Genomic DNA, 55,910 nt, shown 5'->3' on the forward strand with positions numbered 1-55,910 from the left:
TGGGTGATCCGCTGGCTGTTCCGCCACCCCATGCACGTGCAGAAGAGCGCCGAAGGCTACCTGCAGATGCTGCGTGACCAGGGCTTCGAGTTCGCCGCGCGCAACGTGTCCTACCCTTATCTGTGGTGGAGCCGCTCAAAGGACTTCGGCCTGCTCGAACGCCTGGGACTGCGCAAGCCGCCACCGGTTGGCCAGCGCGAGGAAACCCTGGTCAACGTGGTGGCGCGCAAGCCCCTGGAGCAACCATGAAACACCTGCTGGCGCTGTGCCTGTGCCTGTTGCTCGGCGCCTGCGCCGTGCGCCCGCCCCTGCCCGAGGCGCTACCCACGCTGACACTGCCGCGCCAGTTGCACGTGCAACGCGAGCAGGACGGCCAACGCCAGGACTGGCTGCTGGTGATCCAGAACGAAGATCACCGTCTGCGCTGGTCGCTGCTCGACCTGCTGGGCATCCCCCAGGCCCGCCAGTTGCTCGATGGCAGGCAATGGAAGGCCGACGGCCTGCTGCCGCCCAACCCGGCGGCACGCGAACTGTTCGCCGCCGTGCTGTTCGCCCTGACGCCGTCCGAGCAACTGCAGCGTCTTTATCCACAGGCCCGCCAACAGGAACAGCAACGCTGGCTGGGCGACCGCTGGCAGGTCAACTATCGGGCCAGCGAGCATTTCACCTTGAACCTGGGCCAGGGCCTGCGTTATGAAGTCAGCCCATTGCCCAGCGAGAACACTCCATGACCGCCTATCTCAACGCTCTGGGCCTGGTCTGCGCCCTTGGCCGCGGCCAGGCCGAGGTGGCCGCTCGCCTGTTCGCCGGTGACTGCTCCGGCATGCTGCCCCAGGAGGGCTGGGTGCAGGACCGACGTCCTGTGGTGGGCGCGGTCAGTGGCGAACTGCCCGCCGTGCCCCTGCCTGAACAGCACAGCCGCAACAACCAGCTGCTCTACTGCGCGGCCTTGCAGATCGAGCCGGCGATCCGCCAGGCGATTGCCGATTTCGGTCCGCAGCGGGTGGGCGTGGTGCTGGGCACCAGCACCTCGGGGATTGCCGAGGCCAGCGCCGACATTGCCCACTACCTGCACGAAGGCGTGCTGCCAGGCAGCTACCGCTACGACCAGCAGGCACTGAGCGCTCCCGCCGAATTCCTGGCCGACTGGCTGCAATTGAGCGGCCCGGCCTACGTGATCTCCACCGCCTGCACCTCCAGCGGCCGGGCGCTGCTGAGCGCGCGCCGCCTGCTCGACCTGGGCCTGTGCGACGCCGTGCTGTGCGGGGGCGTCGACAGCCTGTGCGGGCTGACCCTCAACGGTTTCAGCGCCCTGGAGGCGGTCAGCGAACAACGCTGCAACCCGTTCTCGGTGAACCGCAACGGCATCAACATCGGCGAAGCCGCCGCGCTGTTCGTCATGAGCCGGACTCGCCCGGCACAGGGGCCTGCCATCGCCCTGCTTGGCGCCGGCGCCAGTTCCGACGCCCATCACATCTCGGCACCCGACCCCACCGGCAACGGCGCCTTGCAAGCCATGGCCAAGGCCCTGGACAATGCCGGCCTGGCTGCGGCGCAGATCGACTACCTGAACCTGCACGGCACCGCCACCCAGCACAACGACGCCATGGAAAGCCTGGCTGTGCATGCCCTGTTTGGCGCCAGTACACCGTGCTCATCCAGCAAGCCGATGACCGGCCACACCCTGGGCGCGGCCGGGGCGCTGGAGGCGGCCTTCTGCTGGCTGGCCCTGAGCGAACACAACCCGCACGGGCGGCTGCCACCCCATGTCTGGGACGGCCAGCGCGACCCGCAACTGGCGGAGCTGGCCCTGGCAGACGCCGGCCAGCAGTTGCCCCAGGGCCGCCCGCGCCGACTGATGAGCAATTCGTTCGCCTTCGGCGGCAACAACGTGAGCCTGATTCTCGGAGACACCCCATGATTGCCTGGCCATTGGCCGAACTGCTGCCGCATGCCGGCGACATGATCCTGATCGATCAGGTCGACAGCTGCGACGAGGAGCAGATCCACACCCGCGTGACCGTCCGCCCCGGCGGGCTGTTCAACCGCGAGGACGGCAGCCTGCCGGCCTGGCTGGGCCTGGAACTGATGGCCCAGAGCGTGGCCGCCTACGCCGGCTGCCGCGCGCGCCGCCTGGGCCAGCCGGTGGAGCTGGGCTTCCTGCTCGGTACCCGCAAGTACGAATGCGATGTCGAACACTTCCCCGCCGGCGCCGAGCTGCGCATCCACGCGCTGCGCTCGCTGGAGGATGACAACGGCATGGGTGTGTTCGAATGTCACCTGCGCGGCCCCGGCATCAACGCCAGTGCCCGCCTGAATGTCTACCGCCCGCCGCAAGTGGCCAGCTACCTGGCCGAGGCGGGCCCTGAGGAGTCACCCCATGACTGACACCATCCTGGTCACCGGCTCCAGCCGGGGCATCGGCCGGGCCATCGCCCTGCGCCTGGCGCGCGCCGGCTTCGACCTGGTCCTGCACTGCCGCAGCGGCCGCACCGAGGCCGACACCGTCGCCGCCGAGGTCCAGGCCCTGGGCCAGCAGGCGCGGGTGCTGCAGTTCGATATCGCCGACCGCGAAGCCTGCAAGACCATCCTGGAAGCCGACGTTGAGGCCCATGGTGCCTACTACGGTGTGGTATGCAACGCCGGCCTGACCCGTGACGGCGCCTTCCCGGCCCTGACCGAGGACGATTGGGACCAGGTCATGCGCACCAACCTGGACGGTTTCTACAATGTCCTGCACCCACTGACGATGCCGATGATCCGCCGCCGCGCACCGGGCCGCATCGTCTGTGTCACCTCGGTGTCCGGCCTGATCGGCAACCGTGGCCAGGTCAACTACAGCGCCTCCAAGGCCGGTCTGATCGGTGCCGCCAAGGCCCTGGCGATCGAGCTGGGCAAGCGCCGGATCACGGTCAACTGCGTGGCCCCCGGGCTGATCGACACCGCCATGCTCGACGAACACGTGCCGGTGGACGAGCTGCTGAAGATGATCCCCGCCGGGCGCATGGGCACGCCGGAGGAAGTGGCCGGCGCGGTGAATTTCCTGATGTCGCCCGAGGCGGCCTACATCACCCGCCAGGTGCTGGCGGTCAACGGAGGGCTGTGCTGATGCGCCGCGTCGTCGTCACCGGCATGGCCGGCATCACCGCCCTGGGCAACGACTGGACCAGCATCGCCGGGCATTTCGCCCAGCAACGCAGCGGCATCCGGCGCATGGGCGAGTGGGACCGCTTTGAAGAGCTCAACACCCGCCTGGCCGGCCCCATCGATGACTTCAAGGTGCCCGGCCACTGGACCCGCAAGCAGTTGCGCAGCATGGGCCGGGTGTCGCGCCTGGCGGTCGCCGCCGCCGAACGCGCCCTGGGCGACGCCGGCCTGCTGGACGATGCGAGCATCCGCGACGGGCGCATGGGCGTGGCCTGCGGCTCGTCCACCGGCAGCACCGACGAGATCAAGGCCTTTGGCAACATGCTGCTCAACTCGGTGGCAGACGGCCTCAATGCCAACTCCTACGTGCGCATGATGCCCCACACCACGGCGGCCAACATCAGCATCTTCTTCGGCCTCACCGGTCGCCTGATTCCCACCTCCAGCGCCTGCACCAGCGGCAGCCAGGGCATCGGCTACGCCTACGAGGCGATCAAGTACGGGCGCCTGCCGATGATGCTCGCCGGCGGCGCCGAAGAACTGTGCCCCACCGAGGCCATGGTGTTCGACGCGCTCTACGCCACCAGCCTGAAGAACGACACCCCGCACCTGAGCCCGCGCCCCTACGACATCGACCGCGATGGCCTGGTGATCGGCGAAGGCGGCGGCATGCTGGTGCTCGAGGAGCTGGAACACGCCCTGGCCCGTGGCGCACGGATCCACGCCGAGATCGTCGGCTTCGGCAGCAACGCCGATGGCCAGCACACCACCCGTCCGGAGCAGGCCACCATGCGCCGGGCCATGGAACTGGCGCTGGAGGACGCGGGCCTTGCTCCCGAGGCGATCGGCTACGTCAACGGCCACGGTACCGCCACCGAGCAGGGCGACATCGCCGAGACCCAGGCCACCAGCAGCCTGTTCGGCCCACGCATGCCGATCAGCTCGCAGAAGAGCTTCCTCGGCCATACCCTGGGCGCCTGCGGCGCGCTGGAGTCGTGGTTCAGCATCGAGATGATGAACAGCGACCGCTACGTGCCCACCCTCAACCTCGACCACGTCGACCCGCGCTGCGGCGAGCTGGACTACCTGCGCGGCGAGTTCCGCGCGATGAACAATGAGCATGTGATGAACAACAACTTCGCCTTCGGCGGGGTCAACACGTCGTTGATCTTCCGTCGCTGGCCCTGACACCCCCACCCTACTGGAGAGAATGGAATGTCCCCATTGATCCGTGCCGCGGCCCTGGGCCTGGCACTGACCGGCCTGGCCGGCTGCACCTCGAAACCCGTGCTCAACCCGGCCGAGCAACTGACCGCCGGGCACAACTACAGCCAGGCACAAGTCCAGCAGGCGATCCTCAAGGCCGTCGCCGAGCGCGGCTGGACCGCGCGCAACGTCGGCGCCAGCGTGATCCAGGCCGATATCACCGTGCGCAACACCTTCTTCGCGGCGGTCGATATCCACTACAGCCCCAGCCAGTTCCGCATCGCTTACCGCGACAGCCGTGAACTGGGCTACAAGGACGGCCAGATCCACCGCAACTACAACCGCTGGGTCTACAACCTCGACCGCAGCATCCTGCGTGAGCTGAACGCCCTGAACACCCAGCGCATCCTGCAGCAGCAAGGCAACGCCAGCGTCTCCAACTGAACCTGCGCCTGGACGCCGGGGCCGCCAACGGCACCGGCGCTCAGGGGCTGGCTTGGCTGCCTGCCTGGCCTGTCAGCAGCGCGGCGAACGCCCTGGCCATTGCCGACCCGCCGCGCTCGCGCTGCACCAGCCACACTGCCGTGACCGCCTCTTCATCCAGCAAGGTACGGTACACCACCCCGTCGATGCGCATGCGCTGGAACGAGGCGGGCAACACCGAAACCCCGAGCCCCGCCGAAACCAGCCCGATGATGGTCATCGCCTCGCCCGCCTCCTGGGCGAAATGCGGGCTGAAACCCGCCTGGCGCGCCAGGCTCAGCAACTGCGCATGCAAGCCGCTGCCATAGCTGCGTGGAAAGAACACGAATGGCTCGTGGGCCAGCGCCTGCATGTAGAGCCCCTGCTCGCTGCCCTTGGCCAGCGGATGGGAGGCGTTGATCACCGCGACCAAGGGCTCGCGCAACAGCTCGGTGGCCACCAGCCCCTCCGGTAAAGGCATCGGCCGCATCAGGCCCACTTCGATGGATTCGTCGAACACCCCTTCGGCCACCTCACGGCTGCTCATTTCCTTGAGGTTCAGGTGTACCGCCGGGAACTGCTGGCGGAACGCGTGCAGGGCCTTGGGAATTTTCGAGGTAAAAGGCGCCGAGGAGGTAAAACCGATCTTCATTTCGCCCAGTTCCCCCAACTGCGCCCGCCGCGCCACGTCGGCGGCTTTCTCCACCTGGGCCAGCACCTGGCGCGCTTCCTCGAGGAACAGGCGCCCGGCCTCGCTCAACTCGACCCGGCGGTTGGTGCGCTCGAACAGACGCGCCCCCAGCTCCTGCTCCAGGGCCTGGATCTGCTGGCTCAGCGGGGGCTGGGAGATACCCAGCTGCTGGGCGGCACGACCAAAATGCAGCTCCTCGGCCACGGCAATGAAATAGCGCAGGTGACGCAGCTCCATGATCGACTCCAAACAGGTCGTAAAACGTCTTAAACAGGTCGAACAATATATTGGATCTAATCATTAGCCAGCTATATGCTTTTTCCATCGCAGCACCGGCCCCAGCGCCCGAGGTACCCTCCGTGAGATCCGCCGCAGTCCCCCTATCTGCCGAGCCCGAGCCTGTCGTCAACGATATCTGGATCGAGAAAGGCTCCCCCGCCTTCATGAAGACCGTGCTGGCCCTGTTCAGCGGTGGCTTCGCCACCTTCGCCCTGCTGTACTGCGTGCAGCCGATGATGCCGCTGCTGTCCCAGGAGTTTTCCATCAACGCCGCGCAGAGCAGCCTGGTGCTGTCGGTGTCCACCGCCATGCTGGCGTTCGGGCTGCTGGTCACCGGGCCGATCTCCGACCGTATCGGGCGCAAGCCGGTGATGGTCTTCGCCCTGCTCTGCGCCGCCCTGTCGACCCTGGCCAGCGCGGTGATGCCGAGCTGGGAACTGGTGCTGGCGACGCGCGCCCTGGTGGGCCTGTCGTTGAGCGGCCTGGCGGCGGTGGCGATGACCTACCTGAGCGAAGAGATCCACCCGCAGCACATCGGCCTGGCCATGGGCCTGTACATTGGCGGCAACGCCATTGGCGGCATGAGCGGGCGCCTGATCACCGGCGTGCTGATCGACTTCGTCAGCTGGCACACGGCGATGCTCGCCATCGGCGGCCTGGCCCTGGCTGCGGCCCTGGTGTTCTGGAAGGTGCTGCCCGAATCGCGCAACTTCCGGTCCCGGACGCTGAATCCACGCAGCCTGCTCGATGGCTTCGCCATGCACTTCAGGGATGCCGGGCTGCCCTGGCTGTTCCTCGAGGCCTTCCTGCTGATGGGCGCCTTCGTCACCCTGTTCAACTACATCGGCTACCGCCTGCTGGCCGGGCCCTATCACATGAACCAGGCGCTGGTCGGATTGCTGTCGGTGGTGTACCTGTCGGGGATCTACAGTTCGGCGCAGGTCGGCGCCCTGGCCGACAAGCTGGGCAGACGCAAGGTGTTCTGGGCCAGCATCCTGGTGATGGCCGGCGGCCTGCTGATGACCCTGGCCAACCCGCTGGCGATGATCATCGTCGGCATGCTGGTGTTCACCTTCGGCTTCTTCGGCGCGCACTCGGTGGCCAGCAGCTGGATCGGCCGCCGGGCGCTGAAGGCCAAGGGGCAGGCTTCGTCGTTGTACCTGTTCTGTTACTACGCGGGGTCGAGCGTGGCGGGGACAGCGGGCGGGGTGTTCTGGCACCAGTGGGGCTGGAACGGCATCGGGCTGTTCATCGGCGGCCTGCTGGCGGTGGCGTTGCTGGTGGCGGTGCACCTGAGCAAGCTGCCACCGAAAACGGCCTGATATCGTGGGAGCGGGCTTGCCCCGCGATGTCGCCCTATCAGGCAACGAGGCTTGCACTGGCTGGCGCTATCGCGGGGCAAGCCCGCTCCCACGCATTGAAGCGTGAAGCTTCGGATCAGTTGATGATCTCGACGATATCCACATCCACCTCACGGCTCATCAGGTGCTTCTCCACCTCGCCGGTCAGCTTGACCTTGGTCTTGTCGTTGAACGGCGTTGGCGGCAGGTCTTCGTCGTCGATCTCGACGGTGATGGTGCCGGTGTTGTCCTTGAACTCGTACTTGTCGTCGTTGTTGATCTTCTTGGTCACGAAGCCCTGCAGTACCACCGGGGTGTCGTCGGCGGCATCGTTGGCGGCGGCGACCGTGGTCACGGCCTGGGCGCCAGGGCCGGTGTAGCCGGCGGCCAGGGCGGCGGTGCTGAACAGCGGGGCGAGGATCAGGGGCAGGTAACGGGCTTTCATGGTGATCGGGTCCTGTTTGCGTTTTGATGGTCCCAGATTACCGACGATCGCTGAATTGAAACTTAATATGAAAAATCGCGGGGCAAGCCCGCTCCCACGCCATATACAAGGGGGCGTGGGAGCGGGCTTGCCCCGCGATCGGTCTGACGCTTACTGGTGATACTGCGCCGACAGCTCATGCACGGCATTGATGAACACGCCGGCGTGCTCCGGGTCGACCTCCGGGGTGATGCCATGGCCCAGGTTGAACACATGGCCGCTGCCCTTGCCATAGCTGGCGAGGATGCGCGCCACTTCCTTGCGGATCGCCTCGGGCTTGGCGTACAGCACGGTCGGGTCCATGTTGCCCTGCAGCGCCACCTTGTCGCCGACGCGGCGGCGGGCGTCGCCGATCTCGCAGGTCCAGTCCAGGCCCAGGGCGTCGGCACCAGCCTCGGCGATGCTTTCCAGCCACAGGCCGCCGTTCTTGGTGAACAGGATCACCGGAATCTTGCGCCCTTCGTGCTCGCGGATCAGGCCGCTGACGATCTTGCGCATGTAGGCCAGGGAGAACTCCTGGTAGGCCGCCGCCGACAGGTTGCCGCCCCAGGTGTCGAAGATCTGCACGGCCTGGGCGCCGGCGAGGATCTGGCCATTGAGGTAGCTGGTGACCGACTGCGCCAGCTTGTCCAGCAGCAGGTGCAGGGCTTCAGGGTTGTCATAGGCCATGGCCTTGGTCTTGCGGAAGTCCTTCGACGAGCCACCCTCGACCATGTAGGTGGCCAAGGTCCACGGGCTGCCGGAGAAACCGATCAGCGGCACGCGGCCGTTGAGCTCGCGGCGGATGGTGCTGACCGCGTCCATGACGTAGCCCAGGTCCTTCTGCGGGTCGGGAATCGGCAGCGCCTCGATGTCCGCCAGGGTGCTGATGACCTTCTTGAAACGCGGGCCTTCGCCGGTCTCGAAGTACAGGCCCTGGCCCATGGCGTCGGGGATGGTGAGGATGTCCGAGAAGAGGATCGCCGCGTCCAGCGGGTAGCGGTCCAGCGGCTGCAGGGTGACCTCGCAGGCGAACTGCGGGTTCATGCACAGGCTCATGAAGTCACCGGCCTTGGCGCGGCTGGCGCGGTACTCCGGCAGGTAGCGGCCGGCCTGGCGCATCATCCATACCGGGGTGACGTCTACGGGTTGCTTGAGCAGTGCACGCAGGAAACGATCGTTCTTCAGGGCAGTCATGTCGGCATCCGGAAAAAAAGTGCGGGCATTTTCTCAGACGCGGACGCAAAAGGCACGGCCATGGCCATGCGTTTTGTCTATCAGGTGCCATGGATCAAGCATTTTTGTATACAAAAAGCATCGCGGGGCAAGCCCGCTCCCACAGGTTGGACACATGACCTGTGGGAGCGGGCTTGCCCCGCGATTAGGCCGGATCAGACTTCGAGGTAATCCAGGATGCCTTCGGCAGCGGTGCGGCCTTCGAAAATGGCCGTCACCACCAAATCCGACCCCCGCACCATGTCGCCACCGGCAAACACTTTCGGGTTGCTGGTCTGGTGCTTGAACTTGCCCTTCTCCGGTGCCACCACGCGGCCCTGGCTGTCCAGCTGGATGCCATGCTGCTCGAACCACGGCGCCGGGCTCGGGCGGAAGCCGAAGGCGATCACCACGGCATCGGCCGGCAGGATCTCCTCGGACCCTGGGATCGGCTCGGGGCTGCGGCGGCCACGGGCATCCGGCTCGCCGAGACGGGTCTCGACCACCTTCACACCCTCGACCTTGTCCTCGCCAACGATGGCGATGGGCTGGCGGTTGTAGAGGAACTTCACGCCCTCTTCCTTGGCGTTCTTCACCTCTTTGCGCGAACCCGGCATGTTGGCTTCGTCACGGCGATAGGCGCAGGTCACGGCCTTGGCGCCCTGACGGATCGAGGTGCGGTTGCAGTCCATCGCGGTGTCGCCACCGCCCAGGACCACGACCTTCTTGCCCTGCATGTCGACGAAGTCTTCCGGCGACTTCTCGAAACCGAGGTTGCGGTTGACGTTGGCGATCAGGAAGTCCAGCGCGTCATGCACGCCCGGCAGGTCCTCGCCCGGGAAGCCGCCCTTCATGTAGGTATAGGTACCCATGCCCATGAACACCGCGTCGTACTCGGCGAGCAGCTGCTCCATGCTGATGTCCTTGCCCACCTCGGTGTTCAGGCGGAACTCGATGCCCATGCCGGTGAAGACTTCGCGGCGATTGCTCAACACGGTCTTTTCCAGCTTGAACTCGGGGATGCCAAAGGTCAGCAGGCCGCCGATCTCGGGGTTCTTGTCGAACACCACCGGGGTCACGCCCGCGCGCACCAGCACGTCGGCGCAGCCCAGGCCAGCAGGGCCGGCACCGATGATGGCAACGCGCTTGCCAGTGGGCTTGACCTTGGACATGTCCGGGCGCCAGCCCATGGCGAAGGCGGTGTCGGTGATGTACTTCTCCACCGAGCCGATGGTCACCGCGCCGAAACCATCGTTCAGGGTGCAGGCCCCTTCGCACAGACGGTCCTGCGGGCACACACGGCCGCACACTTCCGGCAGGGTGTTGGTCTGGTGCGACAGTTCAGCCGCGGCCAGGATGTTGCCTTCGGAGACCAGCTTCAACCAGTTGGGAATGAAGTTGTGCACCGGGCACTTCCATTCGCAATACGGGTTGCCGCAGCCCAGGCAGCGGTGCGCCTGCTCCACGGACTGCTGTGGCTTGAAAGGTTCGTAGATCTCGACGAACTCCTTCTTGCGCTGGCGCAGCAATTTTTTCTTCGGGTCCTTGCGGCCCACTTCGATGAACTGGAAGTCGTTGCTCAGACGTTCAGCCATTTTTCAAAACCTCTTTACCGCAGTTGCCGGCCATAAGCCGCAAGCTGCAAGACAATCACTTGAGCAGGACGGGCCCCGCGCACGGGGCCGTCACTTGCAGCTGTTCTTACTGCGGGTTGGCACGGGTGCTGGACAGCAGTTGCTTGAGGTTGGCCGCCTTCGGCTTGACCAGCCAGAAGCGCCGCACGTAGTCGTCCAGATTCTCGGAGAGCTCACGCCCCCACTCGCTGCCGGTTTCTTCCACGTACTCGCCCAGGACCCGCGCCAGATGGCTGCGGTAAGCCTCCATCGCCTCACCACTGATGCGCTGGATTTCCACCAGCTCGTGGTTGAGCTTGTCGACGAAGCTATTGTCCATGTCGAGCACGTAGGCGAAGCCGCCCGTCATGCCAGAACCGAAGTTGTAACCGGTCTTGCCCAGGACGCAGACAAAGCCGCCGGTCATGTATTCACAGCAGTGATCGCCGGTGCCCTCGACCACAGCGTGGGCGCCGGAGTTACGCACAGCGAAGCGCTCGCCCGCGGTGCCGGCGGCGAACAGCTTGCCGCCGGTGGCACCGTACAGGCAGGTGTTGCCGACAATGGCGCTGTGCTGGGTTTCGAACGGGCTGCCGGCTGGCGGCACGATGGTCAGCTTGCCACCGGTCATGCCCTTGCCGACGTAGTCGTTGGCGTCGCCTTCCAGGTGCAGGTTCAGACCACCGGCGTTCCAAACGCCGAAGCTCTGGCCAGCGGTGCCCTTGAAGCGGAAGGTGATCGGCGCCGCGGCCATGCCCTGGTTGCCGTGCAGCCTGGCGATCTCGCCGGAGATGCGCGCACCGATGGAACGGTCGCAGTTGCAGATGTCGAGGCTGAACTCGCCACCGGCCTGGTCGCGGATCGCCGGCAGGGCCATGGCGACCATCTTCTCGGCCAGCTCGCCCTTGTCGAACGGCGGGTTCCTGTCCACTTCGCAGAACTGCGGCTTGTCGGCCGGGATGTGCGAGCTGCCCAGCAGCGGCGACAGGTCGAGGTGATGCTGGCGCTCGGTGTCGCCCGGAAGCACGTCGAGCAGGTCGGTGCGGCCGATCAGCTCACCCAGGCTGCGCACGCCCAGCTTGGCCAGCCACTCACGGGTTTCTTCAGCGACGAAGGTGAAGAAGTTGATCACCATGTCGACGGTGCCGATGTAGTGGTCCTTGCGCAGCTTGTCGTTCTGGGTGGCCACGCCCGTGGCGCAGTTGTTCAGGTGGCAGATGCGCAGGTACTTGCAGCCCAGGGCGATCATCGGCGCGGTGCCGAAGCCGAAGCTCTCGGCGCCGAGGATGGCGGCCTTGATCACATCAAGGCCGGTTTTCAGGCCGCCGTCGGTCTGCACCCGCACCTTGCCGCGCAGGTCATTGCCGCGCAGGGTCTGGTGGGTTTCGGCCAGGCCCAGCTCCCACGGCGCGCCGGCGTACTTGATCGAGGTCAGCGGCGAAGCACCGGTGCCACCGTCGTAGCCGGAGATGGTAATCAGGTCGGCGTAGGCCTTGGCCACGCCGGCGGCGATGGTGCCGACGCCGGCTTCCGCCACCAGCTTGACCGATACCAGGGCCTGCGGGTTGACCTGCTTGAGGTCGTAGATCAGCTGGGCCAGGTCTTCGATCGAGTAGATGTCATGGTGCGGCGGCGGCGAGATCAGGGTCACGCCCGGCACCGCGTAGCGCAGCCGCGCGATCAGGCCGTTGACCTTGCCGCCCGGCAGCTGGCCGCCCTCGCCGGGCTTGGCGCCCTGGGCCACCTTGATCTGCAGCACCTCGGCATTGACCAGGTACTCAGGGGTCACGCCGAAGCGGCCGGTGGCCACCTGCTTGATCTTCGAGCTCTTGATGGTGCCGTAGCGGGCCGGGTCTTCACCGCCCTCGCCGGAGTTGGAGCGCGCGCCCAGGCGGTTCATGGCCTCGGCCAGGGCCTCGTGGGCCTCCGGCGACAGCGCGCCCAGGGAGATGCCGGCAGAGTCGAAGCGCTTGAGGATGTCCTCCAGCGGCTCGACCTGCTCCAGCGCCAACGGTTGCTCGGCGACCTTGACCTTGAGCAGGTCGCGGATCATCGACACCGGGCGCTGGTCGACCAGCGTGGTGTATTCCTTGAACTTGGCATAGTCGCCCTGCTGCACGGCGGCCTGCAGGGTGTTGACCACGTCCGGGTTGTAGGCGTGGTATTCGCCGCCGTGGACGAACTTGAGCAGACCACCCTGCTGGATCGGCTTGCGCGCGCTCCAGGCCTCGGCGGCCAGCAGCTTCTGGTCGCCTTCGAGGTCGACGAAACGCGCGCCCTTGATGCGGCTCGACACGCCCTTGAAGCTCAGGCCGACCACTTCCTCGGCCAGGCCTACGGCTTCGAACAGCTGGGCGCCACGGTACGAGGCGATGGTGGAGATGCCCATCTTCGACAGGATCTTCAGCAAGCCCTTGGAGATGCCCTTGCGGTAGTACTTGAAGACTTCGTCCAGGTCGCCCAGCACCTCGCCGGTGCGGATCAGGTCGGCCAGCACTTCGTAGGCCAGGTACGGGTAGACGGCCGAGGCACCGAAGCCCAGCAGCACGGCGAAGTGGTGCGGGTCACGGGCGGTGGCGGTCTCGACCAGGATGTTGCTGTCGCAGCGCAGGCCCTGTTCGGTCAGGCGGTGGTGCACCGCGCCAACGGCCAGCGAGGCGTGCACCGGCAGCTTGCCCGGGGCGATGTAGCGGTCGCTCAGCACCAGCTGGGTCTTGCCGCCGCGCACGGCCTCTTCGGCCTGGTCGGCGATGTTGCGGATGGCCGCTTCGAGGCCGACGCTTTCGTCGTAGTTGAGGTCGATCAGCTGACGGTCGAAACCTTCGCGTTCCAGGTTCATCAGCGAACGCCACTTGGCGGGCGAGATGACCGGCGAGCTGAGGATCACCCGCGAGGCGTGCTCGGGGGACTCCTGGAAGATGTTGCGCTCGGCGCCCAGGCAGATTTCCAGGGACATGACGATCGCCTCGCGCAGCGGGTCGATCGGCGGGTTGGTCACCTGGGCGAACTGCTGGCGGAAGAAATCGTACGGCGAGCGCACGCGCTGCGAAAGCACGGCCATCGGTGTGTCATCGCCCATCGAGCCGACCGCTTCCTGGCCTTGTTCGCCGAGCGGGCGCAGCACCTGGTCACGTTCCTCGAAGGTGACCTGGAACATCTTCATGTATTGCTTGAGCTGGTCAGCGTCGTAGCTGGCCACACCCTGGTCGTCGCTCAGGGTCGCCTGGATGCGCGTGGCGTGCTGGCGCAGCCAGCGCTTGTACGGGTGGCGCGACTTCAGGCGGTTGTCGATGGCGTCGGTGTCGAGGATCTGCCCGGTCTCGGTGTCCACGGCGAGGATCTGGCCCGGGCCGACACGGCCCTTGGCCAGGACTTCCTCGGGCTGGTAGCCCCATACGCCGATTTCCGAGGCGATGGTGATGTAGCCGTTGGTGGTGGTCACCCAACGCGCCGGGCGCAGGCCGTTACGGTCGAGCAGGCACACCGCGTGGCGGCCTTCGGTCATGACGATGCCGGCCGGGCCGTCCCACGGCTCCATGTGCATGGAGTTGTATTCGTAGAAGGCGCGCAGGTCGGCGTCCATGGTCTCGACGTTCTGCCAGGCCGGCGGTACCAGCATGCGCACGCCGCGGAACAGGTCGATGCCGCCGGTGACCATCAGCTCGAGCATGTTGTCCATGCTCGAGGAGTCGGAACCGACACGGTTGACCAGCGGGCCGAGCTCTTCGAGGTCGGGGATCAGGTCGTTGGCGAACTTGGTGCGCCGGGCCATGGCCCAGTTGCGGTTGCCGGTGATGGTGTTGATCTCGCCGTTGTGGGCGAGGAAGCGGAAGGGCTGGGCCAGCGGCCACTTCGGCAGGGTGTTGGTGGAGAAGCGCTGGTGGAACACGCAGATCGCGGTCTGCAGGCGCTCGTCGCCCAGGTCCGGATAGAACGCCGCGAGATCGCGCGGCATCATCAGGCCTTTGTAGATGATGGTCTTGTGCGAGAAGCTGCAGATGTAGTGGTCGGTGTCGTGGGCGTTGGCCACGGACGAGCGGCGACGGGCACTGAACAGCTTGATGGCGAATTCCTGGTCGCTCAGGCCTTCGCCGCCGATGAACACCTGCTCGATCTGCGGCAGGCGCTCCAGGGCCAGGCGGCCGAGGACGCTGGTGTCGATCGGCACCTTGCGCCAGCCGACCAGCTTGAGGCCGGCGTTGACGATCTCGCGGTCCATGTTGGCGCGGGCGGCCTGGGCTTTGACCGGGTCCTGGTTGAAGAACACCATGCCGACGGCGTACTGCCTGGGCAGCTCGACGGCGAAGTGCTCCTGGGCCACGGCACGCAGGAATTGATCGGGCTTCTGCATGAGCAGACCGCAACCGTCGCCGGTCTTGCCGTCGGCGTTGATGCCGCCGCGGTGGGTCATGCAGGTCAGCGCCTGCATGGCGGTTTGCAGAAGGTGGTGACTCGGCTGCCCCGTCATATGGGCGATCAGGCCGAAACCACAGTTGTCCTTGAATTCTTCGGGATGGTACAGACCTGTTTTCATAGACACTTTCTCACCAGGTTCACCTCTCAACCGGAGGCAAATCTCTTTTTTAACAACCACTTACCATCCACGCCGATCAAACGCCAGCTTTTTTGCGGTGGTCATGGAAAACCATTGTTGCACAGCGACAGCGACGCCCACAAATTTTCATGTCTCACCATTGAAAATTTATGTCGCAATTTTGAATGTTTTTACGCCATGCGCCGTGATAGCGGCTTGGCTAGAGTCTGAAGCGTTTCAGCCATGACTGCAACACAGGGCTTGTGGCCGGCAGTCTGGGACAGAAAAGCCTGCCGCGCTCGGGCGCAGCAGGCTGATCGAAAGCTAGAAGTCGCTCAGCAACTGGGCGGCGGGGTGGTGCCGCCCGGAAGGTATCAGCGGGCCGTGGCCAGCTCTTGTTGGACGCTGCCGACGGTACGTGGCCAAGGTTTACCAGCCTGGACCTTGGCTGGCAAGTTCTTGATTGCCGCAGCAGCGGCGTCGCGGCTGGCGAAGTTGCCGTAGGTGACGACAAACAGCGGCTTGCCCTGCAGGTTTTTCTTGAAGTAGCGATAGTCGCCACCCTGTGCCTTGACGAAGGACTGGGCCGACGCCTCGGAGCTGGTGCCGAAGATCTGCACCACGTAATTGCCTGGCTTCTGGCCGGCATACCAGCTGCTGTTGCCGGCGCCGCCCGCGGTTGGTTTCTCGGCAGGCTTGCTCGCGGGCTTGGCGCTGGCGACCTGGGTGGGGGCCGGGGCCGGTTTGGCAGGTGCAACCGGCTTTGCCGGCTGGGTTGCGACAGGCTTCGGCGCAGGCGCAACCGGCTGTACCGGAGCGGTAGTCACCGGCTGGGCAGGGGCCGGTGCCGGGCTGGCGGTGGCGCCTTGCGGCGGCGCGATGGTGGTCACGGTCGGCGGCACGGCGGCCGATGGCGCGGCAGGCTGCAGGGCGGTATCACCCGCAGGCCCACCCTCTTCGCCCTCGCCCATGCCGGCGGCCTGGGCCAGCGGCTCGCGCATCACCGGCTGCGACTGCCCGACCAGCGGCAGCGGCATCGGCTGCGAGGAACCGGAGAACTCGATGGCGGGCGCGCCGCCCTGCCCCAGTGGCAGTTGCGCCTGGGCGGCCGGTGCTTCGGTCGGAGCCTTGTCGCCCTTCTTGGGCATCAGGACCGCCGCACCGACGGCGACCACGACCACAGCGGACAACGCGAGCACGTGTTTCTTAGGCATTTTGAACCCCATGGATGGTCGCTTGACCGTGGTACGGCTGGCGATCATGGCTTCGATCAAGGTATCGCGGGCGACCTGGTTGATGTTCCCAGGCCAACCGTCGGAGTTTTCGTGGATGTCGACGATCTGCTCGGCGCTGAACACCTCGATGCCCCGGCCTGCGCCTTCCAGGCGCTGCTCCAGGTACTCGCGGGTCTCTTCCTCGCTGTACGGGGCCAACTCGATGACATGGAAGCGTTCGCCATCGGTATTGAGTTCTTCCAGCCCGGCAATCAGCGAAGGTTCGCCGAACAGGAACACATGCGGGCGCCCTTCGGCCACGCCTGCCGCCAACTCCAGCAACGCTTGGAGTGCCGACTCGTCGAGTTGTTCCGCATCGTCCACCAGCAGATAGACTTCCTGGCCAGTCAGCGCCAGCTGCACCACCTGCGACAGGATCGCCTGCACCTCCGGCTGCGCCACGTTCAGCGACTGCGCCACCTGGCCCAGCACGCTGGCCGCGTCACTGGCGCCACGCGCGGACACCACCACGCTCTGCACCGACTGCTTGTTGGTGCTGGCCACCAGGGCCTGGCGCAGCAGGGTCTTGCCGCTGCCCACCGGGCCGCTGACCACCAGCATCAGCTGGCTGTAGCGCGCCAGATGGTGCAACTGGCCGAGCACGGGTTTGCGCTGGGCGGGGAAGAACTTGAAGCCGGGCACTCGCGGTGCGAACGGATCGTGGCTCAACTGGTAATGGTCGAGGAACGCCTCATCGGCATGCAGACTGGTCATTGCGTTGTCACAACCTCAAAGCTGGGCCACGATCGCGCGGTAATCCGCCGCCAGGGTGGCCTGTAGAATCTCTGTCGAATAGTCGTCGGTGACGACGGCCTCGCCCAGCTGGCGCAGCAGCACCAGGCGCAGGCGCCCGTCGAGCACTTTCTTGTCGACCGCCATGTGCTCCATGAAATGCGCCGGGGTCATTTCCTGTGGTGGCACCACCGGCAATCCTGCGTCCTGCAGCAGGCGAATTCCGCGATCACGCGCCGGCTGGTCTATCCAGCCCAGGCGCATGGACATTTCCAGGGCCATGACCGTGCCCGCCGCCACGGCTTCACCGTGCAGCCAGACGCCATAGCCCATGTGTGTTTCGATGGCATGGCCGAAGGTATGACCAAGGTTGAGCGTGGCACGCACGCCCGATTCGCGCTCATCGGCGCCGACCACCGCGGCCTTGGCCGCGCAGGAGCGGCGGATGGCCTCGGTCAGGGCGGCGGAGTCCAGGGCGCGCAACGCCTGCATATTGTCTTCGAGCCAGGCGAGGAACGGCTTGTCGCAGATCAGGCCGTACTTGATGACTTCGGCCAGGCCCGCGGACAGCTCGCGCTCGGGCAGGGTATTCAGGCTGGTGGTGTCGATCAGCACCGCGTTGGGCTGATAGAAGGCACCGACCATGTTCTTGCCCAACGGGTGGTTGATGCCGGTCTTGCCGCCCACCGACGAGTCCACCTGGGACAGCAGCGTGGTCGGTACCTGGATGAAGTCGACGCCGCGCTGGTAGCAGGCCGCGGCAAAGCCGGCCATGTCGCCGATCACGCCGCCACCCAGGGCGACCACGGTAGTGCGACGGTCATGGCGGGCGGTGAGCAGGGCGTCGAAGATCAGCTGCAGGGTTTCCCAGTTCTTGTGGGCCTCGCCGTCGGGCAACACCACGGGCAGCACCGAGTAGGCGCCCAGGGTCTTGCTCAGGCGTTCGAGGTACAGGGGCGCGACGGTCTCGTTGGAGACGATGGCGACCTGCCGCCCGGCAATGTGCGGCGCCAGCAGCTCGGGCTGGTCCAGCAGGCCTTCGCCAATGTAGATCGGGTAGCTACGTTCGCCCAGGTCGACCTTTAGTGTCTGCATGTATCCCCACAATGTGCTTGGACGCGGCGGCGGTGCGGCCCCGCGCGGTGACGTTCAGCCCCGTCTCGGCGTTGGTCGCCGAGGATAGACCCCGCTCAGCGGGGCGGCAACTTCTGCAGGCGCTCGATGATGTCGAGCACCACCATGCGCGGTGGCCGTTCGTCGGTTTCCACCACCAGGTCGGCGATTTCGCGATAGAGCGGGTCGCGTGTCTCCAGCAGGGCGCGCAATGTGGCTTCCGGGTTGGCGGTGCGCAACAGCGGCCGGTTGCGATCACGTGAGGTACGCCCCACCTGCTGCTCCACCGAGGCGTGCAGGTAGACCACCCGTCCGCCGGCGCGCAGCGCCGCACGGTTGGCGTCGCGCATCACCGCACCGCCGCCGGTGGCCAGGACCACGCCATCGAGCGCGCTGAGCTCGGCGATCATCGCCTGCTCGCGGTCACGAAAGCCCGGTTCGCCTTCCTTGTCGAAGATCCACGGGATGTTGGCGCCGGTTCGCAGTTCGATTTCCTTGTCGGAATCCTTGAACAGCAGGCGCAGCTCTTTGGCCAACAGGCGCCCGATGGTGCTTTTACCAGCGCCCATGGGCCCCACAAGTATCAAATTTCGCACAGAATCAACGACTCACAGCAATCGCCTGGTCACTCATGATACGCGGAGTCAGGAAGACCAGCAGCTCGGATTTTTTCTCTTGTAATGCATCGCGTCGAAACAGCCGCCCAACATACGGCAGATCGCCAAAAAATGGCACCTTGTCGACCACTTTGTTCTGCGACGTCGAGTACACGCCACCAATCACAATGGTCTGCCCATCGGTCACCCGCACCTTGGCGTTGACCTCGTTCTTGCGGATCGGCGGCACATCGTTGAGGGCATTGATGAAGTCCGGCTCATCCTTGGTCACCCGCACCGCCATGATCACCTTGCCGTCCGGCGTGATCTGCGGGGTCACCTCCAGCGACAGGGACGCCTCGCGGAAAGAGACCGACGTGGCGCCGCTGCGAGTGGTTTCCTGGTAGGGCACTTCGGTGCCCTTGAGTATGCGCGCGGTTTCCTTGTCGGCCGTGACCACCTTTGGCTGGGAGATGATCTCGCCGTTGCCGCTTTTTTCCATGGCGCTGAGCTCCAGGTCGAGCAGGATATCGCTGCGCAGCAGCCCCACTCCGAGCCCGGCAGCGGCGCGTTCGACGCCGAGATCGACGAACAGGTCGCTGCCCAACTGGCGATCCGTGCCATACAGAGGGCCACCCCAGCGCACGCCCAGGGCCTTTTCGTAATCGACATTGGCCTCGACGATCCGGGCCTCGATCATGACCTGGCGCACCGGTACATCCAGTTGCGTGACCAGCCTGCGCAGTTCGGCGAGCCGGGCGGCAGGCTGAGTAGCCACCAGTGTATTGGTGCGGGCGTCCACACTGAGGCTGCCACGCCCGGCCAGGGCACCGTCATCGGCCAGGCTCGACAACAGCAGCTCCGCCAGCTCGCCGGCCTTGGCATGGAAGACAGGGATCAATTCACGCTGCAGTGGCTCTAGCAATACCTCCTGACGCATGTCCTGGGCTTGCCCGGCGAGCTCGGCCACGGGAGCGACCAACAGCACATTCCCCTCCTGGCGCCTGCCCAGCCCCTTGCTGCGCAGCACCAGGTCAAGCGCCTGGTCCCAGGGCACATCCTCCAGACGCAGGGTTATCCGCCCCTGCACCGAGTCGCCCGCCACCAGGTTGATGCCCGCGTGGTCGGCCATGACCTGAAGCACCGAACGCAATTCGACATCCTGGAAGTTGAGCGACATCGGCTCACCCTGAAACGTCCCGGCCTGCACCATCGGCAGCCCCAGCATCAATAGCGCGCCGCTCCACCATCGCCTCGGTCTCATCCCTGACCTCTCCTTGCTCACGCGTTCCAAGAACCAGATACCTGGGTCGCGCCTGCCAGCGACCATCGATGTAGATCCGCTCGTGGACCTCCACCCGATCGACCTCGATGGCCACCACGACACCCCCTTCGAGCCCCAGCCGCTCGCCTGCCGCGATCCGATACAGGCGACCTGCGGAGCGCAGCAATGCCTGTCGTCGCCCTGCCTGGGAGAGGCTGCCGACCATCTCCAGCCGTGCCAAAGGAATATGCGCCGGCCCACTGCCCTCTTTCGGAAACGACCAGGCCCGGAACGGATCGAATGCCGCCCTCGACAAGCCTGCCTGGGCCGGTTCATCCGCCAATGACGCCGGAACTGGCAGCTCTTCCCCAGGGTGGTAGGCATGCAGTCGTAACAGAGCATCAACTCGCCCGACACCCTCATCCTCCAGGGCCAGCCTGAGCCGTTCCACGCTCAACAGACGCAATTGCCGCAGCCATTGCTCCAGCCACAGGCGCAGCGCCGGATACTGTCCCGACACCGCGATTTCCAGCGGTTGCACTCGGTACACTGAAGCCTGCTGCGCCTCCTGCACTTCGACTCGCTCGAATACCAGGCCATGTTCATGCCCCGATAACGCCAGCTGGTCGAGCAGCTCGCTCATGCCTTCTCCCGCGGCCAGCCGCCATCGTGCCGCCTGCAAAAGCGTCCGGGCACTCTCAAGCGCCTGTTGCTCGACACCCAGTTCGACGAGGCGCGTCCTGCGCCCCTCCAGTTCGTTCTGTAGCTGAAGCTGCAGCCGGACAGACTCGGCATGCCCCTGAACCGGGTCACGCAGACGAACCAGGTAGCCCACGCCAGCCACCAGGAGCGCGAGCAACAGGCACACCATGGCCCTCACCACGCCCGACCGGCCAGCCAGCGCCTGCCAGTCAAGGGGCCACCGGCGGCTCACGACTCACCCGCCAGCAATCGCGCCGCCAGCAGGAACTCGTCACCCTGGAGATGGCGCCTGAGGTGAACAAGTTCGAGGTCCCGCACCATGCCCACCTGTTCCAGATCGCGCATGAACCGGGCGACCACCGACGCAGAGGCTGCCAGACCGCCCAGGCGCAAACGCCCTGCCTCGACATCCACCTCCGTCAAGCGAGCCCCTTCTGGCAGGGCCTGTTCAAGGGCGAGGAACAGGCCAGGCATCTGCGACCGCCCGGCCCCCAGAGCGGTCACTGCGGCATGCTCGGCCTGCAGCGCCGCCCGCATGCCGCGCAGCTGATCGACCTGCCTCAATGTGGCATCGAGCCGCTCGAGCTCCGCCTGATGCGAGGCGACGACCAGTGATTGCCTGGCCAGACGCGACCGCGCCATCTGATCGAGCCATATGACCCCGCACAGTGCCACTACCAGGGCGACAACCAGCATGATCTGCAATCGTCGCACAACCCTGGCCCTACGCTGCTCGCGCCAAGGCATCAGGTTCAGTCTCGCCATCATGCCCGGCCTCCCATGGCCAGCCCGCAGGCCAGGACCATCGAAGCTGCGCGCAGGCCATCCCTCTCCAGCAGGCCGGTCAGAGGGTGTGGGCAACCCACCTGGCATTTCACACCCAAGTGCTCTCGCAAATACGCCGCCCGATCCCCATCAGCAGCGCAGCCGAACAGGACAACTTCCTCCACGGGCGCCCGTTCACCCAACCGCCAGAGATCATCGACAGCCTCACTCCATTGCGCCGGCGAGCCCAGGGCGAGCCGCTGTCGTTGCGGCGCGGGGCTGCCGTGCCAGCGGTGCATGACCACTTCGCCCGGCTCCAACTGCAGCAGTACCGCTCCACGAGCCGGCACCTCAGGCAGCAGCGCTCGCCGTAGCGCGAAGCTGTCCACCTCGACGGCCTCAAGCTGCAATCCGGCCCTGGTGAACACCCGCTCCAGCGGATCGAGCTGGCTTTGCCGACAGGCCACCACCAGTACCTCGACCTGTCCGGGATCGTTGGCGCATGCACCCTGCACCCAAAAGTCCAGGGCCAGATCCTCCAGCGGGAAGGGGAAAAGTTGCTCGGCCTGTGCCAGCACGGCGGCCTCGACATCAAGGTCGGCCAGCCCGACAGGTAACCGGCACACCTTGCAGATGACCTGGGAGGCGGGCAATGCCAAGGCGACCCGGAACTGCCTCGTCCGACATTGAACATGGGCCCGGCGCAATCCCATGACCAACCCCTCTGCCTCGTCGGATGTGGCACTGTCAGGCAGTGCAGGCTCGAAGCGCTCCTGCGCCCACCCCTGCACACGCCAACCGCCGCGCTGACGGTGCAGATGCAGCATTCGTATGGAATCGGAGGCAATTTCCACCCCCAGCAGTGAACCGGCGTCCCTACCAAAGCGTCCAAGCATGGCTGTTCCTTCCTGGTCATCGGCAGCCCCCGCCGTTGCGGCGCGGGCGGTCGTCCCGCGCCCCGGGCGGTCACCCGGTGGGACGAAAAATGCTTATAATGGCCAGCGTTTTTCTGTCCGCCGGCCCCGCGCGCAATCCACTCCTCAACCTGGACACCCAAAAGCCTTGATACGTCTGCTGAAGTTCTTCTGGTGGTCTCTCGTCGCCGTCATCTGCGCGCTCGTGCTCGGTGTGAGCGGTGCGTTTCTGTATCTTAGCCCCAGCCTGCCCTCGGTCGACGCGCTCAGAAGCGTCCAGTTGCAAATCCCCCTGAGGGTGTACAGCAGCGACGGCAAGCTGATTGCCGAGTTCGGCGAAATGCGGCGCTCGCCGATCAAGTTCCAGGAAATTCCCCCACAGTTCATCCAGGCGCTTCTGTCCGCCGAAGACGACAATTTCCTCAACCATTACGGGGTCGATCCGAGCAGCCTGATGCGCGCGGCATCGCAGCTGCTCAAGTCCGGACACATCCAGACCGGCGGCAGCACCATCACCATGCAGGTGGCGAAGAACTTCTTCCTCACCAGCGAGCGCAGCTTCTCGCGCAAGACCAACGAGATCCTGCTGGCCCTGCAGATCGAGCGCGAGCTGACCAAGGACGAGATCCTCGAGCTCTACGTCAACAAGATCTACCTGGGCAACCGCGCCTACGGCATCGATGCCGCGGCGCAGGTGTACTACGGCAAGTCGATCCGCGACGTGAGCCTGGCGCAGATGGCGATGATCGCCGGCCTGCCCAAGGCGCCATCGCGCTTCAACCCGCTGGCCAATCCGGTACGCGCCAAGGAGCGCCGTGACTGGATCCTCGGGCGCATGTACAAGCTCGGCAAGATCGACGAAGCCAGCTACCAGGCGGCCCTGGCCGAACCGCTGAACGCCAGCTACCACGTGCCGACCCCGGAAGTGAACGCCCCCTACGTCGCCGAGATGGCCCGTGCCGAGATGGTCGGCCGTTACGGCAGCGACGCCTATACCGAAGGCTTCCGCGTCACCACCACGGTACCGAGCGACATGCAGCAGATGGCCAACAGCGCGGTGCTCAACGGCCTCAGCGAGTACGACGAGCGCCACGGCTACCGCGGCCCCGAGGCACGCTTCCCGGGCAAGACCCGTGCGGCCTGGCTGCAGGAACTGGGCAAGCAGCGCACCCTCGGCGGCCTGGAGCCGGCCATCGTCACCCAGGTCGAGAAGACCGGCCTGAAGGTGATGACCCGCGGCGGCCTGGAAGAAACCGTGGCCTGGGACACCATGAAGTGGGCCCGCCCGTACCTCAACAGCAACTCGCAGGGGCGCTCGCCGCAATCGCCGGCCGACGTCGCCCAGGTCGGCGACCTGGTGCGCCTGCAGCGCCTGGAGGACGGCAAGCTCAAGTTCAGCCAGGTGCCCGGCGCCCAGAGCGCCCTGGTCACCCTCGACCCTTACAACGGTGCCATCCGCGCCCTGGTCGGCGGCTTCTCCTTCGAGCAGAGCAACTACAACCGCGCCATGCAGGCCAAGCGCCAGCCTGGCTCGAGCTTCAAGCCCTTCGTCTACAGCGCCGCGCTGGACAACGGCTACACCGCCGCCAGCCTGGTCAACGACGCGCCGATCGTGTTCGTCGACGAGTACCTGGACAAGGTCTGGCGTCCGAAGAACGACACCAATACCTTCCTCGGCCCGATCCGCATGCGCGAGGCGCTGTACAAGTCGCGCAACCTGGTTTCGATCCGCCTGCTGCAGGCCATGGGCGTGGACCGCACCATCGACTACATCGCCAAGTTCGGCTTCAACAAGCAGGACCTGCCGCGCAACCTGTCACTGGCACTGGGCACCGCGACCCTGACACCGATGGAGATCGCCACCGGCTGGAGCACCTTCGCCAACGGCGGCTACAAGATCAACCCCTACCTGATCGAGCGCGTCGAAAGCCGCAACGGCGAAACCCTCTTCACCGCCAACCCGGCACGGGTGCCCCAGGGCAGCCAGGACCAGGCCGGCCTCGCCGCCCCCGAACAGGCGATCAGCGTCGCGCCGATGCCGGGCGAAGCACCGTCGGCCCTTGGCCAGGTCGCCCCGGCACCACAGGTACCCGCCGTGGCCGAGCAGATCATCGACGGCCGCACCTCGTACATTCTCACCAGCATGCTGCAGGATGTGATCAAGCGCGGTACCGGCCGTCGCGCCCTGGCCCTCGGCCGCGCGGACCTGGCGGGCAAGACCGGGACCACCAACGAGTCCAAGGACGCCTGGTTCTCCGGCTACAACGCCGACTACGTCACCACCGTCTGGGTCGGTTTCGACCAGCCGGAAACCCTGGGCCGACGCGAGTACGGCGGCACCGTGGCGCTGCCGATCTGGATGAGCTTCATGGGCGCGGCGCTGAAGGACAAGCCTGAGCACGCGCCGGCCGAACCCGAAGGCATTCTCAGCCTGCGGGTAGACCCGGTCAGCGGCCGCGCCGCCACGCCAAGCACGCCCAATGCCTACTTCGAGCTGTTCAAGGCCGAGGACTCGCCTCCTTCGGTGGACGAGCTGGGCAATGGCGCGGCACCAGGCAGCCCGCTGCCGGCGGATGAAGCGGCGCCGATGGACCTGTTCTGACCAGGTAAACGACAAACCTCGAAGGCAACTTCGATCCTGTGGGAGCGGGTTTACCCGCAAAGGCTTCAGCGAAGCCAACGAGGCTTTCGCGGGCAAACCCGCTCCAACAATGGCTTCGGTGAATCCAAAAGCAAACAAAAAGCCCCGGCTCTCACGAGCCGGGGCTTTTTCATGACGCTACGACCGGATCAGCCGTTGAACACGTCATCCACGCTTTTCAGCGGGTAGTGCTTCGGATACGGCAGGGTGGCCACGCCGGATTCGATGGCGGCCTTGGCCACGGCATCGGAAACCACGGTGATCAGACGGGCATCCAGCGGCTTCGGAATGATGTACTCGCGACCGAATTCCAGGGCCTGCACGCCGTAGGCGTCGCAGACTTCCTTCGGTACCGGCTGCTTGGCCAGGTCCTTCAGGGCGATGGCGGCGGCGATCTTCATCTCTTCGTTGATGCGCTTGGCACGAACGTCCAGGGCACCGCGGAAGATGAACGGGAAGCCCAGTACGTTGTTGACCTGGTTCGGGTAGTCGGAACGACCGGTAGCCATGATCACGTCGCTGCGGGTGGCGTGAGCCAGCTCCGGGGCGATTTCCGGGTCCGGGTTCGAGCAGGCGAACACGATCGGGTTGGCGGCCATCGACTTCAGGCCTTCCGGGCTCAGCAGGTTCGGACCGGACAGGCCGACGAACACATCGGCGCCGTTCAGGGCATCGGCCAGGGTGCGCTTGTCGGTAGCGTGGGCGAACTGGGCCTTGTACTGGTTCAGGTCGTCGCGGCCGGCATGGATCACGCCGCTGCGGTCGATCATGAAGATGTTCTCGACCTTGGCGCCCATGCTCACCAGCAGCTTCATGCAGGAGATGGCGGCGGCACCGGCGCCCAGGCAGACGATCTTCGCCTCCTCGAGCTTCTTGCCGGCGATTTCCAGGGCGTTGATCATGCCGGCTGCGGTAACGATGGCGGTACCGTGCTGGTCATCGTGGAAGACGGGAATGTCGCACTGCTCGATCAGGGTGCGCTCGATCTCGAAGCACTCAGGTGCCTTGATGTCTTCCAGGTTGATGCCACCGAAGGTGATGGAGATGCGGCGAACGGTGTCGATGAAGGCCTGCGGGCTCTCCGACTCGACTTCGATATCGAACACGTCGATACCGGCGAAACGCTTGAACAGAACACCCTTGCCTTCCATCACCGGCTTGGAGGCCAGCGGGCCGAGGTCGCCCAGACCGAGGATGGCGGTGCCATCGGAAATCACCGCAACCAGGTTGCCCTTGCCGGTGTACTTGTAGGCCAGCTCAGGATCACGGCCGATCTCGCGCACGGGCTCGGCGACGCCTGGGCTGTAGGCCAGGGCGAGGTCACGGGCGGTGGCGGTGGGCTTGGAGAGCTCGACGCTCAGCTTCCCCGGACGGGGCTGGGCGTGGTATTCGAGAGCGGCGGTTTTCAGGTCTGACATGATGGGCATTCCGCTGTTTACTGTTCTGACGGACCGCCGAGGATACGCAAAGAGCCGGGGGGCGACAAGACTGCCCGGTCACTATGTGTCAAGGCCTTTGGCCTACGACTTTACGCTATAACCCACGGGGCTTACGGAAGCCAGTGTGTACAATCCAATAGCAAAATGTCTACAACTATTTACCCCGGGACAATCGCCAGCATGCTCGGATCGGTCAATGGCAACAGCCAGCGTCGCTGCCCGGGCTTGAGCCCTCCCTTGCGGGATCGATCCAGCACCCAGCCACGCGCCTCGACCTGGCGTCCCTTGAGGTTAGCGAAGAAGCTGGCGGGGAAGCGCTGCTGCAGACGAGCGGGGACCTGCAGCACCACGGCATCGTCGAGCTCCAGCCAGATACCGCCACGGTTGCGCTCGATCCCCTTGATCTGGCCGCCGATCACGGCAAAACCGGACTGCCTGACCTCCCCCGCACGTACCACCGGCGACTGGCGCCACAGCCCGGTTCCGGCGTTGCGCGCCTGCTGCTCGGCCTGTTGCTGGCAGCCCGACAAGGCCACGTTGGGGGCGATGGCGACCCGGTAGCCGAGGCCTTCACTGAGCAGTTGTGCTTCGAGATTGTCGCCAGTACGGCTATAGATGTGCGCCAGGGTACGACCGTACTTGTCCTTGGGTTCCACGCCCGGGACTAGGCCGACGCGACCATCGCTGGCCTCGACCAGCGCCTGCAGACGCCGTTTCGCAGCCTCGGCGTAGGGCTCGCTGGTGCGCCCCTTGCGGCCGATCTCGGGCGCATTGATGCCGATCAGCCGCACATTGCGGCCATCACCCAGGCGCAAGGTGTCGCCGTCGACCACCTGGCGCACCGTCACCTGCTGCGGCTGCTCGGGCAACGGACAGAAGGCCAGGGCCGGAAAATGCCAGATCGCGCCCACAAAAAAGGCGCCCACGAGGGGCGCCTTCTTTTGCAGCAACGCGAACCTCGAGAGATTCGCCATGCGCATGATTACTTCTTGGTACCGAACATACCGAAGCGATCGGCGAACTTCTGTACGCGACCACCGGTGTCCAGGACTTTCTGCTTACCGGTGTAGAACGGGTGGCACAGGTTGCAAACGTCGATCGCCAGGACGCTGCCCAGGGTCGAACGGGTTTCAAACTTGTTGCCGCAGCTGCAGGTGACTGCAACTACTTCGTAGTTCGGATGAATATCTGCTTTCATGGTCACTTCCTCGAGCTGCGTGCCGCCACCCAACACCTATTGTTGAATACCGCACGTAATTAGGCGGCGAATAATACCAGAGCGCGGCGGCAGCGCAAGTTGTCGCTTGCACCGACCGTCGTCTGCTAGGCTCGCCTGATTTGTGAAACGCCCTCCAGAGACCTTCCGCGTGTCCGACGTCATCCTGCGCCTTGCCCTGCCCTCGCCCCTGCGTCGCCTGTTCGACTACCGGGCGCCCGCGAGCATGGCGCGCCAGGCACTGACGCCGGGCATGCGCATCCGCGTGCCGTTCGGTCGCCGCGAGATGATCGGCGTGCTGGTGGAGGCCGCGACGCACAGCGAAGTCCCCGCCGACAAGCTCAAGCCGGCCAGCGCCCTGCTCGACCCGGTTTCGCCAGTGCCGCCCGCCCTGTTCAAGCTGTGCCTGTGGACGGCGCAGTACTACCAGCACAGCCTGGGCGACACCTTGAGCTGGGCGCTGCCGACCCTGCTGCGCCAGGGCGAGCCGGCCGAGGTGCGTCAGGAGCGCTTCTGGCACGTCGCCCCCGGGGCACGCCTGGAGGACCCGCGCATCGCCCGCGCCCCGCGCCAGCGCGATGCCCTCAAGACCCTGTCACAGCACCCCCACGGCGTGGCCCACAGCCTGTTGAGCAAGCTCGGCCTGAACAAGGACAGTCTCGACCTGCTGCTGGCCAAGGAGCTGGTGAACGTCGAGGTCCGCCGTCACCTGCCCGCCGCACGCCACGAGCACTGGCTGGCCCAGCCGGAGCTGCCGCTCAACGAGGAGCAGCGCGCGGCGTTCGAGGCGGTGCGCGCGGGCTTCGGCGCCTTCCACGCCTATCTGCTGGCCGGCGTCACCGGCAGCGGCAAGACCGAGGTGTACCTGCAGCTGATCCGCGAGACCCTCGAAGCCGGCAAGCAGGCGCTGATCCTGATCCCCGAGATCAACCTCGGCCCGCAGACCCTGCAACGCTTCGAGCAGCGCTTCAACGCCCGCATCGCCCTGCTGCACTCGGCGGTGGGCGACCGCGAACGCCTGGACGCCTGGCTGGCGGCCCGCGATGGCGACGCCGACATCATCATCGGCACCCGCTCGGCGCTGTTCACGCCAATGAAGAACCCGGGCCTGATCATCATCGACGAGGAGCACGACGGCTCCTATAAACAGCAGGAAGGCCTGCGTTACCACGCCCGCGACCTGGCCGTGGTCCGCGCCCACCAGGAGAACATCCCGATCCTGCTGGGCTCGGCCACGCCGTCGCTGGAAAGCCTGCACAACGCCCACGGCGGTCGCTACGGCCTGCTGCGCATGAACCAGCGTGCCGGCGGCGCCAAGGCACCCCGTTTCCTGCGCCTTGATGTGCGCAGCCTGCCGTTGGACAGCGGCATCAGCGGTCCGCTACAGCAGGCCATCCGCCAGACCCTGGAGGCCGGCCAGCAGGTGCTGGTGTTCCTCAACCGCCGCGGCTTCGCCCCGACGCTGCTGTGCCACGACTGCGGCTGGCTGTCCGAATGCCCGCGCTGCGATGCGCGCATGACCGTGCACCAGCGTTCCGCCGTGCTGCGCTGCCACCATTGCGGCTACGATGAACGCCTGCCGTTGCAGTGCCCGCAATGCGCCCATGTCGACCTGCGTCCGGTAGGGGCCGGCACCGAGCGTGCCGAAGAGCGGCTCAAGGTGCTGTTCCCCGACTACCCGATCCTGCGCGTGGACCGCGACAGCACCTCGCGCAAGGACGCCATGCACAACCTGTTCGCCACCATCCAGCGCGGTCAGCCGAGCATCCTGGTCGGCACCCAGATGTTGGCCAAGGGGCACCACTTCCCCCGCGTCACCCTGGTGGCGATTCTCGATGCCGACGGTGGACTGTTCTCCGGCGACTTCCGCGCCAGCGAGCGCATGGCCCAGCTGATCGTCCAGGTTGCCGGTCGCGCCGGACGCGCCGAGGAACCGGGCAAGGTCATCGTGCAGACCCACCTGGCCGACCATCCGCTGCTGGTGCAACTGACCGAACAGGGCTACTTCGCCTTCGCCGAGCAGGCCCTGAGCGAACGCCGCGCCGCCGGCCTGCCGCCGTTCGCCCATCTGGCCCTGCTGCGTGCGGATGCGCACAAGCCGGGCCAGGCCGAGAGCTTTCTCGACGAAGCCTGCGCCGCCGCCGAGCGGGTCATGGCCGAACAGGGTCTGCACGGCATCGAGCTGCTGGGGCCGGTCCCGGCGCCCATGGAACGACGGGCGGGCCGCTTCCGCGCGCAACTATTGCTCCAGGCCAATGCCCGGGCTCAGTTGCATCGACTGATCAGTGCCTGGTTGCTAGTGTTGGAGCAGATGCCATCGGGGCGGCAGGTGCGCTGGTCGCTGGATGTCGATCCGGTCGACCTTTACTGACTGTTTCAGGGTTGTCGTGGGAGCGGGCTTGCCCCGCGATGGCGTCATCGCGGGGCAAGCCCGCTCCCACGCCGACAATGGCTTGTGCCCCAAAAGGTTGGCAACCCGCCCCCGGCAACGGATAATGCCCAGTTTTTCCACCTGCGCATCGAAGCGCTCACCGCGCTTGCGGTCGAAAAGAGAATCCCATGAAAGACACCATTCGCCAGCTGATCCAGCAAGCCCTCACCCAACTCGTCGCCGACGGTGTGCTGCCTGAAGGGCTGACGCCGGCGATCCAGGTGGAAAACGCCCGGGACAAGACCCACGGCGACTTCGCCAGCAACATCGCCATGATGCTGGCCAAGCCGGCCGGCATGAAGCCGCGCGATCTGGCCGAAAAACTCATCGCCAGCCTGCCGGCCAGCCCCGACATCACCAAGGTCGAGATCGCCGGCCCCGGCTTCCTGAACTTCTTCCAGAACACCCAGGCCCTGGCCAGCCGCCTCGACGCCGCCCTGGCCGACGAGCACCTGGGCGTGCGCAAGGCCGGCCCGGCCGAGAAGGTGGTGATCGACATGTCGGCGCCGAACCTGGCCAAGGAGATGCATGTCGGCCACCTGCGCTCGACCATCATCGGCGACAGCGTCGCCCGCGTGCTGGAGTTCCTCGGCGATGACGTCATCCGCCAGAACCACGTGGGCGACTGGGGCACCCAGTTCGGCATGCTGCTGGCCTACCTGGAAGAAAACCCGATCACCAGCGACGAGCTGTCGGACCTGGAGAACTTCTACCGCGCCGCCAAGAAGCGTTTCGACGAGTCCGAGGACTTCGCCACCCGCGCCCGCGGCCTGGTGGTCAAGCTGCAGGCCGGCGACCCTGAGTGCATGGCCCTGTGGACGCGCTTCAAGGACATCTCGCTGTCCCACTGCCAGAAGACCTACGAGCTGCTCAACGTCAAGCTGACCATGGCCGACGTGATGGGCGAGAGCGCCTACAACGCCGACCTGGCCAACGTGGTCGCCGACCTCAAGACCAAGGGCCTGCTGGTCGAGGACCAGGGCGCCCAGTGCGTGTTCCTCGAAGAGTTCAAGAATGCCGAGGGCGATCCGCTGCCGGTGATCGTGCAGAAGGCCGACGGCGGCTACCTGTACGCCACCACCGACCTGGCCGCCGTGCGCTACCGCAGCAACACGCTGCAGGCCGACCGCGCCCTGTACTTCGTCGACCAGCGCCAGGCCCTGCACTTCAACCAGGTGTTCGAAGTGGCCCGCCGCGCCGGTTTCGTCGGCCACCCGATGAAGATGGAGCACATGGGCTTCGGCACCATGAACGGCGCCGATGGCCGCCCGTTCAAGACCCGTGATGGCGGCACCGTCAAGCTGATCGACCTGCTCACCGAGGCCAAGGACCGCGCCTACGCGCTGGTCAAGGAGAAGAACCCGTCGCTGGCCGAGGACGAACTGCGCCACATCGGCGAGGTGGTCGGCATCGGCGCGGTCAAGTACGCCGACCTGTCCAAGCACCGCACCAGCGACTACAGCTTCAACTTCGAGCTGATGCTCAACTTCGAAGGCAACACCGCGCCGTACCTGCTGTACGCCTACACCCGCGTGGCCGGCGTGTTCCGCAAGCTCGGCAAGGGCTTTGACGAAGTCGACGGCAGCATCGTCCTGCAGGCACCGCACGAGCAGGACCTGGCCGCGCGCCTGGCGCAGTTCGGCGAGATCCTGAACAACGTCGCCGAAAAAGGCACGCCGCACGTGCTGTGCAGCTACCTGTACGACCTCGCCGGCCTGTTCTCCAGCTTCTACGAGAACTGCCCGATCCTTTCCGCCGAAACCGCCGAACAGCAGCAGAGCCGCCTGCGCCTGGCTGCCCTGACCGGCCGCACCCTCAAGCAGGGCCTGGAACTGCTCGGCCTGGAAACCCTGGAGCGCATGTAAGTTGGCTGCAAAGAAGAAACCCGCACCCAAGCGCGGCGCCAGCCGCTCCCAACCGCCTGCCAGCAAGCAGCCGATCCCGGGCTGGGTGTGGCTGGCGGTCGGCCTGACGGTCGGCGCCTTCATCGTCTTCCTGATGAAGCTCGAGCCGGGCGGCGACGACATCCAGCGCGCCAAACCCGAGCAACAGAAGCCAGTCGCCGAGGCAAGCAAGACCACCACGCCGACACCACAGCAGCCGGTGAAGCCGAAGTACGACTTCTACACCCTGCTGCCGGAGTCGGAAGTGATCGTGCCGCCCGAGGCCGTGCCGGAGAAGACCCCGCCGGTACCGGCGCAGCCGCCCGTGCCGAGCACGCCGGTCACCCCGGCGGAAGCGGCGAAGATCGACACCGCCCGCGCCCAGGCCGCGCTGATGGGGCAGACTCCGCCACCAGCACCTCCGGTGATCAAGCCGGCGGCCACCACCCAGTTCTTCCTGCAGGCCGGCTCGTTCCGCAAGCAGGCGGACGCCGACAAGGTCCGCGCGCAGATCATCCTGCTCGGCCAGGCGGTCAAGGTGGAGTCGGGCACGGTCAAGGAAGAGACCTGGTACCGCGTGATGGTCGGCCCGTTCAGCAACCGTGAACAGCTGACCGTGGCGCAGAAGCAACTGGCCGGGGCAGGCTTCAGCAACCTGCTGCTGCAACAACGGCGCCAGTAACGAGAAAGGCCTTGCCGCACTTAGCGACAAGGCCTTTTTTCATACCCGGCGACGCTCGGCATTGACCTGAGAGATCTGGCTATTGAGCGTCCAGAAGTCATACAGCACGCCCAGCAGGAACAGACCGCCGGTGAACAGGTAGATCAAGGCACTGATCCACTTGCCCTGGTACAGCCGGTGCACGCCGAAGATGCCCAGGAAGGTCAGTAGGATCCACGCCAGGTTGTAGTCCACCCCGCCCGATTCGAAGCGCATGTCAGCCTCGCGGTCCATCGACGGGATCAGGAACAGGTCGATCAGCCAGCCGATACCCAGCAGCCCGAGGGTGAAGAACCAGATTGTCCCGGTGATCGGCTTGCCGTAGTAGAAACGGTGCGAGCCGGTGAAACCGAAGATCCACAGCAGATAGCCGAGGACCTTGCTGTGGGTGTCGTGCGAAGGGGCACCCTGTTGATAACCATTCATTCGAAGCCCTCGTGGGATAGCCGAAAATTTTCTAACGAAAAATGTGACTTTTTCGTTTTGACCCGACATATGGTACGTGGCTGAGCGACCAACGGATCAGAATTTGATCAAAAAGCTGTTATAAAGTTGCGCGCCAACACTTATAAAGAGCTTCATCTATGCCACCTTTCTTCAAGACATGGCTGACCCTCTGCCTCTTATTGCCCCTGGCCGCCCACGCCACCAACCGTGAGCAACGTCTTCCCAGCGGATTCACCGGTTACACGACCAACGCCGATACCACGGTGAAACGCGCCCCGATCCAGTACCGCAACACGGCCAGCCTGCGCGCCCGCCCGGCCAACGCCGCCAAGCAGCACGCCGTGGGCATGCAGGCGGTGGCGATGTCGCCCAAGCAGAGCAGCGAAGTGCTCAGCCGTGCGGTGAACGTGCTCGGCACGCCCTATCGCTGGGGCGGCAGCAGCCCGAAAAAGGGCTTCGACTGCAGCGGCCTGGTCAAGTATGCGTTCAACGATGTGGCAGATGTCGACCTGCCACGCACCTCCAATGCCATGGCCCAGGGCCAGGGCGTCAAGGTGGCCAAGGGCGACCTCAAGCCAGGCGACCTGATCTTCTTCAACATCAAGAGCCGTCGGGTCAACCACGTCGCCATCTACCTGGGCAACGACCGCTTCATCCACGCGCCACGCACCGGCAAGCGGGTGAGCATCGACAGCCTGGAGAAGCCTTACTGGCAGAAGCATTATGTTGTGGCCAAGCGGGTGCTGCCCAAGCAGCAACAGGCGCTGAGCCTGGCCAAACGCTGAAACGCCCAGCAGTCCCTGCGGGAGATCGCAGGGAACCATGATTGCGCGACCAGCGCGCACCCTGTGGGAGCGGCTTTAGCCGCGAAGCAAGCGACGCGGTGGATGGCACCGGCTTCGCCGGTGTTCGCGGCTAAAGCCGCTCCCACAGGGGCTGCGGTGCACTTTCAGTCTCTGTGGACGTTCCTAACCCACTATCAAACCCCGCGCCTCCAGCGCCCGCAGCGCCCCCTCCATCGTGCACATCCCCACCGCCGCACCGGCCTGCATCAGCGAATGAATCTGCGCCAGGCGCCCCTCGCGTATCAGGTTGCGCACCGCAGGCGTCGCCACCAGCACCTCCCGCGCCGCGACACGCCCGCCGCCTGATCGCCGAACCAGCAACTGCGCAACCACCAACCGCAGGGAGTCGGCCAGCATGCTGCGCACCAGCGGTTTTTCCTCCGCCGCGAACACCTCCACCAGTCGATCGATGCTGCTCACCGCCGACCGCGTATGCACCGTGGCCAGCACCAGATGCCCGGTTTCCGCGGCGCGCAACGCCAGGCGAATGCTGTGCAGATCGCGCAGCTCGCCGATCATGATCACGTCCGGGTCCTGACGCAGGGCACTGCGCAAGGCCTGGGCAAAGTCACGGCTATGCAGGCCGACCTCACGCTGGCTGACCAGGCTGCGCTGGTTGGCATGGATGAACTCGATCGGCTCTTCAAGCGTGACGATATGCAATGCGTATTCGCAATTAAGCCCATCGATTAGTGCCGCCAAGGTATTCGACTTGCCGCTGCCGGTGGCCCCACCCACCAGGACCAGACCATCCCGATACCGGGAGATGATTTGAAACACTTCCGTCAGTTCAAGCGCCGCCAGACAGGGCACGCTCGCGGGGATCAAACGCACGCTGGCGCTCGGGCCATTGCGCTGGCGGAACAGGTTCAGCCGAAAACGCCCCAGCCCATCCAGGCTCACCGCCAGGTCCAGCTCATCGCCGGCAGCCCACTGTCGCCGCTGCTCATCATCGAGCAAGGCGGCCATCCCGCCTTCCAGCACTCCTGCCGTCAGCAGCGGGAGGTCCAGGCGCTGCAACACCCCATCCACTCGCAGCAGCGGCCGCTCGCCTGCGGCCAGGTGCAGGTCGCTGGCACCGGCAGCCAGGGCCCGGCCCAACAGGTCGGTCACATCCATGAGACTCCCCAACGGCGATCAAGCAGGTAGAATGCCGCAGACCACAAAGCCTTCGGCGACGAACCATGTCCACCCTAGCAGACAACATTGGCGCCATTGCCACCCGCATCGACAGCGCGGCCAGGGCCGCCGGACGCGACCCGGCCAGCATCCATCTGCTGGCAGTGAGCAAGACCAAGCCCGCCAGCGCGATTCGCGAGGCCTACGCCGCCGGGCTGCGCGATGTGGGCGAGAACTACCTTCAGGAAGCCCTGACAAAACAACAGGCACTTTCCGACCTGCCCTTGATCTGGCACTTCATCGGCCCCATCCAGTCGAACAAGACCAAGGCCATCGCCGAGCATTTCGACTGGGTACATTCCGTGGACCGCCTGAAGATCGCCCAACGCCTCTCCGAGCAGCGCCCTGCCGGCCTGGCGCCGCTGAACGTCTGCCTGCAGGTCAACGTCAGCGGCGAGGACAGCAAGTCCGGCTGCGCGCCCGCCGAGCTGCCGGCCCTGGCCAAGGCTGTGAACGCCCTGCCCGGTCTGCGCCTGCGCGGCCTGATGGCGATTCCGGAGCCGACCGAGGACCGCGCCGAGCAGGAAGCCGCCTTTGCCATCCTGCGCCAGCTCCAGGCGCAGCTGAACCTCGGCCTGGACACCCTGTCGATGGGCATGAGCCACGACCTGGAGGCCGCCATCGCCCAAGGTGCGACCTGGGTCCGCATCGGCACCGCCCTGTTCGGCGCCCGCGACTACGGACAGCCCTGAATCCATGCTTAACTCACTCTTTCCTTCAAGGACCTGACATGAGCAAGACTCGTATTGCCTTTATCGGCGCCGGCAACATGGCCGCCAGCCTGATCGGCGGCCTGCGTGCCCAGGGCCTGGACGCCGCGCAGATCCGCGCCAGCGACCCGGGTGCCGAGACCCGCGCGCGGATCCAGGCCGAGCACGGCATCGAAGCCTTCGAAAGCAACGCCCAGGCCATCGAAGGCGTGGACGTGATCGTGCTGGCGGTCAAACCGCAGGTCATGAAGGCGGTCTGCGAAACGCTGAAGCCGAACCTCAAGCCCGGCCAACTGGTGGTGTCCATCGCCGCCGGCATCACCTGCGCCAGCCTGCAGGCCTGGCTGGGCGCGATACCGGTGGTGCGCTGCATGCCCAACACTCCGGCGCTGCTGCGCCAGGGCGTCAGCGGCCTGTACGCCACCGGGGAAGTGTCCACCGAGCAGCGCCAGCAGGCCGAACAACTGCTTTCGGCCGTCGGCACCGCCTTGTGGCTGGACAAGGAACAACAGCTGGATGCCGTCACCGCCGTCTCCGGCAGCGGCCCGGCCTATTTCTTCCTGCTGATCGAAGCCATGACAGCCGCCGGCGAGAAACTCGGCCTGCCGCGTGAAACCGCCTCGCAACTCACCTTGCAGACCGCCCTGGGAGCCGCCCGCATGGCGGTTGCCAGCGATGTCGACGCCGCCGAGCTGCGCCGCCGCGTGACCTCGCCGGCCGGCACCACGGAAGCGGCGATCAAGTCGTTCCAGGCCAGCGGTTTCGAGGCGATCGTCGAGCAGGCACTTCAGGCCGCGGCGAAGCGTTCCGCCGAACTGGCCGAACAACTGGGCAAATAAGGAGCCATTGATGAATGCATTGTCCGGCGCCGCGATCTTCGTGGTGCAAACCCTGGTCAGCCTGTACCTGGTGATCGTCCTGCTGCGCTTCGTGCTGCAACTGGTCAAGGCCGACTTCTACAACCCGCTGAGCCAGTTCGCCGTGCGCGCCACCCAGCCGCTGCTCAAGCCGCTGCGCCGGGTGGTCCCCAGCATCGCCGGCCTGGATACCTCCTCGCTGCTGCTGTCGATCCTGATCCAGGCGCTGCTGATGGCCTTCGTGCTGATGGTCACCTACGGTACCTTCGGCGACATCCTGCACCTGCTGATGTGGTCGATCCTGGGCATCACCTCGCTGTTCCTGAAGATCTTCTGGGTGGCAATGATCGTCATGGTCATCGTCTCGTGGGTCGCGCCGAACAGCCACAACCCCGCTGCCGAGCTGGCCTACCAGATCAGCGAGCCGGTGCTGGCGCCGTTCCGCCGCCTGGTGCCGAACCTCGGCGGCATGGACATTTCGCCGATCTTCGCCTTCATCGCCATCCAGGTGATCCAGTCGTTCCTGATGCCCCAGCTGGCGGCCTACGCCGGCATGCCACAAGAGCTGTGGCGGATGATCTGATCCGTACTGCATCCAGCGGCAAGCCTTTGCTTGCCGCTGGGGGTAGCGCTCTTTAGACTTACGCCTCCGTCAAGCGTGAGCAGGGTCGATGTCCACTGTCCTTCCCGAAGATTCCGTCGGTCTGGTAACACCGCAGATTGCCCGGTTCGATGAACCGCTGGCCCTGGCTTGTGGCCGCTCCCTGGCCTCGTACGAGCTCATCTACGAAACCTATGGCACCCTCAACGCCGCCGCCAGCAATGCCGTGCTGATCTGCCATGCGTTGTCCGGCCATCACCATGCCGCCGGCTACCATGCCGCCACCGACCGCAAGCCGGGCTGGTGGGACAGCTGCATCGGCCCCGGCAAGCCGATCGACACCAACCGCTTCTTCGTGGTCAGCCTGAACAACCTCGGCGGCTGCAACGGCAGCACCGGCCCCAGCAGCCTCAACCCGGCCACCGGCAAGCCCTACGGCGCCGACTTCCCGGTACTGACCGTGGAGGACTGGGTTCACAGCCAGGCGCGCCTGGCCGACCGCTTAGGTGTACAGACCTGGGCCGCCATCGTCGGTGGCAGCCTCGGCGGCATGCAGGCCCTGCAGTGGACCATCACCTACCCGGACCGCGTGCGTCACTGCGTGGACATCGCCTCGGCGCCCAAGCTGTCGGCGCAGAACATCGCCTTCAACGAAGTGGCGCGCCAGGCCATCCTCACCGACCCCGAGTTCCACGGCGGCTCGTTCCAGGACCAGGGCGTGATTCCCAAGCGCGGCCTGATGCTGGCGCGCATGGTCGGCCACATCACCTACCTGTCCGACGACTCGATGGGCGAGAAATTCGGCCGCGAACTCAAGAGCGACAAGCTCAACTACGACTTCCACAGCGTCGAGTTCCAGGTCGAGAGCTACCTGCGCTACCAGGGCGAAGAGTTCTCCGGCCGCTTCGACGCCAACACCTACCTGCTGATGACCAAGGCGCTGGACTACTTCGACCCGGCTGCAGCCCATGGCGGCGACCTGGCGGCAACCCTGGCCCATGTCACGGCGGACTACTGCATCATGTCGTTCACCACCGACTGGCGCTTCTCGCCGGCCCGCTCGCGGGAGATCGTCGACGCCCTGATGGCCGCGCGCAAGAACGTCTGCTACCTGGACATCGACTCGCCCTATGGCCACGACGCCTTCCTCATCCCGACGCCCCGCTACATGCAGGGTTTCGCGAACTACATGAACCGCATCGCCCTCTGAGGACCGCATGAGAGCCGACCTGGAAATCATCCAAGACTGGATCCCCGCTGGCAGCCGAGTCCTCGACCTGGGCTGCGGCAACGGCGAACTGCTGGCCTCCTTGCGCGAGCGCAAGAATGTCACCGGCTATGGCCTGGAGATCGACGCCGATAACATCGCCGCCTGCGTGGCCAAGGGCGTCAACGTCATCGAGCAGGACCTGGACAAGGGCCTGGGCAACTTCGCCAGCAACAGTTTCGACGTGGTGGTCATGACCCAGGCCCTGCAGGCCGTGGAGTACCCCGACCGGATCCTCGACGAGATGTTGCGGGTGGGCCGCCAGTGCATCATTACCTTCCCCAACTTCGGCCACTGGCGCTGCCGCTGGTACCTGGCGACCAAGGGTCGCATGCCGGTTTCGGACTTCATGCCGTATACCTGGTACAACACGCCGAACATCCACTTCTGCACCTTCGAGGACTTCGAGAACCTGTGCCATGAGCGCCACGCCAAGGTTCTCGACCGCCTGGCCGTCGACCGTCTGCACCGTAACGGGTTGGGCGGGCGGCTATGGCCTAATCTTCTAGGTGAGATCGGTATCTATCGGGTCAGCAGCCCGGGCCTGCAGGAGCATCAGCTCGCGGTCTGACCCCCGCGAACGGAGGAATGGGATCATGCGTCGACTAGCACTGTTTCTGATCAGCCTGTGCCTGGCCTTGCCGGTACTGGCTGCCGATGCCGCCAAGCCGGAGCGCAAGGAGGTGTTCGGCGATGTGACGGTCCACTACAGCGCCTTCACCTCGAGCATGCTGCAACCGGACATCGCCGCCGCCACGGGCCTGACCCGCAGCAAGAACCAGGGCGTGCTCAACATCGCCGTGCTCAAGGCCGAGAAGCCTTCGACAGCAGTGGTCAGCGGCACGGTGAAGGACCTGACCGGGCGCAGCAACCCGCTGTCGTTCAAGCAGATCACCGATCAGGGCGCGGTCTACTACATCGCCCAGTTCAAGATCGACCAGGCCGAGACCGTCACCTTCGATATCAACGTCGAAACCGGTGGCGTCAGCCATAAACTCAGCTTCAACCAGGAAGTGTTCCCAGGCGAATGATGAATCTTACGCAACTCGTATTGGCCAGCCACAACGCCGGCAAGCTCAAGGAACTGCAGGCCATGCTCGGCGAGTCCGTGCACCTGCGTTCGATCGGCGAATTCAGCCAGGTGGAGCCGGAAGAGACCGGCCTGTCGTTCGTCGAGAACGCCATCCTCAAGGCGCGCAACGCCGCACGCATCTCCGGCCTGCCGGCCCTGGCCGACGACTCGGGCCTGGCGGTGGACTTCCTCGGCGGCGCGCCGGGCATCTACTCGGCGCGCTACGCCGACGGCAAGGGCGACGCGGCGAACAACGCCAAGCTGCTCGAAGCGCTCAAGGACGTGCCTGCAGACCAGCGCGGCGCGCAGTTCGTCTGCGTCCTGGCCCTGGTGCGGCATGCCGACGATCCGCTGCCGATCCTCTGCGAAGGCCTGTGGCACGGCAGCATCCTGTTCGAGGCCAGCGGTGAGCACGGCTTCGGCTACGACCCGCTGTTCTGGGTCCCGGAGCGCAACTGCTCCAGCGCCGACCTCGCCCCGGTCGACAAGAACCAGCTCAGCCACCGCGCCCGCGCCATGGCCCTGCTGCGTCAACGTCTGGGCCTGGCATGACCGAAAAGCTGTTCGTGCAACCGGCGGGCCTGATCCTTCCCGAGCTCCCGCCGCTGTCGCTGTACATCCATATTCCCTGGTGCGTGCGCAAATGCCCGTACTGCGACTTCAACTCGCACCAGGCCGGTCCGGCGCTGCCGGAAGCCGAATACATCGACGCCCTGCTGGCCGATCTCGACCAGGAGCTGCCTGCCGTCCAGGGCCGCCCGATCAGCACGATCTTCTTCGGCGGCGGCACCCCCAGCCTTTTCAGCGCCGATGCGCTGGGTCGTCTGCTGCGCGGAGTCGAGCAACGCATCCCGTTCGCCCCGGACATCGAGATCACCCTCGAGGCCAACCCGGGCACCTTCGAGCAGGAGAAGTTCAAGGCCTACCGGCAGACCGGCATCAACCGCCTGTCCATCGGCGTGCAGAGTTTCCAGCCAGCCAAGCTCGAGAAGCTCGGGCGCATCCACAATGGTGCCGAAGCGGTGCGCGCCGCAGACATGGCCCGTGCGGCAGGCTTCGACAACTTCAACATGGACCTGATGCACGGCTTGCCGGACCAGTCGCTCGGCGACGCCCTGGGCGACCTGCGCCAGGCCATCGAACTGGCGCCGACGCACCTGTCCTGGTACCAGCTGACGGTAGAGCCGAACACGGTGTTCTGGAACCAGCCGCCCGAGCTGCCCGAGGACGATATCCTTTGGGATATCCAGGAAGCCGGCCAGGCGTTGATGGCCGAGCACGGTTACCGCCAGTACGAAGTCTCGGCCTACGCCCAGGCCGACCGTGCCGCGCGGCACAATCTGAACTACTGGCGCTTCGGCGACTTCATCGGCATCGGTGCCGGCGCCCATGGCAAACTGTCGTTCCCGGACGGACGCATCCTGCGCACCTGGAAGACCCGCCTGCCCAAGGACTACCTGAACCCGGCCAAGCCGTTCAAGGCGGGCGAGAAGCTGCTGCCGGCCGATGAGCTACCCTTCGAGTTCCTGATGAACGCCCTGCGCCTCACCGACGGAGTGGAAGCCGAACTGTTCAGCCTGCGCACCGGCCTACCCTTGGCACAACTGGCCGAGGCCCGCCGTGAAGCCGAACAAAAAGGCCTTTTGCAGGTCGAACCGGATCGGCTGGCCGCCACACCGCGCGGTCAGCTGTTCCTCAACGACCTGCTGCAGTACTTCTTGAATTAAGGATGACCCATGGACCTGGTACTTGACCTGCTCTCGACCGTTTCCCGCTGGAGCCGCAGCAACCTGTCAGAAATTTCGCTGGCCCTGGTGGGCTGCCTGCTGGTGCTGTTCGGCACCGACATCAAGGGCTGGGTGGAAGGCCGCCTGGGTGGCCTGGCCGGTGCCCTGCGGGTGCCGTTCATGGCGCTGCTGGTGATGATCGGCAGCGGCGCGGCACTGATCTATGCGACGCCGTGGATCGTGAAGGGGCTGGGGCAGTTCAACAACTATGCGCTGGCACCGGTGCTGCTGGTGGTGCTTGTATTGATTGGGGTCGTAGCTGATCGGCGGGGCTGAGTGCTGACACGACTTCGCAAGATTGAACCGCTCCTGTGGGAGCGGGTTCACCCGCGAAGCAGACAACACTATGGTTGGCACCGGCTTCGCCGGTGTTCGCGGGTAAACCCGCTCCCACAGAGTCCCTGACGGACCTGAAAACAACCAGGATCCGGATCAGCTTCCAGACGCGGCTCAGCGTATTCAGCAAACGCTTCATATGCCTTGGCCTCCGTGTTGGCTGGGCCAATCTTCCAGCGTCTGACCGGCACTTCGACGCCTTCGGAGATCATGTGAAGTCTCTCCAGTGAAGTGGCCAGGTGGGTGGCCCTTCGAGAAACTACCGGCGCGGTTCGTGGGCCGCGTCGAAGGGGCCGAGAATGAGTTCGTTTCCCGGCCCATCACTGGATTAATCCACATGAGAGCGGCGCCACTTTACGCCAGCAGAAAACTCAATGTTGTTACTGGCACGTTCACAGTTAATGCTGGATATTTCCACCATTGACGTAGTATCAAGGCAGCCCTAGTATCGCGCTTGTGAAGTCTCTCCAGTGATACTGAAGTAGGCAGGCCTAGGGCTCGTAACCCAAAGCCCGCATAAAAAAACCGCCCTTCGCCAGGCGGTTTTTTTTATGGATGCAGGCAGACCTGGCTGGCGCCCTGCCGATGTATCCCAAGGTGCACGGGGCGGCTTATCGGCGGGGCTGAGCGCTTGCTAAAAGCCGCCCTGGCGAGCCAGGACGGCTTCTCACCCGACTAACCCTTAGCGGGCATCGTCAAAGTGATCACGCAGGAAGTCCCTGACAGACCTGAAAACAATCAGGATCCGAATCAGCTTCCAGACGCGGCTCAGCGTATTCAGCAAACGCTTCATATGCCTTGGCCTCCGTGTTGGCTGGGCCAATCTTCCAGCGTCTGACCGGCACTTCGACGCCTTCGGAAATCGTGTGAACCATCTCCAGTGAAGCGGCCAGGTGGATGGCCCTTCGAAAACTCCACCGGCGCGGTTCGTGGGCCGCGTCGAAGGGGCCGAGACAACGGATTGAATTCGTTCCCGGCCCGACACTGGAAAGAATCACATGGGAGCGGCGTGATCTTACGCTTTCTGAAAAGGTGAAGCTGTTACTCGCCCAGTCACACGTAATGCTGGATATTTCCACGATTGACGTGACCTCCAGGCAACCCTAGTATTTAAACCGTGAACTGTCTCCAGTGAAAATGAAACACGCAGGCAGAGGATTCGTAACCCGAAGCCCGCATAAAAAAACCGCCCTTCTCAAGGCGGTTTTTTTGTACCTGCAACCTCGCAGGCTTGAAGGACAGCGCCGAACGAATCCGGCTCAGCTCACCTTCTCGAATTTCAAGTCCCACACCCCATGCCCAAGGCGTTCACCACGGCGCTCGAACTTGGTGATCGGCCGTTCTTCCGGGCGTGGCACGTAGGCGCCATCGGCCGCCTGGTTGCGATAGCCTGGCGCTGCGCTCATCACTTCCAGCATGTATTCGGCATAGGGCTCCCAGTCGGTCGCCATGTGGAATACGCCACCGGGCTTGAGCTTGCGGCGCACCAGCTCGGCAAACTCCAGCTGGACGATCCGGCGCTTGTGATGACGCGCCTTGTGCCACGGATCCGGGAAGAACAGCATCAGGCGATCGAGGCTGTTGTCGGCCACGCAGCGGTTGAGCACTTCGATGGCATCACAGTCGTACACCCGCAGGTTCTTCAGGCCCTGGGTCAGCACGCCATTGAGCAACGCGCCGACACCCGGACGGTGCACTTCGACACCGATGAAGTCCAGCTCCGGCGAGGCGGCGGCCATTTCCAGCAGCGAATGGCCCATGCCGAAGCCGATCTCCAGGGTGCGCGGCGCCGAACGGCCGAACACCTGGTCGTAGTCCACTGGGCTATCGGTCAGCGGCAGGATGAACAGCGGACCACCCTGCTCCAGGCCGCGTTGCTGGCCTTCGGTCATGCGCCCGGCACGCATCACGAAACTCTTGATGCGGCGGTGCGGGCGGGCTTCGCCGTCTTCGGTGATCGGCGTTTCTTGCGATTCAGTCATCTGGGGCTCTTACTTGATCAGACCTTCCAGCGGCGAGGACGCGCTGGCATAGAGTTTCTTCGGCATGCGCCCGGCGAGATACGCCATGCGGCCGGCAAGGATGGCGTGCTTCATGGCCTCGGCCATCATTACCGGCTGCTGGGCATGGGCGATGGCCGAGTTCATCAGCACCGCCTCGCAGCCCATCTCCATGGCGATGGTTGCGTCGGAGGCGGTACCCACGCCGGCATCGACCAGCACCGGCACCTTGGATTCCTCGAGGATGATCTGCAGGTTGTACGGGTTGCAGATACCCAGGCCGGTGCCGATCAGGCCGGCCAGCGGCATGACGGCGATGCAGCCGGCTTCGGCCAGCTGGCGGGCGATGATCGGGTCATCGCTGGTGTAGACCATCACGTCGAAGCCGTCCTTGACCAGTACTTCGGCGGCCTTGAGGGTTTCGATCACATTAGGGAACAGGGTCTTCTGGTCGGCCAGCACTTCCAGCTTCACCAGCGTCCGCTCCTCGTGGGACTTGTGGCCGTCGAGCAGCTCACGGGCCAGGCGGCAGGTACGCACCGCCTCGACCGCATCGAAGCAGCCGGCGGTGTTCGGCAGGATGGTGTACTTGTCGGGCGACAGCACATCGAGCAGGTTCGGCTCGCCCGCGTTCTGGCCGAGGTTGGTGCGACGCACGGCCACGGTGACGATCTCGGCACCCGAGGCCTCGGTGGCCAGGCGGGTTTCTTCCATGTCACGGTACTTGCCGGTGCCGACCAGCAGGCGCGACTGGAAAGTGCGCCCGGCCAGGACGAAAGGCTTGTCGCTGCGAACGTTGCTCATCGATGTTCCTCAGGAAAGGTTACGGGGCTTTGGATGAATCGGCGGGATGCGCTCAACCACCGCCAATGGCATGAACCACTTCGACCTGGTCGCCTTCGCTCAATCGCGTGCTCTCGTGCTGGCTGCGCGGCACGATGTCCAGGTTCAGTTCCACCGCCACCCGGCGACCGGCCAGCTCCAGCCGGCCCAGCAGCGCCGCGACGCTCTCGCCCTCGGGCAGTTCGTAAGGTTCACCGTTCAATTGAATGCGCATGCGCACGGCCACCATTATTCTTTGGGGCCCGCATTCTAGCCCCGATCCACCCCGCAACCCAAGGGCGATGCGCGCCATTAGTCGCGATTGTGGACCGTTCGGTCAGCCCAGGCGCCAGGCGGCCAGGCCCAGGCACAGCCAGCCAGCGAGCAAGCACAGGCCGCCCAGCGGAGTGATCATGCCGAGCTTGCCCAGACCGCTCAGGGTCAGTACGTAGAGGCTACCGGAGAACAGCACGATACCCACGGCGAACAGACCGCCGGCCCAGCCGACCAGGCGCCCCGGCAGGTGCGCCGAGAGCACCGCCACCGCGAGGATCGCCAGGGCGTGCACCAGCTGGTAGGTCACGCCGGTATGGAAGATCGCCAGGTAGTCGGCGCTGAGACGGCTCTTCAGGCCATGGGCGGCGAAGGCGCCGAGGGCGACGCCGGTAAAGCCGAAGAACGCGGCGAGCATCAGGAAGCTGCGAAGCATGGGACGACTCCTCGGGAGGGGTCTGTATAATGGCCCGTTCCAACGGTCCGGCCAAGCCATCACCATGCTGTCATCTCTCCTGCGCCGCCTCTCCCGCGCCCTGCTCTGGTTCGCAGCCGGCAGCGCCGCCGTGGTCCTGTTGCTGCGCTGGGTTCCACCGCCCGGCACCGCGCTGATGGTCGAGCGCAAGGTGGAGTCGTGGTTCAGCGGCGAGCCCATCGACCTGCAACGCGACTGGACGCCGTGGGAGGACATCTCCGACGAACTCAAGGTCGCGGTCATCGCCGGCGAGGACCAGAAGTTCGCCAGCCACTGGGGCTTCGACATCCCGGCGATCCAGGCGGCGCTGGCCTACAACGAGCGCGGCGGCAAGGTGCGTGGCGCCAGCACCCTGACCCAGCAGGTGGCCAAGAATATGTTCCTGTGGTCCGGACGCAGCTGGCTGCGCAAGGGGCTGGAAGCCTGGTTCACCGCGCTGATCGAACTGTTCTGGTCGAAGGAGCGGATTCTCGAGGTCTACCTGAACAGCGCCGAATGGGGCAAGGGCGTGTTCGGTGCCCAGGCCGCGGCACGCTATCATTTCGGCGTGAACGCCAGCCGCCTGACGCGACAACAGGCCGCACAGCTCGCGGCGGTGCTGCCGAGCCCGATCAAGTGGAGTGCCAGCCGGCCAAGCGCGTATGTGGCGAGCCGGGCGGGCTGGATTCGCCGGCAGATGAGCCAGCTGGGCGGGCCGAGCTACCTGATGCAGCTGGATACTTCGCGCAGGCTTTGAGACCTGGCTTTCGTGGGAGCGGGCTTGCCCCGCGATAGCCGATTCATTCGCAACATCGCCATCGCGGGGCAAGCCCGCTCCCACGCTCCCGCCACATTCTCGGCAGACAAAAAAGCCGCTGTCTCTTGCGAGAACAGCGGCTTTTTCACTCCAGCCAGGCGCCGATCAGATCGCGATCAGTGCCTTGACCTTGTTCATCGCGTTCTTCTCGAGCTGGCGAATACGCTCGGCCGAAACGCTGTATTTCTCCGCCAGCTCATGCAGCGTGGCCTTTTCCTCGGCCAACCAGCGCTGATAGAGGATATCGCGACTGCGATCATCCAGGCCTTGCAGCGCTTCATGCAGGTTGCTGGTGGAGTTGTCGCTCCAATCGGCATCCTCGAGCTGCACTGCCGGGTCGTAGCGGTGGTCTTCCAGGTAATGCGCGGGCGACTGGAAGGCGCTGTCGTCGTCGGCTTCGGCCGCCGGGTCGAAGGCCATGTCCTGGCCGCTCAGACGGCTTTCCATCTCGCGCACTTCACGGGGCTCGACGCCGAGGCTTTCGGCCACGCGATGCACTTCGTCGTTGTTCAGCCAGGCCAGACGCTTCTTCTGGCTGCGCAGGTTGAAGAACAGCTTGCGCTGGGCCTTGGTAGTGGCCACCTTGACGATGCGCCAGTTGCGCAGGATGAACTCATGGATCTCGGCCTTGATCCAGTGCACCGCGAAGGACACCAGACGCACGCCCATTTCCGGGTTGAAACGCTTTACCGCCTTCATCAGGCCGACGTTGCCTTCCTGGATCAGGTCGGCCTGGGCCAACCCGTAGCCGGCGTAGCTACGGGCGATGTGTACGACGAAACGCAGGTGGGCCATCACCATTTGACGAGCGGCCTCGAGATCCTGCTCATAGTAGAGACGCTCGCCCAGATCACGCTCCTGCTCCGGCGACAGCAAGGGGATGCTGTTGACCGTGTGCACGTAGGCTTCCAGGTTTGCACCGGGAACCAGGGCATAGGCAGGTTGCAACGATGTGGTCATTCAAGTACCTCCGGCTTACAGACTCGTGCCTTGTGGGCACTGCCAGCATAGACAAGGAACCGTTGTACAAGTTCCAGGATGAAAAATTTGTCAATACTGGCCATGAAACATTTATCGCGGTGCCAGCTCGTTCAAGTGACGAGCGACGGCGATCCATGCACCGATATACCCTAACAGCACCGCCCCGATCAAGAGTGAAAGGCCATCCGAGGCCGGCACGCCACCCAGGGCAAAATCACTGCCATACAGGCCGGACAGCCCGACCACCGCGTCGTTCAGCCAGTTCAGGCCGAACGCCAGGATGCCCCAGGCCAGCACGCCCGCACCCAGGCCGTACAGCGCGCCCATGTACAGGAAAGGCCGGCGCACGTAGCTGTCGGTGCCGCCGACGAGCTTGATCACTTCGATCTCGACCCGGCGGTTTTCGATATGTAGACGAATTGTGTTACCGATTACTAACAGCAGAGCGGAAATCAGCATCACCGCCAGGCCGAAGACGAACCGGTCACCCAGCTTGAGAATCGCCGCCAGACGCTCGACCCACACCAGGTCCAGCTGCGCCGCTTCCACCCGAGGCAGCTCGGACAGGCGCTGGCGCAAGGCCTCCAGGGCGGGTTTGTCGACCTCGGTCGGGGTTACCACCACCACGCCGGGCAGTGGATTGTCCGGCAGCTCGCGTAGCGCCTCGCCCAGGCCCGACTGCTGCTGGAACTCTTCCAGCGCCTGCTCGCGACTGACGTACTGGGCCTCGGCGACGCCCGGCATGCCCTTGATCTCGTCACGCAGGGCCTCGCCGTCGCGGCTGCTGGCGTCGAGCTTGAGGTAAAGCGAGATCTGCGCCGCGCGCTGCCACGAACCGCCGAGTTTCTCGACGTTCTTCAGCAGCAGCGAGAGGCCCATGGGCATGCTCAGCGCCACGGCCATCACCAGGCAGGTGAAGAAACTGCCGATCGGCTGCTTGGCCAGGCGGCGCAGGCTGTCGGCCAGGCTGGCGCGGTGGCTTTCCAGCCAGGCGTGCAGCAGGGTGCGGAAGTCCGGGCCGTCGTCGTCGTGGTCGCCGCGCTTCTTCTTCGCCGGTTGCGGGTCGGCGGCTTTCGGCGCCACGCGCTCGGAAACTTTTGGTGTACGTGTGGTGCTCATTGCCCGGCCTCCCCATCGCCGATCAAGCGGCCGCGTTGCAGCGTCAGCATGCGGTGGCGCATGCGCGCGATCAGCGCCAGGTCGTGACTGGCGATCAGTACCGTGGTGCCCAGGCGATTGATGTCCTCGAACACGCCCATGATCTCGGCGGCCAGGCGCGGGTCGAGGTTACCGGTGGGCTCGTCCGCCAGCAGCAGGGCCGGTTGGTGGACGATGGCGCGGGCAATGCCCACGCGCTGCTGCTGGCCAGTGGACAGGTCGGCCGGGAACAGCTCGCCCTTGTCGCTCAGCGACACGCGCTCCAGCGCCGAATCCACGCGCTTGGCGATCTCGGCCTTGGACAGCCCGAGGATCTGCAGCGGCAGGGCGATGTTGTTGAACACCGTGCGGTCGAACAGCAGCTGGTGGTTCTGGAACACCACGCCGATCTGCCGGCGCAGGAACGGGATCTGAGCGTTGCTGATCTGGCCCAGGTCCTGCCCGGCCAGCAGCAGCTTGCCGCTGGTCGGACGCTCCATGGCCAACAGCAGGCGCAGCAGGGTGCTCTTGCCGGCGCCGGAGTGGCCGGTGACGAACAGGAACTCGCCACGACGCGCCCGGAAGCTCAGTTCGTGCAGGCCGACGTGGCCGTTGGGATAGCGCTTGGCTACCTGTTCGAATCGAATCATGAAGGTTCCCGCTCGGCGAACAGCGCCTTGACGAAAGGTTCGGCCTCGAAGGTGCGCAGGTCGTCGATACCCTCGCCCACACCAATGAAGCGGATCGGGATGTTGAACTGCTTGGCCAGGGCGAAGATGACGCCGCCCTTGGCGGTGCCGTCCAGCTTGGTCAGGGCCAGGCCGGTCAGCTCGACGCTCTGGTTGAAGTACTTGGCCTGGCTGATGGCGTTCTGCCCGGTACCGGCATCGAGCACCAGCAGCACCTCGTGGGGCGCCTCGGCGTCGAGCTTGCCGATCACCCGACGGACCTTCTTCAGCTCTTCCATCAGGTTGTCCTTGGTGTGCAGGCGGCCGGCGGTGTCGGCGATCAGCACGTCGACGCCACGGGCCTTGGCGGCCTGCACGGCGTCGAAGATCACCGAGGCCGAGTCGGCGCCGGTGTGCTGGGCGATCACCGGGATCTGGTTGCGTTCGCCCCAGACCTGTAACTGCTCCACCGCCGCGGCGCGGAAGGTGTCGCCGGCGGCGAGCATGACCTTCTTGCCTTCGAGCTGCAGCTTCTTGGCCAGCTTGCCGATGGTGGTGGTCTTGCCGGCGCCGTTCACGCCGACTACCAGGATCACGTAGGGCTTGCTCTGCGCCTCGATCTTCAGTGGCTGCTCGACCGGACGCAGCAAGGCGGCCAGCTCGTCCTGCAGCGACTTGTACAGGGCGTCGGCGTCGGCCAGCTGCTTGCGGGCGACCTTCTGCGTCAGGTTCTGGACGATGGTCGAGGTGGCCTCGACGCCGACGTCGGCGGTCAGCAGGCGGGTCTCGATCTCGTCGAGCAGGTCGTCGTCGATGACCTTCTTGCCCAGGAACAGGCTGGCCATGCCTTCGCCAATGCTGGCGCTGGTCTTCGACAGGCCCTGCTTGAGGCGGGCGAAGAAGCCTTGTTTGGCGGGCTCGGCGGCGACTGGCGAAGGTTCGACGGCAGCCGGCGCGACAGGCACTTCGGGTTCAGGCTCGACCACGGGAGCAACCACCACCGGGGCGGGCTCGGGCACCACCACCTCAGGGGCCGGGCGCTCGGGGATGACCGGCGGCGCCTTGGCTTCGAGGTCTGGCACCAATGCAACCGGCTCTTCCGCGACCGGCAGCACCAGGTTGCTCACGGGTGCAGGTGGCGCTGGCTCAACCACGACCGTCGGCAGGTCCGCCGCATTCGCGGGCAAGCCCTCTGCCACAGGAGCCTGCGGCGCTTGTACCTGAACAACAGGCTCAGGCTCGACCACCAGGGCAGGCTCGACCGGGACTTCCACCGGCACAGGCTGGATGGGTTGCACCACCTGTGGAGCAACCGGTTCAGGCTCGGCCGGCACGCTTACTGGCGCAGGCTGGGGTGCCTCAGCCAGCGGAGCGGGCTGCTCGGCGGGAGGCTGCTGTACCACCGGCGCCTCGACGGGCGGTTGAGGGGCTTGCGGCTGTTCGGCGACAGGTTGTTCCGGCTTCTTGCGGAACCAGCTGAACAGGCCTTTCTTCTCGCCAGCCGCGGCCGGCGCTTTTTTGTCGTCGTTGGAACCAAACATGGAAGACGGCTATCTCAGGGTAGCGATGCGCCAGCAGTGGCGCACCGGGAATTCTTGAGTCACGCAGAACAGACTACTGTGAAGCCAGCGGGTTCATGCGCAACGTTTTGTCGTAAGGGCCTGCGGGCCAGAACGGCGACAGGCATGGTCGCCAGGCAACCGGATCAGTATCCTAGCACCTCCTGGCCCGCCGACGCTAAACCCAAGCGGGCCGCCGAACAGGTTGAACACCGTATGAATGCTCTAGCCCGCCGCGCCGCTGGCCTGTTGCTCGGCACGCTGTGCCTGCCGCTGGCGGCCTTCGCCGCCGATGTGCAACCCACCCACGAATTCATCCTCGACAACGGCCTGAAGGTGGTCGTGCGCGAGGACCACCGTGCGCCGGTGGTGGTTTCGCAGATCTGGTACAAGGTCGGTTCCAGCTACGAGACGCCGGGCCAGACCGGCCTGTCCCACGCCCTGGAGCACATGATGTTCAAGGGCAGCGCCAAGCTCGGCCCCGGCGAGGCCTCGCGCATCCTGCGCGATCTCGGCGCCGAGGAGAACGCCTTCACCAGCGACGACTACACCGCCTATTACCAGGTGCTGGCCCGTGACCGCCTGCCGGTGGCCTTCGAGCTGGAAGCCGACCGCCTGGCCAGCCTGCGCCTGCCGGCCGACGAGTTCAGCCGCGAAATCGAGGTGATCAAGGAAGAACGCCGCCTGCGCACCGACGACCAGCCCAACGCCAAGGCCTTCGAGCTGTTCCGCGCCATGGCCTACCCGGCCAGCGGCTACCACACCCCGACCATCGGCTGGATGGCCGACCTCGAGCGCATGAAGGTCGAGGAACTGCGCCACTGGTACGAGTCCTGGTACGCGCCGAACAACGCCACCCTGGTGGTGGTCGGCGACGTCAAGCCCGACGAGGTGAAGGCCCTCGCGCAAAAGTACTTTGGCCCCATCCCCAAGCGCGCCGTGCCGCCAAGCAAGCTGCCGCTGGAACTGGCCGAGCCAGGCCTGCGCCAGCTCACCCTGCACCTGCGCACGCAACTACCCAGCCTGGTCTACGGCTTCAACGTACCGGCCCTGGCCACGGCCAAGGACCCGCGCGGCGTCAACGCCCTGCGCCTGATCTCGGCCCTGCTCGACGGCGGCTACAGCGCCCGCATGCCGGCGCGCCTGGAACGCGGCCAGGAACTGGTGGCCGGCGCCTCGTCCAGCTACAACGCCTTCACCCGCGGCGACAGCCTGTTCATGATCTCGGCCACGCCCAACGTGCAGAAGCACAAGACCCTGGCCGAAGTGGAGAAAGGCATCTGGCAACTGCTCGACGAGCTCAAGACCACGCCGCCGACTGCCGAGGAACTCGAACGCGTGCGCGCCCAGGTGATTGCCGGCCTGGTCTACGACCGTGATTCCATCAGCAGCCAGGCCACCACCATCGGCCAGCTGGAAACCGTCGGCCTGTCCTGGAAGCTGATCGACAGCGAGCTCGACGACCTCAAGCGCGTGACCCCGGAGGACATCCAGGCCGCCGCCCGCACCTATTTCACCCGCGAACGCCTGAGCGTTGCCCATGTACTGCCCGAGGAGTCCGCCCATGAGTGATCGCAGCGCACCGCGCTACACCTTGTTCGGCCTGGCGATCATCGTGCTGGTGGTGGCCATCGCCGCGCTGCTGGCGCGCCCGGCCCAGTCCGACAACCAAGGCAAGGCAGACACCGCGGCCCGCCCGGCCAACACCCTGCAATCGCTGGCCGAACTGGACGGCAAGGCCCCCAGCCGGCGCCAGCTGAACATCCAGCACTGGTCCACCGCCGAAGGCGCCCGCGTGCTGTTCGTCGAGGCCCGCGAGCTGCCGATGTTCGACCTGCGAGTGACCTTCGCCGCCGGCAGCAGCCAGGACGGCGGCACCCCGGGCCTGGCCACCCTGACCAACGCCATGCTCAACGAGGGCGTGGCTGGCAAGGACGTCACCGCCATCGCCGAAGGCTTCGAAGGCCTGGGCGCCGACTTCGGCAACGGTTCGTACCGCGACATGGCCGTGGCGTCGCTGCGCAGCCTCAGCGCCAGCGACAAGCGCGAGCCGGCGCTGAAGCTGTTCACCGAGGTGGTGGGCCAGCCGACCTTCCCCGAGGATGCCCTCAAGCGCATCAAGAACCAGCTGCTGGCCGGTTTCGAATACGAAAAACAGAACCCGGGCAAGATCGCCGGCAAGACCCTGTTCGCCAACCTCTACGGCAAACACCCTTATGCCAGCCCCAGCGACGGCACCGCCGAAACCATCCCGGGCATTACCCTGGAACAGCTGCGCGGCTTCCACGCCAAGGCCTACTCGGCCGGCAACGCGGTGATCGCCCTGGTCGGCGACCTCAGCCGCGCAGAAGCCGAAGCCATTGCCGCCCAGGTCTCCGCCGGCCTGCCCAAGGGCCCGGCCCTGGCCAAGCCCGAGCAGCCGGTCGAACCCAAGCCGGGCGCGACCCATGTCGACTTCCCGTCCAAGCAGACCCACCTGATGCTGGCCGAGCTGGGCATCGACCGTAACGATCCGGACTGGCCGGCCCTGTCGCTGGGCAACCAGATCCTCGGTGGCGGCGCCTTCGGTACCCGCCTGATGAGCGAAGTGCGCGAGAAACGCGGCCTGACCTATGGCGTGTACTCGGTGTTCAGCCCGATGCAGGTACGCGGTCCGTTCATGATCAACCTGCAGACCCGCGCCGAACTCAGCGAAGGCACGCTCAAGCTGGTTCGGGATATCCTTGCCGACTACCTCAAGAGCGGCCCGACCCAGCAGGAGCTGGACGATGCCAAGCGCGAACTGGCCGGCAGCTTCCCGCTGTCCAACGCCAGCAATGCCAGCATCGTCGGCCAGCTGGGCGCGATCGGCTTCTACAACCTGCCACTGAGCTGGCTGGAAGACTTCATGCAGCAGTCCCAGGCGCTGACCGTCGAGCAGGTCAAGACCGCCATGAACAAGCATCTGGCGGCGGACAAGCTGGTGATCGTCACCGTCGGCCCGAAGGTGGCCCAGCAGCCCCTGCCGGCCCCCACTGACAAACCCGCCGAGCAGCCGCTCGGCGTACCGGAGCACTAATGGCAAGACCCAACACCTCAGCGCGCCCGGCACCGGGCGCCAGCAAGGGCCCCGGCCAACTGCGCATCATCGCCGGCGAGTGGCGCAGCCGCCGCCTGGCCGTGCCGGAAGGCGAAGGCCTGCGGCCGACGCCTGACCGCGTGCGCGAGACCCTGTTCAACTGGCTGGCGCCGCACATCGAAGGCGCACTGGTGCTCGACGCCTTCACCGGCAGCGGCGCGCTGGTGCTGGAGGCCTTGTCTCGCGGCGCCGAGAACGCCGTGGCGCTGGACAGCAACCCGGCGGCCATCGCCAACCTCAAGAACAACCTCGAACTGCTGCGCTGCCCGCGTGGGCAGATCCTGCAGACCGACGCCCTGCGCTACCTGCAAGGCCCGGCCAAACAGCAGTTCGACGTGGTGTTCCTCGACCCGCCGTTCCACCAGGACCTGCTGGCCAACACCTGCAACCTGCTGGAGCAGGGCCAGTGGCTGCGCGAGCAGGCGTGGATCTACACCGAAAGCGAAGCCTTACCCTCCTCGCTGCCGATGCCGGGCAACTGGCGCCTGCACCGCGAGAAGAAGACCGGCCAGGTGCACTACGCGTTGTGGCAACGAGCGGGCATCGACCAATAGCGCAGGTACAGCGGCGGTGTTTCATGGCACTCTAGGCAGGCACACCACGAGTCGCCCAGCATGCCCAGTCTCACCGCCACCTTCCGCCCGGCCACCGGCCTGTCCAACCCCCACCTGCAGACACTGTGGGGGCCCCTCTGGCGCAAGCTCCCGGACCTGCCGCGCAACCGCGAGCGCCTGTGGCTGGCCGACGGCGACTTCCTCGACCTCGACTGGCACGGGCCACACCAGCCCGACACGCCGCTGGTGCTGGTACTCCACGGCCTCACCGGCTCGTCCAACTCACCCTACGTCAAAGGCCTGCAACTGGCCTTGCAGGGGCGTGGCTGGGCCAGCGTTGCGGTGAACTGGCGCGGCTGTTCGGGCGAGCCCAACCTGCTGGCACGCAGCTACCACTCCGGGGCCAGCGAAGACCTGGCCGAGACCATCCGCCACCTGCGGGCGCAGAGGCCCCTGGCGCCGCTGTATGCCGTGGGCTACTCGCTGGGCGGCAATGTGCTGCTCAAGTACCTGGGGGAAAGTGGCTCGGCCAGCCAACTGGAAGCGGCGGTGGCGGTGTCGGTACCATTTCGCCTGGACCAGTGCGCCGACCGCATCGGCCTGGGCTTCTCGAAGATCTACCAGGCGCATTTCATGCGCGCGATGCTGGCATACGTGCAGGACAAACAGCGGCACTTTCAGGACAAGGGGCACCATGAAGGGCTGGCGACCCTGGAACGCCTGGGGCCGTTGCATAACCTGCGCACCTTCTGGGATTTCGATGGCAAGGTGACCGCGCCACTCAATGGCTTCAGCGATGCCCATGACTACTACCGCCGGGCATCCAGCCGCTACTACCTGGGGGAGAACCGCACGCCGACGCTGATCATCCATGCCAGCGATGATCCGTTCGTGTTCGGTCACAGCCTGCCGGCTGTGGATGAACTGGCGCCACTGACTCAGTTCGAACTGCACAGTCGTGGTGGTCATGTCGGGTTCGTCGAGGGCAGCCTGCGCAATCCGGGGTATTACCTGGAGCGGCGTATTCCGCAATGGCTGATGGACGGGCGCTAGACCCCATCCAGGAACAAGGCTGAGGGAGGGCTTCGTGGGAGCGGGCTTGCCCCGCGATAGCATCAGCGGGCCCGCTCCCACCTCACGAATTACTCGCCAGTGGCCACGCCACGCTGCGGATCGTTGATCCACTCACTCCACGACCCGGCATACAGCCGCCCCAGCGGATACCCCGCCAGCGCCAGGGCAAACAGGTTGTGGCAGGCGGTCACGCCAGAGCCGCAATAGGCCACCAGGTCCTCCGGCGAACGGCCGGCCAGCTTCTCGGCAAAACGCTGCTTCAGCGTGTCGGCCGGCAGGAAACGCCCGTCGGCGCCAAGGTTGTCGGTGAACGCCGCGCACTGGGCGCCCGGAATGTGCCCGGCCACCGGGTCGATCGGCTCCACCTCGCCACGAAAACGCGGCAACCCGCGGGCATCGATCAGGGTCAGCGCCGGATCGTCCAGGCGCTTGCCCAGGTGCGTGGCGTCGATCAGCAGCTTCATGTCCGGCTCGCCGCTGAACGTCCCCTCGCGACGTACGGGCGGGTCCAGGCTCAATGGCAAGTGGGCGGCGTGCCAGGCCTTGAGGCCGCCGTCGAGGATGAACACCGCCTCGCGCTTGCCCAGCCAGGCCAGCAGCCACCAGGCGCGCGCGGCGAAGGCGCCGGGGCCGTCATCGTAAAGCACCACCTGGCTGTCGTTGTCCACGCCCCACTCGCGCAGGCGCTCCACCAGCCGCTGCGGATCGGGC

54 protein-coding genes (2 of these 54 cut by a window edge) are annotated in these 55,910 nt (G+C 65.6%); 27 read left to right on the forward strand and 27 right to left on the reverse strand.

The window, feature by feature from the left end:
* The 7 genes in view from VUG52_RS25405 to VUG52_RS25435 are tightly spaced (at most 27 nt apart) and all read left to right on the forward strand, a layout consistent with a single transcriptional unit that may run on beyond the window.
* On the forward strand, positions 1 to 249 hold the 3' end of the coding sequence (locus VUG52_RS25405) for a class I SAM-dependent methyltransferase (protein WP_050707329.1). Its footprint begins 483 nt before the window's first position; 249 of the gene's 732 nt are visible here — the last part of the coding sequence; its start codon lies beyond the left edge, outside the window; its stop codon occupies positions 247 to 249.
* Positions 246 to 731, forward strand: coding sequence for a hypothetical protein (locus VUG52_RS25410; RefSeq protein WP_050707330.1), 486 nt, complete (start codon positions 246 to 248; stop codon positions 729 to 731). The genes VUG52_RS25405 and VUG52_RS25410 overlap by 4 nt, the downstream gene beginning before the upstream one ends.
* On the forward strand, positions 728 to 1,921 hold the full coding sequence (locus tag VUG52_RS25415) for a beta-ketoacyl-[acyl-carrier-protein] synthase family protein (RefSeq protein WP_050707331.1): 1,194 nt from the start codon (positions 728 to 730) through the stop codon (positions 1,919 to 1,921). The genes VUG52_RS25410 and VUG52_RS25415 overlap by 4 nt, the downstream gene beginning before the upstream one ends.
* On the forward strand, positions 1,918 to 2,388 hold the full coding sequence (locus VUG52_RS25420; RefSeq protein WP_050707332.1) for a hotdog family protein: 471 nt from the start codon (positions 1,918 to 1,920) through the stop codon (positions 2,386 to 2,388). Before VUG52_RS25415 ends, VUG52_RS25420 begins: the two co-directional genes overlap by 4 nt.
* Positions 2,381 to 3,109, forward strand: coding sequence for a 3-oxoacyl-ACP reductase FabG (gene fabG / locus VUG52_RS25425; protein ID WP_050707333.1), 729 nt, complete (start codon positions 2,381 to 2,383; stop codon positions 3,107 to 3,109). The genes VUG52_RS25420 and fabG overlap by 8 nt, the downstream gene beginning before the upstream one ends.
* Entirely contained in the window at positions 3,109 to 4,335 is a 1,227-nt protein-coding gene (locus VUG52_RS25430; protein WP_262974127.1) for a beta-ketoacyl-ACP synthase, read from the forward strand. The genes fabG and VUG52_RS25430 overlap by 1 nt, the downstream gene beginning before the upstream one ends.
* Positions 4,336 to 4,362: 27 nt before the next feature.
* Positions 4,363 to 4,797: a hypothetical protein gene (locus tag VUG52_RS25435; RefSeq protein ID WP_050707335.1), complete on the forward strand. Its 435-nt coding sequence runs from the start codon at positions 4,363 to 4,365 to the stop codon at positions 4,795 to 4,797.
* A gap of 40 nt (positions 4,798 to 4,837) precedes the next feature.
* On the opposite strand, the gene VUG52_RS25440 is transcribed toward VUG52_RS25435, so the two are convergent.
* Positions 4,838 to 5,743, reverse strand: coding sequence for a LysR family transcriptional regulator (locus VUG52_RS25440; protein WP_050707336.1), 906 nt, complete (start codon positions 5,741 to 5,743; stop codon positions 4,838 to 4,840).
* 122 nt (positions 5,744 to 5,865) lie between these two features.
* On the opposite strand from VUG52_RS25440, the gene VUG52_RS25445 reads away from it, so the two are divergent.
* The gene (locus VUG52_RS25445; RefSeq protein WP_331832237.1) at positions 5,866 to 7,107 is read left to right on the forward strand and encodes an MFS transporter; all 1,242 of its coding nucleotides are present in this window, start codon (positions 5,866 to 5,868) and stop codon (positions 7,105 to 7,107) included.
* A gap of 115 nt (positions 7,108 to 7,222) precedes the next feature.
* Here the strand turns inward: VUG52_RS25445 and VUG52_RS25450 are convergent, their stop codons facing one another.
* The 11 genes from VUG52_RS25450 to pilM all read right to left on the reverse strand — a co-directional run bounded on the left by VUG52_RS25450 (position 7,223) and on the right by pilM (position 22,292).
* Positions 7,223 to 7,570 carry a YgiW/YdeI family stress tolerance OB fold protein gene (locus VUG52_RS25450; protein ID WP_028689103.1) on the reverse strand — a complete coding sequence of 116 codons (348 nt, stop codon included), beginning with the start codon at positions 7,568 to 7,570 and terminating at the stop codon, positions 7,223 to 7,225.
* Positions 7,571 to 7,720: 150 nt separating this feature from the next.
* Entirely contained in the window at positions 7,721 to 8,785 is a 1,065-nt protein-coding gene (gene hemE, locus VUG52_RS25455) for a uroporphyrinogen decarboxylase (RefSeq protein WP_050707338.1), read from the reverse strand.
* A gap of 194 nt (positions 8,786 to 8,979) precedes the next feature.
* The gene (locus tag VUG52_RS25460; RefSeq protein ID WP_050707339.1) at positions 8,980 to 10,398 is read right to left on the reverse strand and encodes an FAD-dependent oxidoreductase; all 1,419 of its coding nucleotides are present in this window, start codon (positions 10,396 to 10,398) and stop codon (positions 8,980 to 8,982) included.
* 106 nt (positions 10,399 to 10,504) lie between these two features.
* The gene (gene gltB, locus VUG52_RS25465) at positions 10,505 to 14,950 is read right to left on the reverse strand and encodes a glutamate synthase large subunit (protein WP_050707340.1); all 4,446 of its coding nucleotides are present in this window, start codon (positions 14,948 to 14,950) and stop codon (positions 10,505 to 10,507) included.
* 374 nt (positions 14,951 to 15,324) lie between these two features.
* The gene (locus VUG52_RS25470; protein WP_050707341.1) at positions 15,325 to 16,938 is read right to left on the reverse strand and encodes an AAA family ATPase; all 1,614 of its coding nucleotides are present in this window, start codon (positions 16,936 to 16,938) and stop codon (positions 15,325 to 15,327) included.
* 15 nt (positions 16,939 to 16,953) lie between these two features.
* A complete protein-coding gene (gene aroB / locus VUG52_RS25475; protein ID WP_050707342.1) occupies positions 16,954 to 18,051 on the reverse strand; it encodes a 3-dehydroquinate synthase in 1,098 nt (365 codons plus the stop codon).
* A gap of 95 nt (positions 18,052 to 18,146) precedes the next feature.
* A complete protein-coding gene (gene aroK, locus VUG52_RS25480; protein WP_050707343.1) occupies positions 18,147 to 18,665 on the reverse strand; it encodes a shikimate kinase AroK in 519 nt (172 codons plus the stop codon).
* Between the two features lie 4 nt (positions 18,666 to 18,669).
* Entirely contained in the window at positions 18,670 to 19,893 is a 1,224-nt protein-coding gene (locus VUG52_RS25485) for a type IV pilus secretin PilQ (protein ID WP_052896131.1), read from the reverse strand.
* The gene (locus VUG52_RS25490) at positions 19,850 to 20,800 is read right to left on the reverse strand and encodes a pilus assembly protein PilP (RefSeq protein ID WP_331832238.1); all 951 of its coding nucleotides are present in this window, start codon (positions 20,798 to 20,800) and stop codon (positions 19,850 to 19,852) included. The genes VUG52_RS25485 and VUG52_RS25490 overlap by 44 nt, the downstream gene beginning before the upstream one ends.
* A gap of 59 nt (positions 20,801 to 20,859) precedes the next feature.
* Positions 20,860 to 21,327, reverse strand: coding sequence for a PilN domain-containing protein (locus VUG52_RS25495; protein WP_162232988.1), 468 nt, complete (start codon positions 21,325 to 21,327; stop codon positions 20,860 to 20,862).
* Positions 21,328 to 21,395: 68 nt separating this feature from the next.
* Positions 21,396 to 22,292: a type IV pilus biogenesis protein PilM gene (pilM, locus tag VUG52_RS25500; RefSeq protein ID WP_331832239.1), complete on the reverse strand. Its 897-nt coding sequence runs from the start codon at positions 22,290 to 22,292 to the stop codon at positions 21,396 to 21,398.
* A 169-nt stretch (positions 22,293 to 22,461) separates the two neighbouring features.
* Between pilM and VUG52_RS25505 the strand changes: the two genes are divergently transcribed.
* Positions 22,462 to 24,912, forward strand: coding sequence for a penicillin-binding protein 1A (locus tag VUG52_RS25505; protein ID WP_442964610.1), 2,451 nt, complete (start codon positions 22,462 to 22,464; stop codon positions 24,910 to 24,912).
* Between the two features lie 188 nt (positions 24,913 to 25,100).
* Here VUG52_RS25505 and VUG52_RS25510 read toward each other — a convergent pair whose 3' ends face one another.
* The 3 genes from VUG52_RS25510 to rpmE form a co-directional block, all read right to left on the reverse strand.
* Positions 25,101 to 26,369, reverse strand: a complete 1,269-nt coding sequence (locus tag VUG52_RS25510) for a malic enzyme-like NAD(P)-binding protein (RefSeq protein WP_050707349.1) — start codon at positions 26,367 to 26,369, stop codon at positions 25,101 to 25,103.
* Between the two features lie 179 nt (positions 26,370 to 26,548).
* Complete coding sequence (locus VUG52_RS25515; RefSeq protein WP_050707350.1) at positions 26,549 to 27,370, reverse strand: thermonuclease family protein; 822 nt, start codon at positions 27,368 to 27,370, stop codon at positions 26,549 to 26,551.
* A 2-nt stretch (positions 27,371 to 27,372) separates the two neighbouring features.
* Entirely contained in the window at positions 27,373 to 27,588 is a 216-nt protein-coding gene (rpmE, locus tag VUG52_RS25520; protein WP_011531746.1) for a 50S ribosomal protein L31, read from the reverse strand.
* A gap of 169 nt (positions 27,589 to 27,757) precedes the next feature.
* On the opposite strand from rpmE, the gene VUG52_RS25525 reads away from it, so the two are divergent.
* From VUG52_RS25525 to VUG52_RS25535, 3 genes are all read left to right on the forward strand, one after another.
* Complete coding sequence (locus tag VUG52_RS25525) at positions 27,758 to 29,977, forward strand: primosomal protein N' (RefSeq protein WP_050707351.1); 2,220 nt, start codon at positions 27,758 to 27,760, stop codon at positions 29,975 to 29,977.
* 188 nt (positions 29,978 to 30,165) lie between these two features.
* Positions 30,166 to 31,902: an arginine--tRNA ligase gene (argS, locus tag VUG52_RS25530; protein WP_050707352.1), complete on the forward strand. Its 1,737-nt coding sequence runs from the start codon at positions 30,166 to 30,168 to the stop codon at positions 31,900 to 31,902.
* Between the two features lies 1 nt (position 31,903).
* On the forward strand, positions 31,904 to 32,602 hold the full coding sequence (locus VUG52_RS25535; RefSeq protein ID WP_262950679.1) for an SPOR domain-containing protein: 699 nt from the start codon (positions 31,904 to 31,906) through the stop codon (positions 32,600 to 32,602).
* Between the two features lie 39 nt (positions 32,603 to 32,641).
* On the opposite strand, the gene VUG52_RS25540 is transcribed toward VUG52_RS25535, so the two are convergent.
* Positions 32,642 to 33,067, reverse strand: a complete 426-nt coding sequence (locus VUG52_RS25540; protein ID WP_023630210.1) for an NINE protein — start codon at positions 33,065 to 33,067, stop codon at positions 32,642 to 32,644.
* A gap of 158 nt (positions 33,068 to 33,225) precedes the next feature.
* Here VUG52_RS25540 and VUG52_RS25545 point away from each other — a divergent pair, with 158 nt between their 5' ends.
* Positions 33,226 to 33,873 (forward strand): C40 family peptidase, encoded by a 648-nt coding sequence (locus VUG52_RS25545; RefSeq protein ID WP_050707354.1) that lies wholly within the window; start codon positions 33,226 to 33,228, stop codon positions 33,871 to 33,873.
* A 183-nt stretch (positions 33,874 to 34,056) separates the two neighbouring features.
* Here VUG52_RS25545 and VUG52_RS25550 read toward each other — a convergent pair whose 3' ends face one another.
* Entirely contained in the window at positions 34,057 to 35,052 is a 996-nt protein-coding gene (locus VUG52_RS25550) for a type IV pilus twitching motility protein PilT (RefSeq protein WP_331832241.1), read from the reverse strand.
* Between the two features lie 65 nt (positions 35,053 to 35,117).
* Here VUG52_RS25550 and VUG52_RS25555 point away from each other — a divergent pair, with 65 nt between their 5' ends.
* The 9 genes from VUG52_RS25555 to VUG52_RS25595 all read left to right on the forward strand — a co-directional run bounded on the left by VUG52_RS25555 (position 35,118) and on the right by VUG52_RS25595 (position 41,682).
* The gene (locus VUG52_RS25555) at positions 35,118 to 35,804 is read left to right on the forward strand and encodes a YggS family pyridoxal phosphate-dependent enzyme (protein ID WP_050707356.1); all 687 of its coding nucleotides are present in this window, start codon (positions 35,118 to 35,120) and stop codon (positions 35,802 to 35,804) included.
* A 38-nt stretch (positions 35,805 to 35,842) separates the two neighbouring features.
* The gene (proC, locus tag VUG52_RS25560) at positions 35,843 to 36,661 is read left to right on the forward strand and encodes a pyrroline-5-carboxylate reductase (protein WP_050707357.1); all 819 of its coding nucleotides are present in this window, start codon (positions 35,843 to 35,845) and stop codon (positions 36,659 to 36,661) included.
* A 10-nt stretch (positions 36,662 to 36,671) separates the two neighbouring features.
* Complete coding sequence (locus tag VUG52_RS25565; protein ID WP_050707358.1) at positions 36,672 to 37,262, forward strand: YggT family protein; 591 nt, start codon at positions 36,672 to 36,674, stop codon at positions 37,260 to 37,262.
* 88 nt (positions 37,263 to 37,350) lie between these two features.
* Positions 37,351 to 38,490 carry a homoserine O-succinyltransferase MetX gene (gene metX / locus VUG52_RS25570; RefSeq protein WP_050707359.1) on the forward strand — a complete coding sequence of 380 codons (1,140 nt, stop codon included), beginning with the start codon at positions 37,351 to 37,353 and terminating at the stop codon, positions 38,488 to 38,490.
* 7 nt (positions 38,491 to 38,497) lie between these two features.
* The gene (metW, locus tag VUG52_RS25575; protein ID WP_011531735.1) at positions 38,498 to 39,118 is read left to right on the forward strand and encodes a methionine biosynthesis protein MetW; all 621 of its coding nucleotides are present in this window, start codon (positions 38,498 to 38,500) and stop codon (positions 39,116 to 39,118) included.
* 25 nt (positions 39,119 to 39,143) lie between these two features.
* Positions 39,144 to 39,578 (forward strand): DUF4426 domain-containing protein, encoded by a 435-nt coding sequence (locus VUG52_RS25580; protein WP_028689126.1) that lies wholly within the window; start codon positions 39,144 to 39,146, stop codon positions 39,576 to 39,578.
* Positions 39,575 to 40,171 carry an RdgB/HAM1 family non-canonical purine NTP pyrophosphatase gene (rdgB, locus tag VUG52_RS25585; RefSeq protein ID WP_331832242.1) on the forward strand — a complete coding sequence of 199 codons (597 nt, stop codon included), beginning with the start codon at positions 39,575 to 39,577 and terminating at the stop codon, positions 40,169 to 40,171. Before VUG52_RS25580 ends, rdgB begins: the two co-directional genes overlap by 4 nt.
* Positions 40,168 to 41,346, forward strand: coding sequence for a radical SAM family heme chaperone HemW (gene hemW, locus VUG52_RS25590; RefSeq protein ID WP_050707361.1), 1,179 nt, complete (start codon positions 40,168 to 40,170; stop codon positions 41,344 to 41,346). Before rdgB ends, hemW begins: the two co-directional genes overlap by 4 nt.
* A 9-nt stretch (positions 41,347 to 41,355) precedes the next feature.
* A complete protein-coding gene (locus VUG52_RS25595; protein WP_011531731.1) occupies positions 41,356 to 41,682 on the forward strand; it encodes a DUF3392 family protein in 327 nt (108 codons plus the stop codon).
* Positions 41,683 to 42,446: 764 nt separating this feature from the next.
* Here the strand turns inward: VUG52_RS25595 and VUG52_RS25600 are convergent.
* From VUG52_RS25600 to VUG52_RS25620, 5 genes are all read right to left on the reverse strand, one after another.
* Entirely contained in the window at positions 42,447 to 42,821 is a 375-nt protein-coding gene (locus VUG52_RS25600; protein ID WP_262950694.1) for a hypothetical protein, read from the reverse strand.
* Positions 42,822 to 43,001: 180 nt separating this feature from the next.
* A complete protein-coding gene (gene trmB, locus VUG52_RS25605) occupies positions 43,002 to 43,724 on the reverse strand; it encodes a tRNA (guanosine(46)-N7)-methyltransferase TrmB (protein WP_028689129.1) in 723 nt (240 codons plus the stop codon).
* Between the two features lie 9 nt (positions 43,725 to 43,733).
* Positions 43,734 to 44,546 (reverse strand): thiazole synthase, encoded by an 813-nt coding sequence (locus VUG52_RS25610; protein ID WP_050707362.1) that lies wholly within the window; start codon positions 44,544 to 44,546, stop codon positions 43,734 to 43,736.
* 52 nt (positions 44,547 to 44,598) lie between these two features.
* Entirely contained in the window at positions 44,599 to 44,799 is a 201-nt protein-coding gene (thiS, locus tag VUG52_RS25615) for a sulfur carrier protein ThiS (RefSeq protein ID WP_050707401.1), read from the reverse strand.
* A gap of 102 nt (positions 44,800 to 44,901) precedes the next feature.
* Positions 44,902 to 45,273: a DUF423 domain-containing protein gene (locus tag VUG52_RS25620; protein WP_050707363.1), complete on the reverse strand. Its 372-nt coding sequence runs from the start codon at positions 45,271 to 45,273 to the stop codon at positions 44,902 to 44,904.
* Between the two features lie 64 nt (positions 45,274 to 45,337).
* On the opposite strand from VUG52_RS25620, the gene mtgA reads away from it, so the two are divergent.
* Complete coding sequence (gene mtgA, locus VUG52_RS25625; protein WP_331832244.1) at positions 45,338 to 46,048, forward strand: monofunctional biosynthetic peptidoglycan transglycosylase; 711 nt, start codon at positions 45,338 to 45,340, stop codon at positions 46,046 to 46,048.
* A 165-nt stretch (positions 46,049 to 46,213) separates the two neighbouring features.
* Here mtgA and rpoH read toward each other — a convergent pair whose 3' ends face one another.
* The 4 genes from rpoH to ftsY all read right to left on the reverse strand — a co-directional run bounded on the left by rpoH (position 46,214) and on the right by ftsY (position 50,435).
* Positions 46,214 to 47,068 (reverse strand): RNA polymerase sigma factor RpoH, encoded by an 855-nt coding sequence (gene rpoH, locus VUG52_RS25630; protein ID WP_050707365.1) that lies wholly within the window; start codon positions 47,066 to 47,068, stop codon positions 46,214 to 46,216.
* A 111-nt stretch (positions 47,069 to 47,179) separates the two neighbouring features.
* Positions 47,180 to 48,208, reverse strand: a complete 1,029-nt coding sequence (gene ftsX / locus VUG52_RS25635; protein WP_050707366.1) for a permease-like cell division protein FtsX — start codon at positions 48,206 to 48,208, stop codon at positions 47,180 to 47,182.
* The gene (gene ftsE / locus VUG52_RS25640) at positions 48,205 to 48,876 is read right to left on the reverse strand and encodes a cell division ATP-binding protein FtsE (RefSeq protein ID WP_011531723.1); all 672 of its coding nucleotides are present in this window, start codon (positions 48,874 to 48,876) and stop codon (positions 48,205 to 48,207) included. The genes ftsX and ftsE overlap by 4 nt, the downstream gene beginning before the upstream one ends.
* Entirely contained in the window at positions 48,873 to 50,435 is a 1,563-nt protein-coding gene (ftsY, locus tag VUG52_RS25645) for a signal recognition particle-docking protein FtsY (protein ID WP_331832245.1), read from the reverse strand. The genes ftsE and ftsY overlap by 4 nt, the downstream gene beginning before the upstream one ends.
* 234 nt (positions 50,436 to 50,669) lie before the next feature.
* Between ftsY and VUG52_RS25650 the strand changes: the two genes are divergently transcribed.
* From VUG52_RS25650 to VUG52_RS25665, 4 genes are read left to right on the forward strand one after another with little or no spacing between them, the layout of a single operon-like run.
* On the forward strand, positions 50,670 to 52,025 hold the full coding sequence (locus tag VUG52_RS25650; protein WP_186732444.1) for a M16 family metallopeptidase: 1,356 nt from the start codon (positions 50,670 to 50,672) through the stop codon (positions 52,023 to 52,025).
* Positions 52,018 to 53,511 (forward strand): M16 family metallopeptidase, encoded by a 1,494-nt coding sequence (locus VUG52_RS25655; protein ID WP_331832246.1) that lies wholly within the window; start codon positions 52,018 to 52,020, stop codon positions 53,509 to 53,511. Before VUG52_RS25650 ends, VUG52_RS25655 begins: the two co-directional genes overlap by 8 nt.
* Complete coding sequence (rsmD, locus tag VUG52_RS25660; RefSeq protein ID WP_050707370.1) at positions 53,511 to 54,125, forward strand: 16S rRNA (guanine(966)-N(2))-methyltransferase RsmD; 615 nt, start codon at positions 53,511 to 53,513, stop codon at positions 54,123 to 54,125. Before VUG52_RS25655 ends, rsmD begins: the two co-directional genes overlap by 1 nt.
* Positions 54,126 to 54,185: 60 nt before the next feature.
* The gene (locus VUG52_RS25665; RefSeq protein ID WP_050707371.1) at positions 54,186 to 55,178 is read left to right on the forward strand and encodes a hydrolase; all 993 of its coding nucleotides are present in this window, start codon (positions 54,186 to 54,188) and stop codon (positions 55,176 to 55,178) included.
* An 89-nt stretch (positions 55,179 to 55,267) separates the two neighbouring features.
* On the opposite strand, the gene VUG52_RS25670 is transcribed toward VUG52_RS25665, so the two are convergent.
* Positions 55,268 to 55,910: the 3' portion of a sulfurtransferase gene (locus VUG52_RS25670; RefSeq protein ID WP_050707372.1), read on the reverse strand. Its footprint extends 212 nt past the window's final position; only the last 643 of its 855 coding nucleotides appear in the window; its start codon lies off the right edge, out of view — the gene reads right to left on this strand; the stop codon is at positions 55,268 to 55,270.

Origin of the sequence: Pseudomonas sp. LH21, assembly GCF_036549575.1 — a bacterium.
In the GTDB taxonomy this organism is placed as follows: domain Bacteria; phylum Pseudomonadota; class Gammaproteobacteria; order Pseudomonadales; family Pseudomonadaceae; genus Aquipseudomonas; species Aquipseudomonas peradeniyensis.

Coding starts and splice junctions, on each gene's coding strand:
- VUG52_RS25410 (WP_050707330.1), top strand. CDS start 246: ATGAAACACCTGCTGGCGCTGTGCCTGTGCCTGTTGCTCGGCGCCTGC.
- VUG52_RS25415 (WP_050707331.1), top strand. CDS start 728: ATGACCGCCTATCTCAACGCTCTGGGCCTGGTCTGCGCCCTTGGCCGC.
- VUG52_RS25420 (WP_050707332.1), top strand. CDS start 1,918: ATGATTGCCTGGCCATTGGCCGAACTGCTGCCGCATGCCGGCGACATG.
- fabG (WP_050707333.1), top strand. CDS start 2,381: ATGACTGACACCATCCTGGTCACCGGCTCCAGCCGGGGCATCGGCCGG.
- VUG52_RS25430 (WP_262974127.1), top strand. CDS start 3,109: ATGCGCCGCGTCGTCGTCACCGGCATGGCCGGCATCACCGCCCTGGGC.
- VUG52_RS25435 (WP_050707335.1), top strand. CDS start 4,363: ATGTCCCCATTGATCCGTGCCGCGGCCCTGGGCCTGGCACTGACCGGC.
- VUG52_RS25440 (WP_050707336.1), bottom strand. CDS start 5,743: ATGGAGCTGCGTCACCTGCGCTATTTCATTGCCGTGGCCGAGGAGCTG.
- VUG52_RS25450 (WP_028689103.1), bottom strand. CDS start 7,570: ATGAAAGCCCGTTACCTGCCCCTGATCCTCGCCCCGCTGTTCAGCACC.
- hemE (WP_050707338.1), bottom strand. CDS start 8,785: ATGACTGCCCTGAAGAACGATCGTTTCCTGCGTGCACTGCTCAAGCAA.
- VUG52_RS25460 (WP_050707339.1), bottom strand. CDS start 10,398: ATGGCTGAACGTCTGAGCAACGACTTCCAGTTCATCGAAGTGGGCCGC.
- gltB (WP_050707340.1), bottom strand. CDS start 14,950: ATGAAAACAGGTCTGTACCATCCCGAAGAATTCAAGGACAACTGTGGT.
- VUG52_RS25470 (WP_050707341.1), bottom strand. CDS start 16,938: ATGACCAGTCTGCATGCCGATGAGGCGTTCCTCGACCATTACCAGTTG.
- aroB (WP_050707342.1), bottom strand. CDS start 18,051: ATGCAGACACTAAAGGTCGACCTGGGCGAACGTAGCTACCCGATCTAC.
- VUG52_RS25485 (WP_052896131.1), bottom strand. CDS start 19,893: ATGCTGGGGCTGCCGATGGTGCAGGCCGGGACGTTTCAGGGTGAGCCG.
- VUG52_RS25490 (WP_331832238.1), bottom strand. CDS start 20,800: ATGGTGTGCCTGTTGCTCGCGCTCCTGGTGGCTGGCGTGGGCTACCTG.
- VUG52_RS25495 (WP_162232988.1), bottom strand. CDS start 21,327: ATGCTGGTTGTCGCCCTGGTAGTGGCACTGTGCGGGGTCATATGGCTC.
- pilM (WP_331832239.1), bottom strand. CDS start 22,292: ATGCTTGGACGCTTTGGTAGGGACGCCGGTTCACTGCTGGGGGTGGAA.
- VUG52_RS25510 (WP_050707349.1), bottom strand. CDS start 26,369: ATGTCAGACCTGAAAACCGCCGCTCTCGAATACCACGCCCAGCCCCGT.
- VUG52_RS25515 (WP_050707350.1), bottom strand. CDS start 27,370: ATGCGCATGGCGAATCTCTCGAGGTTCGCGTTGCTGCAAAAGAAGGCG.
- rpmE (WP_011531746.1), bottom strand. CDS start 27,588: ATGAAAGCAGATATTCATCCGAACTACGAAGTAGTTGCAGTCACCTGC.
- argS (WP_050707352.1), top strand. CDS start 30,166: ATGAAAGACACCATTCGCCAGCTGATCCAGCAAGCCCTCACCCAACTC.
- VUG52_RS25540 (WP_023630210.1), bottom strand. CDS start 33,067: ATGAATGGTTATCAACAGGGTGCCCCTTCGCACGACACCCACAGCAAG.
- VUG52_RS25545 (WP_050707354.1), top strand. CDS start 33,226: ATGCCACCTTTCTTCAAGACATGGCTGACCCTCTGCCTCTTATTGCCC.
- VUG52_RS25550 (WP_331832241.1), bottom strand. CDS start 35,052: ATGGATGTGACCGACCTGTTGGGCCGGGCCCTGGCTGCCGGTGCCAGC.
- VUG52_RS25555 (WP_050707356.1), top strand. CDS start 35,118: ATGTCCACCCTAGCAGACAACATTGGCGCCATTGCCACCCGCATCGAC.
- proC (WP_050707357.1), top strand. CDS start 35,843: ATGAGCAAGACTCGTATTGCCTTTATCGGCGCCGGCAACATGGCCGCC.
- VUG52_RS25565 (WP_050707358.1), top strand. CDS start 36,672: ATGAATGCATTGTCCGGCGCCGCGATCTTCGTGGTGCAAACCCTGGTC.
- metX (WP_050707359.1), top strand. CDS start 37,351: ATGTCCACTGTCCTTCCCGAAGATTCCGTCGGTCTGGTAACACCGCAG.
- metW (WP_011531735.1), top strand. CDS start 38,498: ATGAGAGCCGACCTGGAAATCATCCAAGACTGGATCCCCGCTGGCAGC.
- VUG52_RS25580 (WP_028689126.1), top strand. CDS start 39,144: ATGCGTCGACTAGCACTGTTTCTGATCAGCCTGTGCCTGGCCTTGCCG.
- rdgB (WP_331832242.1), top strand. CDS start 39,575: ATGATGAATCTTACGCAACTCGTATTGGCCAGCCACAACGCCGGCAAG.
- hemW (WP_050707361.1), top strand. CDS start 40,168: ATGACCGAAAAGCTGTTCGTGCAACCGGCGGGCCTGATCCTTCCCGAG.
- VUG52_RS25595 (WP_011531731.1), top strand. CDS start 41,356: ATGGACCTGGTACTTGACCTGCTCTCGACCGTTTCCCGCTGGAGCCGC.
- trmB (WP_028689129.1), bottom strand. CDS start 43,724: ATGACTGAATCGCAAGAAACGCCGATCACCGAAGACGGCGAAGCCCGC.
- VUG52_RS25610 (WP_050707362.1), bottom strand. CDS start 44,546: ATGAGCAACGTTCGCAGCGACAAGCCTTTCGTCCTGGCCGGGCGCACT.
- thiS (WP_050707401.1), bottom strand. CDS start 44,799: ATGCGCATTCAATTGAACGGTGAACCTTACGAACTGCCCGAGGGCGAG.
- VUG52_RS25620 (WP_050707363.1), bottom strand. CDS start 45,273: ATGCTTCGCAGCTTCCTGATGCTCGCCGCGTTCTTCGGCTTTACCGGC.
- mtgA (WP_331832244.1), top strand. CDS start 45,338: ATGCTGTCATCTCTCCTGCGCCGCCTCTCCCGCGCCCTGCTCTGGTTC.
- rpoH (WP_050707365.1), bottom strand. CDS start 47,068: ATGACCACATCGTTGCAACCTGCCTATGCCCTGGTTCCCGGTGCAAAC.
- ftsX (WP_050707366.1), bottom strand. CDS start 48,208: ATGAGCACCACACGTACACCAAAAGTTTCCGAGCGCGTGGCGCCGAAA.
- ftsE (WP_011531723.1), bottom strand. CDS start 48,876: ATGATTCGATTCGAACAGGTAGCCAAGCGCTATCCCAACGGCCACGTC.
- ftsY (WP_331832245.1), bottom strand. CDS start 50,435: ATGTTTGGTTCCAACGACGACAAAAAAGCGCCGGCCGCGGCTGGCGAG.
- VUG52_RS25650 (WP_186732444.1), top strand. CDS start 50,670: ATGAATGCTCTAGCCCGCCGCGCCGCTGGCCTGTTGCTCGGCACGCTG.
- VUG52_RS25655 (WP_331832246.1), top strand. CDS start 52,018: ATGAGTGATCGCAGCGCACCGCGCTACACCTTGTTCGGCCTGGCGATC.
- rsmD (WP_050707370.1), top strand. CDS start 53,511: ATGGCAAGACCCAACACCTCAGCGCGCCCGGCACCGGGCGCCAGCAAG.
- VUG52_RS25665 (WP_050707371.1), top strand. CDS start 54,186: ATGCCCAGTCTCACCGCCACCTTCCGCCCGGCCACCGGCCTGTCCAAC.